The organism is Pseudomonas sp. Au-Pse12 (genome assembly GCF_021341665.1).
Taxonomy (GTDB): Bacteria; Pseudomonadota; Gammaproteobacteria; order Pseudomonadales; family Pseudomonadaceae; genus Aquipseudomonas.
This window is the reverse complement of record NZ_JAJTTH010000012.1, coordinates 172,107-220,205: the sequence shown is the minus strand read 5'-3', so window position 1 is coordinate 220,205 and position 48,099 is coordinate 172,107. Positions and strand designations below refer to the sequence as shown.

44 protein-coding genes are annotated in these 48,099 nt (G+C 61.8%); 20 read left to right on the top strand and 24 right to left on the bottom strand.

The genetic code is table 11. The annotated features are described in order from the left end of the window. Positions 1–229 precede the first annotated feature (229 nt). On the bottom strand, positions 230–1,429 hold the full coding sequence (gene tyrS / locus LXM55_RS28070) for a tyrosine--tRNA ligase (RefSeq protein ID WP_233323374.1): 1,200 nt from the start codon (positions 1,427–1,429) through the stop codon (positions 230–232). Positions 1,430–1,639: 210 nt separating this feature from the next. On the opposite strand from tyrS, the gene LXM55_RS28065 reads away from it, so the two are divergent. Both LXM55_RS28065 and LXM55_RS28060 read left to right on the top strand, forming a co-directional pair. Continuing rightward, complete coding sequence (locus tag LXM55_RS28065) at positions 1,640–3,061, top strand: peptidoglycan DD-metalloendopeptidase family protein (protein WP_233323377.1); 1,422 nt, start codon at positions 1,640–1,642, stop codon at positions 3,059–3,061. A gap of 3 nt (positions 3,062–3,064) precedes the next feature. Continuing rightward, positions 3,065–4,156 carry an anhydro-N-acetylmuramic acid kinase gene (locus LXM55_RS28060; RefSeq protein ID WP_233323373.1) on the top strand — a complete coding sequence of 364 codons (1,092 nt, stop codon included), beginning with the start codon at positions 3,065–3,067 and terminating at the stop codon, positions 4,154–4,156. Between the two features lie 70 nt (positions 4,157–4,226). On the opposite strand, the gene erpA is transcribed toward LXM55_RS28060, so the two are convergent. Next, the gene (gene erpA, locus LXM55_RS28055) at positions 4,227–4,577 is read right to left on the bottom strand and encodes an iron-sulfur cluster insertion protein ErpA (RefSeq protein WP_011063789.1); all 351 of its coding nucleotides are present in this window, start codon (positions 4,575–4,577) and stop codon (positions 4,227–4,229) included. A gap of 169 nt (positions 4,578–4,746) precedes the next feature. Then, entirely contained in the window at positions 4,747–5,781 is a 1,035-nt protein-coding gene (argC, locus tag LXM55_RS28050; protein ID WP_233323372.1) for an N-acetyl-gamma-glutamyl-phosphate reductase, read from the bottom strand. A 135-nt stretch (positions 5,782–5,916) separates the two neighbouring features. On the opposite strand from argC, the gene hemJ reads away from it, so the two are divergent. The 6 genes from hemJ to coq7 all read left to right on the top strand — a co-directional run bounded on the left by hemJ (position 5,917) and on the right by coq7 (position 10,399). Continuing rightward, positions 5,917–6,348 (top strand): protoporphyrinogen oxidase HemJ, encoded by a 432-nt coding sequence (hemJ, locus tag LXM55_RS28045; RefSeq protein WP_011063791.1) that lies wholly within the window; start codon positions 5,917–5,919, stop codon positions 6,346–6,348. 32 nt (positions 6,349–6,380) lie between these two features. Further along, positions 6,381–7,349 (top strand): NAD(P)H-dependent flavin oxidoreductase, encoded by a 969-nt coding sequence (locus LXM55_RS28040; protein WP_233323371.1) that lies wholly within the window; start codon positions 6,381–6,383, stop codon positions 7,347–7,349. Between the two features lie 95 nt (positions 7,350–7,444). Further along, positions 7,445–8,365, top strand: coding sequence for a DUF805 domain-containing protein (locus LXM55_RS28035; protein ID WP_233323370.1), 921 nt, complete (start codon positions 7,445–7,447; stop codon positions 8,363–8,365). A 61-nt stretch (positions 8,366–8,426) separates the two neighbouring features. Further along, complete coding sequence (locus LXM55_RS28030) at positions 8,427–9,215, top strand: SDR family NAD(P)-dependent oxidoreductase (RefSeq protein WP_233323369.1); 789 nt, start codon at positions 8,427–8,429, stop codon at positions 9,213–9,215. 70 nt (positions 9,216–9,285) lie between these two features. After that, the gene (locus tag LXM55_RS28025) at positions 9,286–9,624 is read left to right on the top strand and encodes a histidine triad nucleotide-binding protein (protein WP_016963742.1); all 339 of its coding nucleotides are present in this window, start codon (positions 9,286–9,288) and stop codon (positions 9,622–9,624) included. 127 nt (positions 9,625–9,751) lie between these two features. Next, positions 9,752–10,399: a 2-polyprenyl-3-methyl-6-methoxy-1,4-benzoquinone monooxygenase gene (gene coq7 / locus LXM55_RS28020; RefSeq protein ID WP_233323368.1), complete on the top strand. Its 648-nt coding sequence runs from the start codon at positions 9,752–9,754 to the stop codon at positions 10,397–10,399. Positions 10,400–10,473: 74 nt separating this feature from the next. Here the strand turns inward: coq7 and LXM55_RS28015 are convergent, their stop codons facing one another. Then, positions 10,474–10,896 (bottom strand): OsmC family protein, encoded by a 423-nt coding sequence (locus tag LXM55_RS28015; protein WP_009045862.1) that lies wholly within the window; start codon positions 10,894–10,896, stop codon positions 10,474–10,476. Between the two features lie 236 nt (positions 10,897–11,132). Here LXM55_RS28015 and crp point away from each other — a divergent pair, with 236 nt between their 5' ends. Beyond that, positions 11,133–11,777, top strand: a complete 645-nt coding sequence (crp, locus tag LXM55_RS28010; RefSeq protein WP_213665119.1) for a cAMP-activated global transcriptional regulator CRP — start codon at positions 11,133–11,135, stop codon at positions 11,775–11,777. On the opposite strand, the gene LXM55_RS28005 is transcribed toward crp, so the two are convergent. The 17 genes from LXM55_RS28005 to LXM55_RS27925 form a co-directional block, all read right to left on the bottom strand. After that, positions 11,774–12,475, bottom strand: a complete 702-nt coding sequence (locus tag LXM55_RS28005) for a lipoate--protein ligase family protein (protein WP_233323367.1) — start codon at positions 12,473–12,475, stop codon at positions 11,774–11,776. The two genes, crp and LXM55_RS28005, sit on opposite strands and share 4 nt — an antisense overlap. 66 nt (positions 12,476–12,541) lie before the next feature. Then, positions 12,542–13,378 carry an indole-3-glycerol phosphate synthase TrpC gene (trpC, locus tag LXM55_RS28000; protein WP_233323366.1) on the bottom strand — a complete coding sequence of 279 codons (837 nt, stop codon included), beginning with the start codon at positions 13,376–13,378 and terminating at the stop codon, positions 12,542–12,544. Then, complete coding sequence (gene trpD / locus LXM55_RS27995) at positions 13,375–14,424, bottom strand: anthranilate phosphoribosyltransferase (protein ID WP_233323365.1); 1,050 nt, start codon at positions 14,422–14,424, stop codon at positions 13,375–13,377. The genes trpC and trpD overlap by 4 nt, the downstream gene beginning before the upstream one ends. Positions 14,425–14,433: 9 nt before the next feature. Further along, a complete protein-coding gene (locus tag LXM55_RS27990; RefSeq protein WP_233323364.1) occupies positions 14,434–15,027 on the bottom strand; it encodes an aminodeoxychorismate/anthranilate synthase component II in 594 nt (197 codons plus the stop codon). Positions 15,028–15,040: 13 nt separating this feature from the next. Beyond that, positions 15,041–16,528: an anthranilate synthase component I gene (trpE, locus tag LXM55_RS27985; protein ID WP_233323363.1), complete on the bottom strand. Its 1,488-nt coding sequence runs from the start codon at positions 16,526–16,528 to the stop codon at positions 15,041–15,043. Positions 16,529–16,599: 71 nt separating this feature from the next. Continuing rightward, positions 16,600–17,418, bottom strand: a complete 819-nt coding sequence (locus LXM55_RS27980; RefSeq protein WP_233323362.1) for a phosphoglycolate phosphatase — start codon at positions 17,416–17,418, stop codon at positions 16,600–16,602. Beyond that, positions 17,415–18,089, bottom strand: coding sequence for a ribulose-phosphate 3-epimerase (gene rpe / locus LXM55_RS27975; RefSeq protein ID WP_233323361.1), 675 nt, complete (start codon positions 18,087–18,089; stop codon positions 17,415–17,417). The genes LXM55_RS27980 and rpe overlap by 4 nt, the downstream gene beginning before the upstream one ends. Before the next feature lie 80 nt (positions 18,090–18,169). Next, positions 18,170–19,318, bottom strand: a complete 1,149-nt coding sequence (locus LXM55_RS27970; RefSeq protein ID WP_233323360.1) for an iron-containing alcohol dehydrogenase — start codon at positions 19,316–19,318, stop codon at positions 18,170–18,172. A gap of 116 nt (positions 19,319–19,434) precedes the next feature. Further along, a complete protein-coding gene (locus LXM55_RS27965) occupies positions 19,435–20,886 on the bottom strand; it encodes a hypothetical protein (RefSeq protein ID WP_233323359.1) in 1,452 nt (483 codons plus the stop codon). 73 nt (positions 20,887–20,959) lie between these two features. Then, entirely contained in the window at positions 20,960–22,108 is a 1,149-nt protein-coding gene (locus LXM55_RS27960) for an iron-containing alcohol dehydrogenase (protein WP_233323358.1), read from the bottom strand. Positions 22,109–22,305: 197 nt separating this feature from the next. Continuing rightward, on the bottom strand, positions 22,306–23,679 hold the full coding sequence (locus LXM55_RS27955) for a sigma-54 interaction domain-containing protein (RefSeq protein ID WP_233323357.1): 1,374 nt from the start codon (positions 23,677–23,679) through the stop codon (positions 22,306–22,308). A 102-nt stretch (positions 23,680–23,781) separates the two neighbouring features. Continuing rightward, complete coding sequence (locus LXM55_RS27950) at positions 23,782–24,606, bottom strand: ABC transporter permease (protein ID WP_025132415.1); 825 nt, start codon at positions 24,604–24,606, stop codon at positions 23,782–23,784. 13 nt (positions 24,607–24,619) lie between these two features. Next, positions 24,620–25,867 (bottom strand): ABC transporter permease, encoded by a 1,248-nt coding sequence (locus LXM55_RS27945; RefSeq protein ID WP_047289573.1) that lies wholly within the window; start codon positions 25,865–25,867, stop codon positions 24,620–24,622. A 148-nt stretch (positions 25,868–26,015) separates the two neighbouring features. Continuing rightward, a complete protein-coding gene (locus LXM55_RS27940; protein ID WP_233323356.1) occupies positions 26,016–27,059 on the bottom strand; it encodes an ABC transporter substrate-binding protein in 1,044 nt (347 codons plus the stop codon). A 43-nt stretch (positions 27,060–27,102) separates the two neighbouring features. Further along, the gene (locus tag LXM55_RS27935) at positions 27,103–28,227 is read right to left on the bottom strand and encodes an ABC transporter ATP-binding protein (protein WP_233323355.1); all 1,125 of its coding nucleotides are present in this window, start codon (positions 28,225–28,227) and stop codon (positions 27,103–27,105) included. A gap of 261 nt (positions 28,228–28,488) precedes the next feature. Continuing rightward, positions 28,489–29,118, bottom strand: coding sequence for a response regulator (locus tag LXM55_RS27930; RefSeq protein WP_233323354.1), 630 nt, complete (start codon positions 29,116–29,118; stop codon positions 28,489–28,491). Positions 29,119–29,131: 13 nt separating this feature from the next. Beyond that, entirely contained in the window at positions 29,132–31,531 is a 2,400-nt protein-coding gene (locus tag LXM55_RS27925; protein WP_233323353.1) for a PAS domain-containing sensor histidine kinase, read from the bottom strand. Between the two features lie 74 nt (positions 31,532–31,605). Here LXM55_RS27925 and LXM55_RS27920 point away from each other — a divergent pair, with 74 nt between their 5' ends. Beyond that, positions 31,606–32,595, top strand: a complete 990-nt coding sequence (locus LXM55_RS27920; protein ID WP_233323352.1) for an alpha/beta hydrolase family protein — start codon at positions 31,606–31,608, stop codon at positions 32,593–32,595. A 51-nt stretch (positions 32,596–32,646) separates the two neighbouring features. On the opposite strand, the gene LXM55_RS27915 is transcribed toward LXM55_RS27920, so the two are convergent. From LXM55_RS27915 to LXM55_RS27905, 3 genes are read right to left on the bottom strand one after another with little or no spacing between them, the layout of a single operon-like run. Further along, complete coding sequence (locus LXM55_RS27915; RefSeq protein ID WP_233323351.1) at positions 32,647–33,414, bottom strand: TerB family tellurite resistance protein; 768 nt, start codon at positions 33,412–33,414, stop codon at positions 32,647–32,649. 1 nt (position 33,415) lies between these two features. Continuing rightward, positions 33,416–34,090, bottom strand: coding sequence for an N-acetylmuramate alpha-1-phosphate uridylyltransferase MurU (murU, locus tag LXM55_RS27910; protein WP_233323350.1), 675 nt, complete (start codon positions 34,088–34,090; stop codon positions 33,416–33,418). Further along, on the bottom strand, positions 34,087–35,112 hold the full coding sequence (locus LXM55_RS27905; RefSeq protein ID WP_233323349.1) for an aminoglycoside phosphotransferase family protein: 1,026 nt from the start codon (positions 35,110–35,112) through the stop codon (positions 34,087–34,089). Before LXM55_RS27905 ends, murU begins: the two co-directional genes overlap by 4 nt. 130 nt (positions 35,113–35,242) lie before the next feature. Here LXM55_RS27905 and LXM55_RS27900 point away from each other — a divergent pair, with 130 nt between their 5' ends. From LXM55_RS27900 to LXM55_RS27855, 10 genes are all read left to right on the top strand, one after another. Further along, entirely contained in the window at positions 35,243–38,089 is a 2,847-nt protein-coding gene (locus tag LXM55_RS27900; protein WP_233323348.1) for an LPS-assembly protein LptD, read from the top strand. Then, positions 38,070–39,386 carry a peptidylprolyl isomerase SurA gene (surA, locus tag LXM55_RS27895; protein WP_233323347.1) on the top strand — a complete coding sequence of 439 codons (1,317 nt, stop codon included), beginning with the start codon at positions 38,070–38,072 and terminating at the stop codon, positions 39,384–39,386. Before LXM55_RS27900 ends, surA begins: the two co-directional genes overlap by 20 nt. Further along, on the top strand, positions 39,383–40,372 hold the full coding sequence (gene pdxA, locus LXM55_RS27890; protein WP_233323346.1) for a 4-hydroxythreonine-4-phosphate dehydrogenase PdxA: 990 nt from the start codon (positions 39,383–39,385) through the stop codon (positions 40,370–40,372). The genes surA and pdxA overlap by 4 nt, the downstream gene beginning before the upstream one ends. Continuing rightward, positions 40,369–41,181 carry a 16S rRNA (adenine(1518)-N(6)/adenine(1519)-N(6))-dimethyltransferase RsmA gene (gene rsmA / locus LXM55_RS27885; protein WP_233323345.1) on the top strand — a complete coding sequence of 271 codons (813 nt, stop codon included), beginning with the start codon at positions 40,369–40,371 and terminating at the stop codon, positions 41,179–41,181. The genes pdxA and rsmA overlap by 4 nt, the downstream gene beginning before the upstream one ends. A 126-nt stretch (positions 41,182–41,307) precedes the next feature. Then, on the top strand, positions 41,308–41,688 hold the full coding sequence (gene apaG / locus LXM55_RS27880) for a Co2+/Mg2+ efflux protein ApaG (protein WP_233323344.1): 381 nt from the start codon (positions 41,308–41,310) through the stop codon (positions 41,686–41,688). Further along, a complete protein-coding gene (locus LXM55_RS27875; RefSeq protein ID WP_233323343.1) occupies positions 41,688–42,557 on the top strand; it encodes a symmetrical bis(5'-nucleosyl)-tetraphosphatase in 870 nt (289 codons plus the stop codon). The genes apaG and LXM55_RS27875 overlap by 1 nt, the downstream gene beginning before the upstream one ends. A 33-nt stretch (positions 42,558–42,590) precedes the next feature. Next, on the top strand, positions 42,591–42,920 hold the full coding sequence (gene glpE, locus LXM55_RS27870) for a thiosulfate sulfurtransferase GlpE (protein WP_233323342.1): 330 nt from the start codon (positions 42,591–42,593) through the stop codon (positions 42,918–42,920). A 299-nt stretch (positions 42,921–43,219) separates the two neighbouring features. Beyond that, a complete protein-coding gene (locus LXM55_RS27865; protein ID WP_233323341.1) occupies positions 43,220–45,142 on the top strand; it encodes a PrkA family serine protein kinase in 1,923 nt (640 codons plus the stop codon). A 121-nt stretch (positions 45,143–45,263) separates the two neighbouring features. Further along, entirely contained in the window at positions 45,264–46,538 is a 1,275-nt protein-coding gene (locus LXM55_RS27860) for a YeaH/YhbH family protein (protein WP_233323340.1), read from the top strand. Beyond that, positions 46,535–48,097, top strand: a complete 1,563-nt coding sequence (locus tag LXM55_RS27855) for a SpoVR family protein (protein WP_233323339.1) — start codon at positions 46,535–46,537, stop codon at positions 48,095–48,097. The genes LXM55_RS27860 and LXM55_RS27855 overlap by 4 nt, the downstream gene beginning before the upstream one ends. Positions 48,098–48,099: the final 2 nt, after the last annotated feature.

The following is a 48,099-nucleotide window of genomic DNA, read 5'->3' as shown; positions in this document are numbered from 1 at the left end:
ACTGCTGTCAACACCTCTTTTTAACCGCTTTCGACCGAGAGGATCGAATCGTTAATAAGGCGAATACTCACTGCCTTACCAACTGCTCCTGGCTTCGATGAACTGAAGCGTAACCGCCGTCGAAAATCGTGTAACTCATTGAATCTCAAGGAGTTTTCCGTTTCGACTGCGCCGGAAGTGGGGCGAATTATAGAGAGATATAATTCGCCGTCAACACCTACTTTAGGTTTTATTCGGATTTGAGCGTAATACGCGCAAAAGCCTTCTTGCCGGCCTGGCACACATAGGTCGCACCGACTGCACATATAAAGGAACGATCGACAACCTCACCATCCACGCGCACACCACCCGAACCCAGAAGATCTCGCGCGACAGCGGCATTCTTCACCAACCCTGCCTTATTAAGGACAGCAGCAATCGGCATATCTTCAGTTGCCGCCAGCTCCACCTCAGGCAGATCTTCCGGCAGCTCGCCATCCTTCATACGGTTGCCCGCAGCACGATGAGCACTTGCAGCAGCCTCTTCACCATGGAAGCGAGCAACAATCTCTTCAGCGAGCTTGATCTTGATGTCACGCGGATTGGCGCCAGCCTCTACATCAGCCTTGAATGCATTGATCTCATCCATCGAGCGGAAGCTTAGAAGCTCGAAGTAACGCCACATCAGCGCATCAGGAATGGAAACCAGCTTGCCGTACATCACCCCTGGAGCTTCCTGAATACCTACGTAGTTACCCAGAGACTTGGACATCTTCTTGACGCCATCCAACCCTTCGAGCAGCGGCATGGTCAGAATGCACTGAGCTTCCTGCCCATAACCACGCTGCAGTTCACGCCCCATCAACAGATTGAACTTCTGGTCAGTACCGCCCAGCTCGACATCTGCACGCAAAGCCACAGAATCGTAGCCTTGCACCAACGGATACAGGAACTCGTGAATGGCAATCGGTTGATTGGTCGAGTAGCGCTTGTCGAAGTCATCCCGCTCAAGCATCCGCGCGACGGTGTATTGAGAAGTCAGGCGAATAAAGTCCGCCGGCCCCATCTTGTCCATCCAGGTGGAGTTGAATGCCACTTCAGTCTTGGCCGGATCAAGGATCTTGAAGACCTGGCTTTTATAGGTCTCGGCATTCTCCAGAACCTGCTCGCGAGTCAGCGGCGGACGAGTAGCACTCTTGCCGCTCGGGTCACCGATCATCCCAGTGAAGTCACCAATCAGGAAGATCACCTGGTGGCCCAGATCCTGGAACTGGCGCAGCTTATTAATAAGCACGGTATGCCCAAGGTGCAGATCCGGCGCCGTCGGATCAAAGCCTGCTTTAATGCGCAGCGGTTCGCCGCGCTTGAGCTTCTCGATCAACTCGGACTCGACCAACAACTCTTCCGCACCACGTTTGATCAGCGCTAGCTGCTCTTCAACCGACTTCATAACAGACCCGCAAGGCTCAGATTCAAAAGGGAACCAACCATACAAGATCACGGACTAATTACAAGTTTTGCCCGGCGTACGGGGGCATTCATAAAGCAGAGTGTCCGCGCCCTTGCGTCACAGATGATTTGGTTATATTTTATACAGTTATTTCATCTTCATCATGTCATTCATCTTTTCCATTTCATCTTTTTCAAAGTCAAATTACCTATGACCACCGAACCGTCTAAAGCGCCACCGCTTTATCCGAAGAGCCACCTGCTCGCCGCAAGTGGCATCGCAGCCCTTCTAAGCCTGGCTCTACTGGTATTTCCATCCAGTGATGTAGAAGCAAAAAAAACGACATTGAGTCTTGATCTGGAAAGCCCGATCGAGCAACTGACACAAGATCAAGACGCCGCATCTGCCGAACAAGCCACAAGTGAGGCCGTTGCCTCGCCTTTCGCACAAATCGAAAACACCGCTGAAGACACCACGCAAACCGCAGAAACCGCACCTGCACCCGCCGCGGCAGAAGAGCCAAAAGCCCCCGGGCACAGGGAAGTCGTTGTCGCCAAAGGCGATACTCTTTCCACACTATTTGAAAAGGTTGGCCTACCTGCCACGTCTGTTCATGAAGTCCTCGCCAGCGACAAGCAGGCCAAGCAGTTCTCCCAGCTCAAACATGGCCAGAAGCTTGAGTTCGAGCTGACGCCGGATGGCCAACTGAACAACCTGCACAGCAAGGTCAGCGACCTGGAAACCATCACCCTGACCAAGGGCCCCAAAGGCTTTACGTTCAACCGCGTGATTACCAAGCCTGTGGTTCGGTCCGCCTATGTGCACGGCGTCATCAATAGCTCGCTTTCACAATCCGCTGCCCGCGCCGGCTTATCCCATAGCCTGACCATGGATATGGCCAGCGTTTTCGGCTACGACATCGACTTCGCCCAGGATATTCGCCAGGGTGACGAGTTCGACGTGATCTACGAGCAGAAAGTCGCCAACGGCAAGGTTGTAGGTACCGGCAATATCCTTTCCGCGCGCTTCACTAACCGCGGCAAGACCTATACCGCCGTGCGCTACACCAACAAACAAGGCTCCAGCAGCTACTACACGGCTGACGGCAACAGCATGCGCAAGGCTTTCATCCGCACGCCCGTGGATTTCGCCCGTATCAGCTCGCGCTTCTCCATGGGCCGCAAGCACCCGATCCTGAACAAGATCCGCGCCCACAAAGGCGTGGATTATGCCGCTCCACGCGGTACGCCAATCAAGGCTGCCGGTGACGGCAAAGTGCTGCTGGCTGGCCGCCGCGGCGGTTACGGCAATACCGTGATCATTCAACACGGCAACACCTACCGCACCCTGTACGGCCATATGCAAGGCTTCGCCAAGGGCGTGAAGACTGGCGGCTCGGTAAAACAAGGCCAGGTCATTGGCTATATCGGCACTACCGGCCTGTCCACCGGACCGCACCTGCACTACGAGTTCCAGGTCAATGGCGTCCACGTGGACCCGCTGGGCCAGAAACTGCCCATGGCCGATCCGATTGCCAAGGCTGAACGTGCACGCTTCCTCCAACAAAGCCAGCCGCTGATGGCCCGGATGGAGCAGGAAAAGGCCACCATGCTGGCCTCGAGCAAGCGCTAAGCCATGGCGCTTTATATCGGTGTGATGTCCGGTACCAGCCTTGATGGCCTGGACATCGCCCTGATCGAACAGAATCCGGCGATCAGATTGATCGCCACCCACTACATTCCAATGCCTGACACCCTACGCGCCGAACTCCTGAGCTTGTGCGCCAGCGGCCCCGATGAGATCGCCCGCTCCGCCATCGCCCAGCAGCACTGGGTGGGACTGGCCGCCCAGGGCATCAACCAGCTTCTGCAACAACAAAAACTGCGCCCACAAGACATCCGCGCCATCGGCAGCCATGGGCAAACCGTGCGCCATGAACCGCAGCGCGGGTTCACCGTGCAGATCGGCAACCCGGCACTGCTTACTGAGCTGACCGGCATCACTGTCGTCAGCGACTTCCGCAGTCGTGACGTTGCGGCAGGTGGGCAAGGCGCCCCACTGGTCCCGGCCTTTCACGAAGCGTTGTTCGACCAGCAAACAGGAAACCGCGCCGTGCTGAACGTCGGCGGCTTCAGCAACCTGAGCCTGATCGAAGCGAGCAAGCCGGTAACCGGTTTTGACTGCGGCCCGGGCAACGTCCTGCTCGATGCCTGGATCCAGGCTCAACGCTCCGAGAACTTCGACCATAATGGCCAATGGGCTGCCAGCGGCCAAGTTGACCAGCCACTCCTGAACACCCTGCTCAGCGACCCGTTCTTCGCCACCCAAGGCCCGAAGAGCACAGGCCGTGAAGTGTTCAATCTTCAATGGCTGCAACAACACCTGGCAGCACATGAGGCAATTGCTGCCGAAAACGTGCAGGCCACATTGCTGGAACTGACAGCACTGACCATTGTCGAGTCGCTACAGAGCGCTCAACGTGACACCCAGGAACTGCTGGTGTGCGGTGGCGGTGCGCATAACGCAACGCTCATGAGCCGCCTGGCAGCCCTCCTCCCGCAAACCCGAGTCAGCAGTACTGCGCAGTACGGCGTAGACCCCGACTGGGTCGAGGCCATGGCTTTCGCCTGGCTGGCCCACTGCTGCCTGGAAGGCATCGCCGCCAACCGCCCCAGTGTCACGGGCGCTCGCGGCCTACGCGTACTGGGTGCCATCTATCCGGCTTGAACAACAGACAGCAAAACGCCGCAGAATCATAAGACCCTGCGGCGTTCGGCGAATAGCGGTGACTGGCTGATCAGATCGAGAATGACGAACCGCAACCACAGGTGGTGGTGGCATTGGGGTTCTTGATCACGAACCGCGAACCTTCCAGACCTTCCTGGTAGTCCACTTCAGCACCAGCCAGATACTGGAAACTCATGGGATCGACCACCAGGCTTACACCCTCGCGCTCGACAATGGTGTCGTCCTCGGCCACTTCCTCATCGAAAGTGAAACCGTACTGGAAACCCGAACAACCGCCGCCCGTAACGAATACGCGCAGCTTCAAGCGATCATTCCCCTCTTCATCGACCAGGGTCTTCACCTTGTGCGCTGCACCTTGAGTGAATTGCAAAGCCGTGGGGGTGAAGGATTCAACGCTCATGCTGACTATCTCCCGGCGTTAAGCCGCCATACTGCGTAATGACGCGCATTATCCGCTTCTCCTAGAAAAGCGGTCAACTATTGTTACGGTATATCAATAGTCGTACAGCCACCCGCATAACGCAGAAAGGCCCGTCAGACGGGCCTTTCCATTCGCGCGGAAAATGCCCTTACGGCAGCATGCCCGCATGGGACAGGCCCAGACGCTCATCCAGGCCGAACAGGATATTGAGGTTCTGCACCGCCTGGCCCGAAGCGCCCTTGACCAGGTTGTCGATGACCGACAGTACCACCACCAGGTCACCGTCCTGCGGACGGTGTACGGCAATCCGGCACACGTTGGCGCCACGCACACTGCGCGTCTCGGGATGACTGCCCGCCGGCATCACATCGACAAACGGCTCATTGGCATAGCGCTTCTCGAACAACGCCTGCAAATCAACCGAACGGTCCACCACTGTCGAGTAGAGGGTGGAGTGAATGCCGCGAATCATCGGCGTCAAATGCGGAACGAAGGTCAGGCCCACGTCCTTGCCCGCTGCCCGGCGCAAGCCCTGGCGGATCTCCGGCAAATGACGGTGCCCCTTGACCGCATAGGCCTTCATGCTCTCGGAGGTTTCCGAGTACAGCGAACCCACACTGGCACCACGGCCAGCGCCGCTGACACCCGACTTGCAGTCGGCAATCAGACGAGACGTATCGGCAAGACCGGCCTCCAGCAGCGGCAGGAAGCCCAGCTGGGTCGCGGTTGGATAGCAGCCAGGAACGGCAATCAAGCGAGCCTTCTTGATCTGCTCGCGGTTGACTTCCGGCAGGCCGTAGACCGCCTCGTCCAGCAACTCGGGCGCACCGTGAGGCTGGCCATACCACTTGGCCCACTCTTCGGCATCCTGCAAGCGGAAGTCCGCCGACAGGTCGATGACCTTGGTCCCGGCCGCCAGCAGTTCACCGGCCAGCGCATGGGCCACACCATGGGGCGTGGCGAAGAACACCACATCACAGGCGCCCAGGGTCTTGATGTCCGGCACACTGAATGCCAGGCCGTCGTAATGGCCGCGCAGGTTCGGGTACATATCGGCTACGGCCAGGCCCGCCTCGGATCGCGAAGTGATGACTTCCACTCGCGCCTGCGGATGCTGTGCCAACAGACGCAGCAGTTCGACACCGGTGTAACCCGTGCCGCCGACGATACCGACCTTGACCATAAACCTGCCCTCAACGAACCCACTGGAAAGCTGCCGATAATAGGGGCGGCGCGCCCCTGCGACAACCGTCAAGGTGACGTGCGGACGCTCTACCCTCTACTATCTTCGCCACCGTGAACCTGGGAATAACCAAAAATGCTCTATCTATGGCTCAAAGCCTTTCATATCGTCAGCGTCGTCTGCTGGTTTGCCGGCCTGTTCTACCTGCCACGCCTGTTCGTCTATCACGCGCAAAGCGAAGACAGCATCAGCCGCGAACGCTTCTGCCTGATGGAGCGCAAGCTGTACCGCTTCATCATGGGCCCGGCGATGATCGCGGCGCTGATCTTCGGCATCTGGCTGATCAGCCTCAACCCCAGCGCCTACTTCGGCCAGGGGGGCTGGATGCACGCCAAACTGACCCTGGTGGTGATCCTGATCGGCTATCACCACATGTGCGGCGCGCAAGTGAAGCGCTTTGCCCGTGGCGAAAACACCCGTAGCCATGTCTTTTATCGCTGGTTCAATGAAGTACCGGTTCTGATATTGCTGGCTATTGTAATTCTGGTCGTTGTACGACCGTTCTAACTCTAACCAGTCGTTTCCCTGGGGGTACTCCAATGTCACTGCCCGCTTTGCTTGAACAACGTCTGCGCTTGCCCCTGTTGGCGGCGCCGATGTTCCTGATCTCCAACCCTGAGCTGGTCCTGGCCTGCTGTCGCAACGGCGTGGTTGGCAGCTTTCCCGCCCTCAACCAGCGGGAAAGCAGTGGCTTCAAGGCCTGGCTCGAAGAGATCGAAGCGGGGCTGGCCAAGCTGGAGAACCCTGCCCCTTACGCCGTGAACCTGATCGTGCACAACAGCAATCCACGGCTGCAGGCGGATTTGCAGATCTGCATCGAACACAAGGTACCGATCGTCATCACCAGCCTCGGGGCGGTCAAGGAGGTGGTGGACGCCGTGCACAGCTATGGCGGCCTGGTATTTCATGACGTCACCACCCGCCGGCACGCACAGAAAGCCGCCGAAGCCGGTGTCGACGGGCTGATCGCCGTCGCAGCGGGGGCCGGGGGCCATGCCGGCACCTGGAGCCCCTTCGCGCTTATTGCCGAGATCCGCCAATTCTTCGACAAGACCCTGCTTCTGGCCGGCTGCCTGAACCGCGGCCACGAAATTCTCGCCGCGCAGTTGCTGGGCGCCGACCTGGCCTATCTGGGAACACGCTTTATCGGCACCAGCGAAAGCCATGCACCGGATGCCTATAAAGAGATGCTGCTCAGTTCTGGCGCAGCGGACATCGTGCACACCGCCGCGGTTTCCGGAGTACCTGCCAGCTTCATGCGCCAAAGCCTGGAGAACGCCGGTTTCGACCTGGCCGCCCTGCAGGGCAAGGGGGAGATCAACTTCGGCTCCAAGCTCAAACCCATCAGCGATGAAGCAAAGGCCTGGAAAACCGTCTGGTCCGCGGGCCAGGGCGTCTGCGACATCGACGACCTGCCCAGCGTCGATCAACTGATCGCCCGACTGGACAGCGAATATCAGGCGGCCCAGCAGCGCTCAAGCCAATTGAGCAAACGCTGGCCACGCTAACCAGTTCTCATTAGTTTCTTGGCCAGCAGGGGGGCGCTGGCCTTAAACTGTCGGCCTTTATGTAAGCCTTCATTTCAAGTGACAGGGATGCCCCCATGAGCGAAACCCGCTACAAGATCGTTTTCGACGGCACTTTGCTGCCCGGCGTGGAAAAGTCCACCGCCCAACTCAACCTCGCCGAGCTGTTCAAAAGCGACATCGCCGCCGTTGAGCGCCTGTTCAGTGGCCAACAGGTGGAGCTCAAGCGCGACCTGACCCAGGCCGATGCCCAACGCTACCTGGAGGCGCTGAAGAACGCCGGGATCGATGCACGCATCGAGCCTGAGCACGCCCTGCAACTCAATCTCGACGCCGTAACCCCGACGCCCAAAGCCGCCACCATCAGCGCGTCGCCCTATGCGCCACCGCAAGCTGCGGTGGGTGATGCAATTCCCCAGTACGCCGTACTCAACGTCTTCAGCTTCGAAGGCCGCATCGGGCGCCTGCGCTACCTGGCCTGGACCCTGGTCCTGACAGTAGCCATGCTGGCCGTGGTCGGGGTGGGCGCCTTCTTCGGCATCATGTCCGCAGCGGTGTTCAATTCCACGCTGCTCACCGGCCTGGGAATCGTCGGCGGTATCGTGGTGTTCATCGGTTTCCTGGTTGTCAGCATTCAGATCAGCGTGCAGCGCCAGCACGATCTCGGCTGGTCGGGCTGGCTGTGGCTGCTGAACTTCGTCCCCATCGTCGGCAGTATCTTCCCGCTGGTGCTGATGGTCAGCCCGGGCACTAACGTGGCCAACCGCTACGGCGCCCCGCCGCCGCCCAACACCACCGCAGTCAAGGTGCTGTCCTGGATGTGGGTAGTCCTGATCGTCGTTCTGATCGTTGCCATGGTGGCCGGAGGCCTGAGCTCTCTGGAAGACCGCTACAGCGAAACCAGCTACAGCGAAAGCATCGACTCCAGCAGCGCCGATGAAGATGCCGAACCCGCCGATATCGCCGCCCCTGTAGAATCCGAGTCCGAGCAAGAATAAACGCGCCCGAGCCTGCGACCCTCCCTGTCGCAGGCCGCCGGCCGTTGCGATGGAGAAATGCATGACCCGTTACGCTCTGATCACCGGTGCTTCCAGCGGCATAGGCCTGGCCCTGGCCGAAGCGCTGGCCCGGCGCGGCCGCAACTTGATTCTCGTGGCCCGCCAGCGTGATCAGCTGGAAAGTATCGCCCTGGAGCTGACCCAGCGCTTCGGCGTCGAAGTGCTGTTCCGCGCCTGTGACCTGGGCGAACCGCTGCGCCTGTCCGGCTTCCTGCTGGAACTGGAGGAAGGCGACCGGCAGATCGACCTGCTGGTCAACTGCGCCGGCATCGGCACCAGCGGCCCCTTCCTGGCCCAGGACTGGATGACCGAGCAGGACCTGATCGAGGTCAACATCCTTGCCCTCACCCGCCTGTGCCACGCCCTGGGCAACAGCATGGCGTTGCTGGGCGGCGGGCAGATCCTCAATGTCGCCTCCGTGGCAGCCTTTTACCCCGGGCCGTGGATGAGCAGCTACTACGCCAGCAAGGCCTACGTCCTGCATTTCTCCGAAGGGCTGCGCGAAGAATTGAAGAAGTGTGCGGTCAAGGTCTCGGTGCTCTGCCCCGGGCCGACCCGCACCGCCTTTTTCCATACCGCACAGATGGACAGCGCAAAACTCAACGACAGCAAACTGCTCATGAGCCCCGAGGAGGTCGCGCTGTATGCGGTCCGTGCCCTGGAAAAGAATCGCGCCATCATCATCCCCGGCCGCCTGAACCGCTGGATGGCCTTCAGCCCCCGCCTGAGCTCGCGCTGGCTGACCCGCAAGATCGTCGGCTACGTCAATCGAGCCTATTGCCCACGTTAACGGTCGGGGCTGGGCGCACCCTGTGCACCTGAGTACACTCGCCCCGGACCAACCCAATGGAGAAACAGCTGTGGATACTCTGTTCACCAAGATCATCAACAGAGAAATACCCGCGAAGATCATCTACGAGGATGACCAGGTTCTGGCCTTCCACGATATTGCCCCGCAAGCGCCGGTGCATTTCCTGGTGATCCCGAAGAAACCCATCCGCACCCTCAACGACCTCACCGAGGACGACAAGGCCCTGGCCGGGCACATTCTGTTCACTGCCCAACGCCTGGCCAAGGAGCAGGGCTGTGAAGACGGCTTCCGCGTGGTGATGAACTGCAACGAACTGGGTGGACAAACCGTCTACCACATTCACATGCACGTACTGGGTCAGCGCCAGATGAACTGGCCGCCGGGCTGATTGCCCCGACGCCGCCCTTGCGCAGCGCCCTCTCGGACCGTCCTGGACGAGGGTGCGCTGATCCAGCGCAGTTTTCGCTCCATTGATTGGAGTAAACTGGCCGCCGAGATTCCTCCCGGAGATAAGCATGACTACCCAACGTCACTACTCGCCGATCGACCGCCTGCTGCTGCAAGCCGATATGGCCATGCGCACGCTACTGCCTTTCAGCGGCCAACCTTATCGCCCGTCGCCGGCCATCGTGCAGCCGGAAGCGCAGATGAGTGACGAGGACACCCGCCACGTGGCCGGCCTGATGCGCATCAACCACACCGGGGAAGTCTGTGCCCAGGCGCTGTACCAGGGCCAGGCCCTGACCGCCAAGCTGCCTCGGGTCCGCCAGGCCATGGAGCATGCCGCGGAAGAGGAAATCGACCACCTGGCCTGGTGCGAACAACGCATCCGTCAGTTGGGCAGCCACCCGAGCGTGCTCAACCCGCTGTTCTATGGTTTGTCCTTCGGTATCGGCGCCGCCGCCGGCCTGATCAGCGACAAGGTCAGCCTGGGGTTTGTGGCCGCCACCGAGGACCAGGTGTGCAAGCACCTGAACGAGCATCTGGAACAACTGCCGGCCGAGGACGAAAAATCCCGGGCGATTCTCGAACAGATGCGCATCGACGAAGAACACCACGCAGAAACCGCCCTCGAAGCCGGCGGCTTCCGCTTCCCGGCACCGGTGAAGTTCGGCATGAGCCTGTTGGCCAAGGTCATGACCAAAAGCACCTACCGGATCTGACCACAGAAACTCCGGGCACAAAAAAGGGCGCTATCGAAGCGCCCTTTTCTTTTGCCGCAAAAACCCGCGCGGGTTCAGCCCAGCTCGACGATTTCGTAATCGTGAGTGATGGCCACGCCAGCAGCGCCAAGCATGATCGACGCCGAGCAGTATTTCTCCGCAGACAGCTCGATGGCCCGCTTGACCTGCGCTTCTTTCAAGCCCCGGCCCTTGACCACGAAATGCATGTGGATCTTGGTGAAAACCTTGGGATCTTCGGTGGCGCGCTCGGCATCGAGGAACGCCTCGCAGCTTTCAACCGCCTGACGCGATTTCTTCAGAATGCTGACCACATCGAAGTTGCTGCAACCGCCCACACCGAGCAGGAGCATTTCCATCGGGCGAACACCCAGGTTGCGGCCACCGGCTTCCGGCGGACCATCCATCACCACCACATGGCCACTGCCCGACTCGCCGAGGAACATGGCTTCGCCAGCCCATTGGATGCGTGCCTTCATCGCCAAGACTCCACTGTTAAAAAAGGGTCGCCAGCTTAGCACAGGGGTTTCCACCCACAGCGCATTGACCGTTTGTCCCCCATTACCGGCCCTGAGTAAGAAAAATCTTAATTAGGCCAAGGATGTGTCTGTTAAGCTGACGCCAAATGACTGGCGCATCGCCAGCGTTCAATACCTTCGTTTCACGTCCCATAAAAAAAACACCTCATACCGTGCAGTCTTTTCGGGATACAACCATGGTTGCTATTGCCCCCACCCCCAGGATCAAAAATCTCGACAAGTTGCTCATGCACTGTCAACGCCGTCGGTATCAGGCCAAGAGCAACATCATCTGCGCCGGTGATGTATCCGACAGCCTGTACTTCATCATCAAGGGATCGGTGACCATCCTGATCGAAGACGATGACGGCCGGGAAATGATCATCGCCTACCTCAACGCCGGAGACTTCTTCGGCGAACTGGGGCTCTTCGAAGAAGCCGGGCACGAGCAACAGCGCAGCGCCTGGGTACGCGCCAAGGTGGAATGCGAAGTGGCGGAAATCAGCTACGCCAAGTTCCGCGAACTGTCGCAGAACGATCCGGACATTCTCTATGTGCTCAGCGGGCAGATCGCCCAGCGCCTGCGCAACACCACGCGCAAGGTCGGCGACCTGGCATTCTTCGACGTGACCGGGCGAGTGGCCCGCTGCCTGCTGGAGTTGTGCAAGCAACCGGACGCCATGACTCACCCGGATGGCATGCAGATCAAGATCACCCGCCAGGAAATCGGCCGGATCGTCGGTTGTTCACGGGAAATGGTCGGCCGCGTCCTCAAGGACCTGGAAGAACGCAACCTGGTTCACGTCAAGGGCAAGACCATGGTGGTGTTCGGCACCCGTTAACCCGGCAGGAAGCCCTTGAGCATCTGCCGGTACAGGCTGTCCAGCCGCGCCAGCGCATCAGGCGCTGCAAAGGCTTCATGCAGGGCAATATGGCTTTCGGCCCGGCAACGCTGCTCCAGGCCACAGGCCTGATTAAAGGCATTGACCGCGCCCACCATCGAATCGCGCTCGTTGTCCAACAGCAACGCGCCATGCACCAGGCCGACGGGCCGCTGCCCGCCCTTGCTCTGGCGCCAGCGCTGGGCGGTGCCGACCATCTTGCGCCCGTCCAGGTTGACATTGAACCGACCGTCGCAGAACGCGCCTTCCACTTCACCCAACGACGGATGCCCCCCCAGTTCGCTGAGCAAGTCAAAAATCGGCTGGCATAGACGCAGGTAGGCGGTTTCAATCCGCCCCTGATCCCCCTCGCTGCGCGGCGGAGCGTAGACCAGGGCAATGTTCACCGTGGCCGCCGACTGCGGCACCGGCTCGCCACCGGTTTCCCGCAGCAATACTGGCCAGCCATTGGCGGCCGACGCCTCGCAGGCACGTTCGAACCCCGGTAACCGGCTCAAGCGCCGGGGCATCACCAACGCCCGGTCACTGGGTTGCCAGAACAGCAGGCCGAACGCCTGCTCGCCAGCGCACACCTGGGCCAGCAGATCCTGTTCGGCCTGCAGGCCGGCTTCGACAGTCAGGGCAAGGGGTTGGGTCATGGCAGTCAAATCCTTTGTCTAAGGCATGAAAAAGCCGGCATCGCCGGCTTGTTCATCGTCACGGGTTCAGTCCAGGGTCGAGCCGCTGACCGGCACACCGCGTTCCGGGAAGAATAGGCGCTGCAATTCGCTGCCCGGGCTTTCGGCGCGCATGAACGCCTCGCCCACCAGGAACGAATAAACATCGCTGATTTCCATCAACTCGACATCAGCCCGGTTGAGAATGCCGCTCTCGGTGATCACCAGGCGGTCGCGGGGAATCCGCGGCAGCAGGTCGAGAGTGGTTTCCAGATCCACGTCAAAGGTGTGCAGGTTACGGTTGTTGACCCCGACCAGCGGTGTGTCGAGGGTCTTCAGCGCCCGCTCCAGCTCATCGCCATCGTGCACCTCCACCAGGACATCCAGGCCAACGCCCTTGGCCACGGCAGCCAGCTCCGCCATCCGCGCATCATCCAGCGCAGCGACAATCAGCAGCACGCAATCGGCGCCCAGGGCGCGCGCCTCGACGATCTGGTACGGATCGATCATGAAGTCCTTGCGGATCACCGGCAGCTTGCAGGCCGCACGGGCCTGCTGCAGGTAGGCATCGGCCCCCTGGAAAAAATCGACATCGGTCAATACCGACAGGCAGGTAGCGCCGCCTTTCTCATAGCTCTTGGCGATGTCGGCTGGAACGAAGTGCTCGCGGATCACGCCTTTGCTGGGCGAAGCCTTCTTGATCTCGGCGATCACCGCCGGCTGCTTGAGCTTGACCTGTTCCTGCAAGGCACGGGCGAAACCGCGTGGCGCATCGGCCGCACGCGCCAGGGTTTCCAGCTCGGCCAGACTGACGCGCGCGCTGCGCTCGGCAACTTCCTCAACCTTGCGGGCGAGGATCTTTTCCAGAACTGTCGGCACACTCATCCTTCATTCTCCTGCTTGAACACCGCGGTAAAGGCGCCCAGCTCTTCGAGCTTTTCCCGGGCCAGGCCGGTGTGCAAAGCATCGTGAGCCAGGGCCACGCCCTCTTTCAGGCTGCTGGCATGGTCCGCGGCATACAGCGCCGCACCGGCATTGAGCACAATCATTTCGGCGGCCTTCTGGCCATGCTCGGTCTTGCGGCGCCCCAAGGCATCGCGGATCAGCTCCAACGAGGCCGCCGGGCTTTCCACCACCAGGCCAAACAGGCTCTGGCTCTTCATGCCCAGGTCCTCGGGCTGTACCCAGTATTCGCTGATCTGGTCATTCTTCAGTTCGGCCACATAGGTCGGCGCAGCCAGGCTGAACTCGTCCAGGCCGTCCTGGGAATGCACCACCAAGACGTGCTTGCTGCCCAGGCGCTGCAAGACTTCGGCCAACGGCCGGCACAAGGCCTGGGTGAACACGCCAACCACCTGATGCTTCACACCGGCCGGATTCGTAAGCGGGCCGAGCATGTTGAACAGGGTACGCAGGCCAAGGTCGCGACGCGGGCCGGCGGCGTATTTCATCGCCCCGTGGTGGGACTGGGCAAACATGAAGCCGATACCGACGTTGTCGATGCAACGCGCCACCTGAACCGGGGTCAGGTTCAGGTAGATACCGGCGGCCTCCAGCAGGTCGGCGCTGCCGCTCTTGCCGGATACCGCACGATTGCCGTGCTTGGCCACGGTGCAACCGGCCGCGGCGACCACAAAGGAGGAAGCCGTGGAAACGTTGAAGATGTTCGCGCCGTCACCGCCGGTGCCGACGACATCCACCACGCCGTCGAGGGTTTTCAGCTCGACCTTGTCCGCCAGTTCGCGCATGACCGAGACCGCGCCGACGATTTCATCGATGCTTTCGCTTTTCATGCGCATGGCCATCATGAAGGCGCCAATCTGCGCATCGGTGCATTGGCCGGTCATGATCTCGCGCATCACCGAACGCATTTCATCGGTGCTCAGGTCCAGGTGGCCGACGATACGGCTCAGGGCAGTCTTGATATCCATGAAAAGTCCTTAGCGCGTGCCGCCGCTCTGTTTGAGGAAGTTGGCGAACAGCTCGTGGCCCTGCTCGGTGAGAATAGACTCGGGGTGAAATTGCACACCCTCGATATTCAGCGTCTTGTGGCGCAGCCCCATGATCTCGTCGACGGCGCCGTCTTCCAGTTGAGTCCAGGCCGTGACCTCCAGGCACTCGGGCAGACTTTCACGCTTGACCACCAGCGAGTGATAGCGGGTCACGGTCAGTGGCATGTTCAGGCCGGTGAATACGCCCTGGTCACGATGGAACACCGGGCTGGTCTTGCCATGCATCACTTGCCGAGCCCGTACCACCTGGCCGCCAAAGGCCTGGCCGATGGACTGGTGCCCCAGGCACACGCCCAGAATCGGCAGCTTGCCGGCGAAATGTTTGATCGCCTCGATGGAGATACCGGCTTCGGTCGGTGTGCAAGGGCCGGGCGAGACCACAATGCGCTCGGGCTTGAGCGCCTCGATCTGGGCCACGGTCAGTTCGTCATTGCGCACCACTTTCACCTCGGCTCCCAACTCGCCCAGGTACTGGACGACGTTGTAGGTGAAGGAGTCGTAGTTATCGATCATCAGCAACATTTATGGAAACTCCTCAAGCCTTGGATGCGGGGGTTTGTTCAGCCAGTGCCACGGCACGGAACATCGCGCGACGCTTGTTCAGCGTCTCTTCCCACTCCAGGGTCGGCACCGAGTCGGCAACAATCCCGCCGCCGGCCTGTACATGCAGCTCGCCGTTCTTGATCACCGCCGTGCGAATGGCAATCGCGGTGTCCATGTTGCCGTTCCAGGCGAAGTAGCCGACGGCGCCGCCGTAGACTCCACGCTTGACCGGTTCCAGCTCGTCGATGATTTCCATCGCGCGGATCTTCGGCGCCCCGGACAACGTCCCCGCTGGCAGGATCGCCCGCAGCGCATCCATCGCCGTCAGGCCGGACTTCAGTTGGCCGGTGACGTTGGAGACGATGTGCATCACGTTGGAATAGCGCTCGATGACCATCTTCTCGGTGAGCTTCACGCTGCCGATTTCGGATACGCGACCGGTGTCGTTGCGCCCCAGGTCGATCAGCATCAGGTGCTCGGCAATTTCCTTGTCGTCCGACAGCAGGTCCTGTTCCAGGGCCAGGTCGGCTTCCTCGGTAGCCCCCCGCGGGCGGGTACCGGCAATCGGCCGTACGGTAATCAGGTTGTCCTCGACCCGCACCAGCACTTCCGGCGAACTGCCCACTACGTGGAAGTCACCGAAGTTGAAGAAGTACATGTAAGGCGTCGGGTTGAAGCAGCGCAGCGCCCGGTACAGGTCGATGGGCGCGGCCGAAAAGTCGATGGACATGCGCTGCGACGGCACCACCTGCATGCAGTCACCGGCCAGGATGTATTCCTTGATGGTGTCCACGGCCCGCTCGTAATCCGCCTGAGTGAAACTGGAGCGGAAGACCGGATCGGCGGCCTGCTGTTGGCTGAAGTCCAGCCCCGGGCGCGGGGTGATTGGCTGGCGCAGCTGGGCCAGCAACTCCTGCAAGCGCGCCTGGCCGGCTTCGAAGGCGTTGTCCTGGCTCGGGTCGGCCAGCACGATGGCGTGCATCTTGCCCGCCAGGTTGTCGAACACCACCACCGCATCGGAGACCATCAGCAAGATATCCGGCACGCCGATCGGGTCCGGGTTCGGGCACTGGCCCAGGCGCGGCTCGACATAACGCACGCAGTCATAACCGAAATAGCCCACCAGGCCGCCGTTGAAACGCGGCAGGCCGGCGATGGTCGGCACGTTGTAGCGGGCTTTGAATTCCTCGACGAAGGTCAGCGGGTCGGCCACTTCATGGCGTTCGATCTCCACGCCATCGTGGGTCACGCTGACCTGGAAGCCGTGCACCCGCAGCACGGTACGGCACGGCAGGCCGATGATCGAATAACGCCCCCACTTCTCACCGCCCTGCACCGACTCCAGCAAGTAGGAGTTGGGCTGATCGGCCAGTTTCAGGTAGATCGACAGCGGGGTGTCGAAGTCGGCAAGGGTCTCGCAGGCCAGCGGGATACGGTTGTAACCGGCTGCAGCCAAACGCAGGAATTCTTCGCGAATCATGGGGTGCCTCGTGGCTTGAGGGTCTAACAGTCAGGTATGCAAACATGCCGGCAGGGCCGGCCAGACAAAAATCAGGCGCGCCAACGCCAACGGGCCAGGGCCTTGATGACTTTCATCCAGAGTTTGCGAGTGACCACCACGATGGAGTTTCCAGAAGGGGATGGAACAGCGTCGGGCAACGTTATCTCAGCGGCAGGTTCTAAGCAACCGGGGATCAGCGCCCGCAAGTCGTCGATCACCAGCGCCGGCAGCTCTTCGGCAATCGGCCGGCCATGGTTGTAGCCATAGCTCAGCGCTACGCACTTGACTCCCGCCGCCTTGGCCGCCAGCACGTCACTGCGCGAGTCGCCGACGAACAGTGATTGCGAAGCCGGCACGCTGGCCATCTTCATCACGAAGAACAGCGCCGCCGGGTCGGGTTTCTTTTGCGGCAGGGTGTCGCCACCGATGATCCAGCGGAAATACCGGCCGATCTTCATCTGATCCAGCAAGGGGGCCACGAAACGCTCGGGCTTGTTGGTGATCAGGGCCATTTCCACGCCCTGCTTGTGCAGCCACTTGAGGGTTTCGCGGGCACCGGGATAGACCACGGTCAGCTCATGGCTGTCCTCGTAGGCGCTGTTGAACAACTCAAGGGCGTGCTCGGCCTCGACATCGTCGACGCCCTGGGCATCCAGGCTGTTGGCCAGGGCCCGGCGCACCAACATCGGCGCACCGTTGCCGACCCACTCGCGCACCGCTTCGATTCCCGCAGGCTTGCGCCCCAGCTTGAGCAGCATTTGATCCACGGCGGCAGCGAGGTCCGGCACCGAATCGACCAAGGTGCCATCCAGGTCGAACATCACCAGCCGCGGCAGACGCCCCGGGAACAGCTGCTCGAACGCACTCATGGCCGGGCCAGCGCCAGTTCAGCGCGCATCTTCTCGATGACTTCCTGGTAGTTCGGTGCATTGAAGATCGCCGAGCCGGCCACAAAGGTATCGGCGCCCGCAGCGGCGATTTCGCGGATGTTGCTGACATTCACCCCACCGTCGATTTCCAGGCGGATATCCCGGCCGGATGCGTCGATCAGGGCCCGCGCCTCACGCAGCTTGTCGAGGGTGCCGGGAATGAATTTCTGCCCGCCAAAGCCCGGGTTGACGCTCATCAACAGCACCATGTCGACCTTGTCCATCACGTACTTGAGCACGTCCAGCGGGGTCGCCGGGTTGAACACCAGGCCAGCCTTGCAGCCACCTTCGCGGATCATCTGCAGGGAGCGATCCACGTGCAGCGTGGCTTCCGGGTGGAAAGTGATGTAGGTCGCGCCCGCGTCGATGAAGTCACCGATGATGCGGTCCACCGGGGTCACCATCAGGTGCGCATCGATCGGCGCGGTGATCCCGTATTTGCGCAGCGCGGAACAGACCATCGGGCCGATGGTCAGGTTCGGCACATAGTGGTTGTCCATGACATCGAAGTGCACGATGTCGGCGCCAGCGGCCAGGACATTGTCCACTTCCTCGCCCAGACGGGCGAAGTCGGCGGAGAGAATCGACGGAGCAATAGCGAAGGGCTGCATGACGCACCTTTTTTGAGCAGAATCACGATGGCGCGCATTGTATACCTCATGCTTTGGGGCGCACACCGTAACCGCGATGTTCAGTAGGCCGCACGATAGATCTTCTCGATATCGGCGGGGCTCAGCTTGCGGGGGTTGTTGCGCATCAGCCGCTCGATGCCCGCCGCCTCGACGGCCATGGCCGGGAGCGCGTCCTCGGGCACACCGAAACTGCGCAGGCCGCTGGGAATCTCTACCGCAGCGCAGAGCGCCGTCATCGCCTCCACCGCCCGATCAGCCGCCTCGCGGGCACTCAAGTGCGCGGTCCGCACCCCCATCGCTTCGGCGATATCCTGCATACGCTCGATGCAGGCCATCTTGTTCCAGGTCATGACATAGGGCAGCAGCAAGGCATTGCTGACCCCGTGGGACATATGGAAACGCCCCCCCAGGGGATAGGCCATCGCATGCACCGCCCCGACCCCGGCATTGCCGAACGCCATGCCGGCCATCAGGCTGGCGGTGGCCATGTCTTCCCGGGCCTGCAGGTGGGCAGGATTGGCAAAGGCCTTGGGCAGCGCCTGGGTGATCAGTTTGATGGCGCCGATGGCCAGGGAGTCGGTGATCGCGGAGGCATTGAGGGACAGGTAGGCCTCGATGGCATGCGCCAGGGCATCGACGCCACTGGCGGCGGTCACGCTGGGCGGGCAGGTCAGGGTCATCTGCGGGCTCACCAGGGCCACGTCCGGCAACAGATAGTCACTGATGATGCCTTTCTTCAGCTGCGCCACCCTGTCCGAGAGGATCGCCACATTGGTCACCTCGGAGCCGGTGCCGGCAGTGGTCGGGATGGCAATCAGCGGCGGCCCCTTGCGCGGCACCAGGTCGATGCCGAACAGGTCCTCCAGGGCACCGTGATAACCGGCGTAGGCCCCGACGCTCTTGGCAATGTCGATGGCGCTGCCGCCACCCAGGCCGATCAGGCCGTCATGCCCGCCTTCGCGATACACCTGCATGCAGTCTTCGACGATGGCGATTTCCGGGTCCGGCTGCACCCGATCGAAGATTTCGTAGCTGCGCTCCCCCAGATGGGCCAGCGCCAGCTCCACCGTGCCGGACTTGAGCAGGGCGGTATCGGTGACGATCAGCGGGTTATCCACATCCAGGCGAGTCAGTTCGGCAGCCAGTTGCTCGATGGCAGAGCGGCCGGTCAGCAATTTATGGGCGATCTTGAAAGAGGAAATACTCATGTGCGCAGCCTCTTATATAAAGGTGGGAGCCGGCACAAGCGTAGCTGGGGATTGAAAACCGGACTGCCGCGATGCCGGATCGGCATCACGACAGTGTTCGGTTTCAGCACAATGGCTCAGGCCACCTCGCTGTCCTTCGCCCGGGCAGGCTGGGCCTGAGGCCCTGACTGGGCACCCGGGACAGGAACAGGGGCAGCGTCCGCGCAGCCCAGGTCCTTGCTGAAGGTCCGGTCATTCTCGCCCTTGAAGAAGTTCTTGCCGTAGATCAGCAGGCACAGCACCACGCCGATGGCAAAGCCCCAACTGGCGCCCTTGATCGCCAATACCGCGCCGATCACCCCGGCGATACCCAGGTCGCGCTGGCTGCGAGCCTCAAGAATGCCCAGGCGCACACTGACGTACCCCTGGATCAGCAAGGTCAGCGCCAGCGCCACCCCGAGGATCGGCTGCACCAGGGTCACCACCGGCAACAGCAGCAGGCCGGTGTTGGTGCCCCAGCGGAACGAGCCCATGCCGCCGTAGATCGACTTCATGGCCTTGGGCCCGCCCTTGAAGCGCTCGATCACCACCACCAGCATGGCCGCCCACTTCGGCCCGCACATGGCGATGTCCGGGCCGAAGATGCTCATGAAGGCGTTGCGCCCGCCAAAGATCAGGTGCGAGCGATCCGGGTCGTAGTCGACCTTCTCGTCGGTGCGGATCTGCTCGGCCTCATCCAGCAGCACCTTGGCGCTGAGCACGTCGCCAAAGACGATGATGTACACCGCAAGCATGGTCGGCAGCGCGCTGATGAACATCGACAGCGGCGGCATGCCCAGGCCGAACACCGTGTAGTTGTTCCACAGGCCGATGAAGTCCGGCTTGCTCAGGCCCCACTGGATGGTCGGCCAGGGTGCCTCGCCGAACAGCGGTGCCAGCACCACCGCCAGCAGGATGATCGGCAGGATGCCCAGCTTGGCGAAGTTCCACCAGAAACGGTTGCGCAGCTTGAGCTGGGCAAAGTGCTGGGAAAAGATCAGGTAGAAGGCAATGCCGATGGCGATGGAAATGGTCCAGGGAAAGCTGTCGAACTTGCCGCCCACCTGGAACACCGCGGTCACCGCGCTGAGGCCGGCACCGACGATAATCCCCGCCTTGATCGCCGAGGGCACGAAACCCACCACCTTGCGCGCCATGCCAGTGGCGCCCAGGGCGATGGAGAACACCCCAAGCATCAGCTGGAAGGCAATCAAGGCGTGGACACGCTCCGGGCCCACCGGAAACTGCGCGCAATAGGCCATCAGCAGCGGCACCGCCGGGGTGATCCAGCCGGGCACCACCGGGTCGCCCAAGAGGTGGTGGGCCAGGTACAGCAGACCGTTGAGCATGACCACGGCCAGGGCCATTTCGAACGGCATGCCGAGAAACTCGGTCATCAGGGGAATGGCCGCCAGGTCGACGGCGCACATCAGCAGGCCTTGCAGGTAGTCCGGCAGCTCGAATTTGTAGTGGATGAAGGGCAAACGCACCTTGAACGGGCCAAGGGCAATGTACGGCGTTTCGTGCCGAGTATCGGAAGGCGTTGGCATCAACTGCACCTGTCTTATTGGTATTGGTGGCGGTGTAAAGCGGCCCGCGCCATCTGGCGCGGGCGGGGGTCGATCAATAGGCAGCCCGGTAGATCTGCTCGATATCACCAGCACTCAGCTGACGCGGGTTGTTGCGCATCAGGCGCTGGATACCTGCGGCTTCCACGGCCATGGCCGGGATCGCGTCTTCGGGCACACCGAAGCTGCGCATGCCGGTGGGAATGTCCACAGCGGCGCACAATGCGGCCATGGCCTGGACCGCCTGCTCCGCCGCCTGGTCATCACTGAGCCCGGCGATCGGCAGGCCCATGGCCTGGGCGATATCGCGAAAGCGCTCGACACAGGCCATCTTGTTCCAGGCCATGACATAGGGCAGCAGCAGCGCGTTGCTGACGCCGTGGGCGATGTTGAAACGCCCACCCAGGGGATAGGCCAGGGCATGCACCGCACCGACTCCAGCATTACCGAAAGCCATGCCGGCCATCAGGCTGGCGGTGGCCATGTCTTCCCGGGCCTGCAGGTTGGCCGGGTTGGCGTAGGCCTTGGGCAGCGCCCTGACGATCAGGCGGATCGCCCCCAGGGCCAGGGAGTCGGTGATCGGTGAACCATTGAGCGACAGATAGGACTCCACCGCATGCACCAGGGCATCGACGCCGCTGGCGGCAGTCACGCCACGGGGGCAGGTCAGCGTCATCACCGGGCTCACCAGCGCCACGTCCGGCAGCAGGTAATCGCTGACGATGCCTTTTTTCAGCTGGGCCACCTTGTCCGAGAGGATCGCCACATTGGTGACCTCCGAACCGGTGCCGGCGGTGGTGGGAATGGCAATCAGCGGCGGGCCCTTGCGCTGCACCTGGTCCACCCCGAACAGCTCTTCCAGCGCGCCTGCATGGCCGGCGAACGCCGCCACCGCCTTGGCGATATCGATGGCACTGCCGCCGCCCAGGCCGATCAGGCCATCGTGGCCGCCGTCGCGGTACGCCTGGCTGCAGGCCTGGACAATGGCGATCTCCGGTTCCGGCTGGACCTCGTCGAAGATCCGGTAGGCACGCCCGCCCAAGTGGGCCAGGGCCAGATCGACCGTGCCGGACTTGACCAGGATCGCATCGGTGACGATCAGCGGGTTGCTGACCTGCAGGCGCGCCAGCTCGGCGTCCAGCTGTTCGATGGCGCCCTGGCCGGTAATCAGTTTGTTGGCAATCTTGAACGCAGAAATACTCATCAGCTCGGCCTTGTTTAATTGTTGTGGCAAGAGCGCCGTCAGGCGGCCACTCTCGAAAGGGCTCGAACGCTGTAGAGCGAAAGCTGTGCCAAGATGCCCAAAGCCTTGATCTACAAGGCTCTGGCGGAAATTCCAGGGGCATGAGCGGGCCGCCGCGATTGAATTACTGATCGCCGCAGGCAGCCCTGATCAGAATCCTAATCAGAGTGTTCCCAGCGCTTCATCTTCTGCACCACCGTGGCCTGGCTCACCCCCAGCGCCTTGGCGGCCAGGCGGGTGGTCTTGTGCAGTTGCAGGGCCGCGCGAATCGCCTGGCGCTCGGCGTTCTCCAGCACCTTGCGCAGCGGCAGGCGGCTGTCGTCGGTGTTGCGCGCCTGCTGCTCGATCAGGTCTTCGGGCAGGTCCAGGGCCTCGATGACCGGCCCGGTGCAAGTCACCACCAGGCGCTCCACCACGTTGATCAGCTCGCGGATGTTCCCCGGCCAGGCGTACTCCCCCAGCAATTCCAGGGCTTCCAGGCTCCATTGCACCTGACGCTGATAGCGCTGGTTGAACTGTTCCAGGTAATACTCCAGCAAGGGGCCGATTTCCTCGCTGCGCTCGCGCAGGGCCGGGATCGCGATGGGCACCACATTCAGGCGGTAATACAGGTCGGCGCGGAACTTGCCCTCGGCCACCCGCTGCTTGAGGTCGTGATGGGTGGCGCTGATGATCCGCACATCCACTTCCTTGAGTTCCAGGCCACCCACCGGGATGAAGCGGTTCTCTTCGATGACCTTGAGCAGCTTGACCTGCACCGCCAACGGCAGGTCGCCGATCTCGTCGAGAAACAGCGTGCCGTTGTGGGCCAGCTCCAGCAGCCCGCGCTTGCCCTTGCTGCCAGCCCCGGTGAAGGCCCCCGGGGCATAGCCGAACAGTTCGGCCTCGATCAGGTTCTCCGGCAACGCCCCGCAGTTGAGGGCCAGGAACGGTTCACGGGCGCGAGCACTGGCGTTGTGGATAAATTGCGCCACCAGGGTCTTGCCGACCCCGGTCTCGCCCTGCAGCAACACCTTCACATCGCAGTCGGCCACTTGCCGGGCCTGGGCGAACACCCGCCCGGAGACTTCCTGGTCGGCCATCAAGGGGGATTGCAGCAGGTCGTTGCGCTGGCCGGCATGCAGCCGTGCGGTGCTGGTGCGCAGTTGCTTGAGCTGTTGCAGCTCGTCGCGCTCACGCTTGATGCGCAGCAACTCGGTCATGTCGCGCACGGTGCTGACCACATAGCGAATGCTCTGGTCGGCCGCGAGGATCGGCGTGGCGCTGACCAGCAGCTTCTTGCCGTGGCTGAGGCTCTGCATCACCGAGACCGGCCGGCCATCCTGCAAGACCCGCAGCGAAGCGGACTGGGAAATCACCCCGCTCTTCACCAGTTCCTGCATCGGCCGCCCCAGCAGCTCGGCGCCTTTCAGGCCGGTGAGGCGCTCATAGGCCTGGTTGACCTTGAGGGTCAGGCCCTGGCCATCGGTGATGTAGACGCCGTCATGCAGCGCATTGAGCAACTCTTCGAAACTGGCATCGTTGAGGTTCACCTGCGGCTCCGCAGTAAGCATGGGAAGCACGCAGTTTACGGGCGAACGGCAACCGAAGGGGATAGGGCGGCCCTGACCTTAGTACAAGGCCGCCCGAAGGGATCAGACCTGGGCGGTGCGCAATTTCTCGCTGCGCCCGCGCAGCCATTCCAGGGTCAGCAGCAGAACCACCGAGAAGGCGATCAGCAAGGTAGCTGCGGCAGCGATGGTCGGGCTGAGGTTCTCTCGGATGCCGCTGAACATCTGCCGAGGCAGGGTCGCTTGCTCAGGGCCGGCGAGGAACAGGGTCACCACCACTTCATCGAACGAGGTGGCAAAGGCAAACAGCGCGCCACTGATGACCCCCGGAGCGATCAGCGGCAAGGTCACCCGGCGGAACGTGGTCAGCGGTGAAGCGCCGAGGCTGGCCGCGGCCCGCACCAGGTTGTGGTTGAAGCCCTGCAGGGTCGCCGACACCGTGATGATGACGAAGGGCACCCCGAGCACCGCATGCACGATGATCAGCGAGAAGAAGCTGTTGCCCATGCCCAGCGGGGCGAAGAACAGGTAGCTGGCGACACCGATGATCACCACCGGCACCACCATCGGCGAAATCACCAGGGCCATCACCAGCGCCTTGCCGGGAAAATCGCCGCGGGTCAGGCCAATGGCGGCCAGCGTGCCGAAGACCATGGCCAGCAAGGTCGCGGCCGGCGCCACGATGATGCTGTTCTTCAGCGCGCGCATCCATTCGGCGGAGGCAAAGAAGTCCTGGTACCAGTGCAGCGAGAAACCCTGCAACGGGTACACCAGGAAGCTGCCCGAGTTGAACGACAGCGGGATGATCACCAGCACCGGCAACACCAGGAACAACAGGATCAGGCCGCAGAGAATCCGCAAGCTGTAGAACCAGACCCGTTCGACGGGCGACATGTAGGGGCTCAGCATTTCGATTCTCTCCTTAGCTCAGGCGCAGGCGGCTTGCGCCCACCAGCCAGCTGTAAATCAGATAGAGCACGATGGTCGCCAGCAACAGCAGGCCGCCCAGGGCCGTGGCCATGCCCCAGTTGATACTGGTGTTGGTGTAGAAGGCGACGAAGTAGCTGACCATCTGGTCGTTCGGGCTGCCCAGCAGGGCCGGGGTGATGTAGTAACCAATCGCCAGAATGAACACCAGCAGGCAACCGGCGCCGACCCCGGCATAGGTCTGCGGGAAGTACACGCGCCAGAAACTGGCGAACGGATGGCAACCCAGGGAAATCGCCGCACGCATGTAGGTGGGCGAGATGCCTTTCATCACGCTGTAGATCGGCAGGATCATGAACGGCAGCAGGATGTGCACCATGGAGATGTAGACCCCGGTGCGGTTGAACACCAGCTCCAGCGGCTTGTCGATCACCCCCATGGCCAGCAGCGCGCTGTTGATCAGGCCACCCGATTGCAGCAGTACGATCCACGCCGCCACCCGCACCAGGATCGAGGTCCAGAACGGCAGCAGCACCAGGATCATCAAGAGGTTGCTCTTGCGTGCCGGCAGGTTGGCCAACAGGTACGCCAGGGGATAGGCCAGCGCCAGGCAGATCGCGGTGATCACCAGGCCCATCCAGAAGGTCCGGGCGAAGATGTCCAGGTAGATGGCCTGGTCCGGGGTGGCCGGGGCCAGCTCGCCCAGGTCATCAATGCGATGGTCCACCGCCGCCAGCAGGTAGTACGGGGTCAGGCTGCTGGTGTTGCGGCGGATCGCCTGCCAGTAGGCCGGGTCGCCCCAGCGCTCATCCAGGCTTTCCATGGCTTCTTTGTAGGATTCGGGCTCGGCCTTGAACGGCAAGGCACGGGCAGTCTTGGTCAGCAGGCTACGGTAGCCGGCCAATTCCATGTTCAGGCGCTTGGACAAGTCGCCCAGGGTCTGATTCTTGCGGGCGTCCGCCAGGTCCTCGCTCAAGGCCTTGTAGGCCCCTTCGGCAGGCAGGCCACGACCGTCCCAGGCACTCACGGCCGCCACCGTGCGCGGCATGCCGCCGACCACTTCCGGGTTGCCGACGCTCTTGTACAGCAGCGCCACGATCGGTACCAGGAACACCAGCAGCAGAAACAGCACCAGGGGCGCTATCAGCGCCTGGGCCTTCCAGCGGTTGACCCGCTCGGCACGGGCCAGCCGCTGCTTCAGGGTTGGGCCGGTGACCGCGTTCAGGGGAACGGTGATGGTCATGACAAACTCCGCGAATCGATCTTTCGAATACAAACCACCAGGCGGCAGGAGCGGGCTTGGCCGCAAATCGAAGGGCGTGCATCAACATCAAGGTCGATGCTGATGACGCCTTCGCGAGCAAGCTCGCTCCTACAACGGCAAGGGGTGGTTACTTGGCCGCCCAGGCGTTGAAGCGCTGTTCCAGTTGCTCGCCGTTGTCAGCCCAGAAGCTGACGTCGATCTGTACCTGGTTGGCGATGTTTTCCGGAGTGGTCGGCATGTCCTTGAGGATGTCCTTGGCCAGCAGCGGTACGGTTTGAGTGTTGGCCGGGCCGTAGGCGATGTTTTCCGAATAGGTTTTCTGCTGCTGCGGTTGTACCGAGTAGGCGATGAATTTCTTCGCCGCTTCGGCGCGAGCCTTGTCCAGGCCTTTGGGAATGGCCCAGGCGTCGAAGTCGTAGATGCCGCCGTTCCACACCACTTTCAGGTTGCTTTCCTTCTGCACCGCGGCGATCCGACCGTTGTAGGCCGAACTCATGACCACGTCGCCGGAAGCCAGGTACTGCGGCGGCTGGGCGCCGGCTTCCCACCACTGAATGTTGGGCTTGAGCTCATCGAGTTTCTTGAAGGCACGATCCTGGCCGTCCTTGCCAGCCAGCACCTTGTACACGTCCTTGGGCGCGACGCCATCGGCCATCAGGGCGAATTCCAGGGTGTACTTGGCGCCCTTGCGCAGGCCGCGTTTGCCCGGGAATTTCTTGGTGTCCCAGAAATCGGCCCAGCTGGTGGGGGCTGCCTTCAGCTTGTCGGCGTTGTAGGCCAGCACCGTGGACCAGACGAAGAAGCCCACGCCGCACGGCTGGATAGCACCCTTGACGTAATCTTCGCTCTTGCCGAACAGCGCCGGGTCGAGTTGTTCGAACATGTCCTCGTCGCAACCACGGGACAGTTCAGGGGATTCCACTTCCACCAGGTCCCAGGACACGCTCTTGGTATCGACCATGGCCTTGATCTTGGCCATCTCGCCGTTGTATTCACCGGCGACGATCTTGCCGTTGCCCGCTGCTTCCCACGGTGCGTAGAAGGCTTTGACCTGGGCCGCCTTGTTCGCCCCGCCAAAGGACACCACGGTCAGGTCCGGGCCCGCCGCCATGGCGTGCGCCGCACCCATCATGCCCAATGCCAGGGCGGTGAATTTCAGGGATCTCAACATTTATTGTGTTCTCCACGTGCAGGTTGGTGTTGCAGGGGGGCGATCAATTCGCCTCTAGAAGCGGGTCAAGCGCGCGAACGTGCTCGACTTGCCAGCCAAGCGGCACCACGTCACCCACCGCCAGCGCTGGATCGAGCTCGGCAATCGGCTGTTTCACGAAGAAGTCGCTCTTGCCGCAGACTTCCAGGCGCACCCGGACGTGGTCGCCCAGATAGATGAATTCCGCCACCCGGCCGGAGAAGCGGTTGGCACAGCATTCGCTGGAACCATTGAGGCTCACCCGCTCCGGGCGGATGGACAGGGTCACCGGGCCGCCGACCTGGCCGACATTCACCGCCAGCGCCTCGACCTTCTCGCCACGCCCCAGCTCCACCACGCAACGCTCGCCGTTGTGGCTGTGGAGGCGACCGTTGAGGCGGTTGTTCTCGCCAATGAAGTTGGCGACGAACGTGTTCTTCGGCTCTTCGTAGAGGGTACGCGGTGGCGCGATCTGCTGGATCTCACCCTGGTGGAACACCGCCACCCGGTCGGACATGGTCAGGGCTTCGCCCTGATCGTGGGTCACGTAGACCACGGTCACGCCCAGGCGCTGGTGCAGGTGCTTGATCTCCATCTGCATGTGTTCGCGCAGTTGCTTGTCGAGGGCGCCGAGGGGCTCGTCCATCAGCACCAGCTGGGGCTCGAACACCAGGGCCCGGGCCAGCGCCACCCGCTGCTGCTGGCCGCCGGACAACTGCGCCGGGTAGCGCTGGGCGAACGCATCGAGCTGGACCATGCTCAGCACGCGCTTGACCCGCTCACTGATGTCGGTCTTGCTGAGGCCGCGCACCGACAGCGGAAAGCCGAGGTTCTCGGCCACAGTCATGTGCGGGAACAGCGCGTAGTTCTGGAACACCATGCCGATGTCGCGCTTGTGCGGCGGCACATTGTTGATGGCGCGCCCGGCCAGCTGGATCTCGCCGGCGGTCGGGGTCTCGAAACCGGCCAGCATCATCAGGCTGGTGGTCTTGCCAGAGCCGGATGGCCCCAGCAGGGTGAGGAACTCGCCTTTGCGAATTTCCAGGTTGAGGTCTTTGACGATCAGGTTCTCGCCGTCGTAGCTCTTCTGCACACCACGAAAACTGACCAGAACATCGTTGGCCCCAGCGCTTGAATCGACCTCGCTCATACCCACACCTTTTGTTTTAGACGGCTGTGGAGCAAGCCTAGTGGAGCTCGCACAGCGCGCAAATCGGGGGCCATGAGAGATTCGCCTCAGCCGCCTGGAAGGTTGCCTGTAGGGATTGCCCTACAACGATGGCGGGATTGGGTAAGGGCAGTGGCAAGCGGCAAGCTACAAGCGGCAAGAAACGGCAAAAGCCTGAGGGCGGGGATGTCGCAAATGGATAAGTGCCCTCCCCGGGAGGTGAAGAGAGCACTGGAGCAGGCGTCAGAGCAGCTTGTGCTCCATGGCGTACTTCACCAGCTCGGCCAGGGAGGTGATGTTGAGTTTCTGCATCAGCCGCGCCTTGTGGGTGCTGATGGTCTTGCTGCTCAGGGCCAGTTGCTGGGCAATGTCGTTGACGTTGGCGCCCTGGGCCAGGCGTTCGAACACCGAGAACTCACGTTCGGAAAGCAGCGAATGCAAGGGCCGGGCATCGGTCAGGCCGACTTCGAAGACCATGCGGTCCGCCAGGTCCGGGTCAATGTAGCGCCCGCCGGAGGCGACCTTGCGAATCGCCGTCAGCAGCAGCGACGGATCACTGTCCTTGGTGGCATACCCTGCGGCGCCGATCTTCAGGGCCCGGGCGGCCATCTGCGCTTCGTCGTGCATCGACAGCACCAGGATCGCAGGCGGATTGTGTAGCGCGCGAATCCGCGGAATGGCCTCCAGGCCGTTGACCCCGGGCATGGAGATATCCAGCAGCACCACCTCGCAAGGCACCTGGCGCAAGGTCTCCAGCAGTTGCTCGCCATTGCTCGCCTCGCCCACCACCGTCAGGTCCTTGGCCAGGCCGATCAGTTGCTTGATGCCTTCGCGAACGATGGTGTGGTCTTCGGCTACCAGTACACGGATCACGCGCTTCTCCTCGTTATTGTTCTCGGTCCAGGGGCACCCGGACGCTCAGGGTGGTGCCTTCGCCGCGCTCGCTGTGCAATGACAGGCTGCCGCCCATGATCAGCACCCGCTCGCGCATGCCCACCAGGCCAAAGGAGGTCGGGCGCGCCGAGGCGGTATCGAAGCCCAGGCCGTCATCGCTGATGCTCATGCACAGTTCGCTGCCTTCCAGGGTCAGGCTCAGTTCCACAGTATGCGCCTGAGCATGGCGCATGACATTGGTCAGGGCCTCCTGGAGGATGCGGAACAGGCCGATGGCCTTGGCGTCGCTCAAGCGCGGTAGGTTGTCCGGCACCTGGACCAGGCAGGGAATCTGCGTGCGCGCCTCGAAACGCCGGGCCTGCCATTCGATGGCCGAGGCGATGCCCGCATCGAGAATCGGCGGCCGCAGCGCGGTGGCCACGTCACGCACCAACTGGAACAACTGGGCGATCAGGCGCTTCATGCTGTTGAGGCGCTCGTGCAGGCCCGGGTCGAGCTGGGCATAAGCCAACTCGCACATGGAAGTTTCCAGCTTGAGCACGGTCAGCATCTGCCCCAGCTCGTCATGGACTTCCCGGGCGATACGGGCCTTCTCTTCCTCACGCACGCTTTCCAGGTGCGCCGACAGTTCCCGCAACTGTTCACGGGAGCTGGCCAGTTCCAGCTCGATGCGCTTGCTTTCGCTGATGTCCCAGACAATGCCGTCCCAGACGAAGGCGCCATCGTCCAGGCGCCGGGTAATGGCCTTGATCTCGGCCCAGCGCTGCTGGCCCTGGCGAGTCAGGATGCGGCCCTGCCAGGACCAGTCGCTGTCGGTGTCCAGGGCCTGGTCCTGGGTCTGGTGGTAGCTGGCCTTGTCATCCGGGTGCACCAGGCTGCGCAAGCCTTTGTCCCGGTGGGCCAGGACCGCTGGCGAGTAACCCACCAGGGTCTCGCTGCCTTCGCTGATGTAGGCAAAATCGATCTGCCCGGTGACCGGCGCCCGCTCCAGGCGGAACACCAGCCCCGGCACGTTGGCCGCGATCCCTTGCAGCCGCGCCTCGCTTTCGCGCAGGGCCGCCAGCGCGCGGCGGCGCTCGGTAACGTCGTTGAGATAGACCACCAGGTATTCGCTGTCGCGAAAGCGCAGGAAACTCAGGGAAACATCCGCCGGCAGGATGCTGCCATCAGCGCGCACGCACTGGGTCTCGAAGCTTTGCGCGCCCTCTTCGCTGGCCCGGGCCCGTTTCCACAGGTTGAGCCAGCGATCCATGTGCAGGTTGGGTTCGAAGTCGATCAACGGCCGGTCGATCACCCCGCCCGCCGCATAGCCGAGCATCTCTTCAGCCGCGCGGTTGGCGTAGCGCACGTGGCTGTCCCAGTTGACCCAGAGAATGCCCACGGTGCTCTGGTCGATGGAGAACTGGGTCAGGCGCAACGCCTCTTCGCTGGCAGCACGCAGGGCGATGTCCTCGCGCGCCGCCAGCAGGCGCTGTTCCAGACTGCGTTGCTGGCGGCGCTGCCAGAAGACGATCGCCAGGCTCGCCAGCAGCAGAATCAGCAACAGCAGGCTGAGGTTCTGCCAGACCCCGGGGGATTCGCCAAGGCGCGGGTACTTGGGCTGCAGCCAGCGGCCATGCAGTTGCTCCAGCTCCTTGGCCGGAATGGCGTGCAGGGCGACCTCGATGATGCTTGCCAGCTCCGGCCAATCACGCCGAGTCGCCACCCGAAGCAATTGCGGCAGGCCGATATCGCCCACCACGGCCAGGCCGGCGAACTCCGCCTCGCCCGACAGGCGACTGAGTTGAGCCTCATCCACTACCGCATAGCGGGCCTGCTGGCTGAGCAACAACTGCAAGGCCTGGCGTTCCAGGGGAACCCCCTGCAGGTTGAGATTGGGATAGGTCAGGCGCAGGTAGTCGGCCACGGTGCTGGGCATGCGCACGGCGACCCGGGCCTGGCTGTCGAGTTTTTCCAGCTCGACCGCCCCCGCGCTCTTGCGCTCCCCGACGACCAACTGCGGCACCCGCATGTAAGGGTCGCTGAACAGCCACAGGCGCAAGCCGGCCGGGGTCTGGCTCAAGCCCGGAGCCATGTCCACTTCGCCGTCGCGCAAGGCCCGCTCCAGTTGCGCCTGATCGGGAAAGTTGCGCCAGCTGAGCTCGATGTTCAGGGCCTTGGCCAGGGCCTGCATCAGCTCGACATTGGCCCCGGACAGGCGCTGCAGACGCCGGTCGTATTGGGCGAACGGCGCCTGCAAGACCAGCCCCACGCGCAATTCAGGGTGCTGTTCAAGCCACTGGCGCTGTTCCAGGCTCAAGGGTGCACTCGGCGCCTGGGGCACCGGGGCCGCCTGGCCTATCAAGGGAAGGCACAGACAGCCGATAAGCAAAAGGCAGCGAAAACGCGTCATCTGAAGTCTCACACCCTGACAAATACTGACCAACCCATTAGGCTGCCGGAATTACTTCTGGCCTGGAATATCCGATGCCCCTTGTCCACCGCTCGGCACTGCCCGCATTGTGCCTGTCGCTGATCCTGCCTTGGACCTTTTCTGCGCAAGCCGCCGACCCGGCTGCAGCAACCAAGCCCCCTGAGGAACAACCGGCGCAACGCCAGCCCTTGCCTGAGCGTAGCCAGGAAGACGCCGCCGCTCTGGAGCGCCAGTTGCCCGCCCTGGAACAACAGCAACTGCAAGCTGGCGGCGATACCTTCCTCGCCCTGTGGAAACCGGCCAACACCAGCGATCCCAAGGGCGTGGTGATTATCCTCCCGGGCGCGGGCGAAACCGCTGACTGGCCGCAAGCCGTTGCGCCTTTGCGCAACAAGTTGCCGGACACCGAGTGGGGCAGCCTGAGCCTGACCCTGCCCGACATGCTCAGCGATGCCGCGCAAGCACGGGTGGTCGAAGCTGCACCGGCCCCCACGGACAAGGCCAATACCGCCAAGGACGCCAGCACCGAGGCCAAGCCTATCGAACAGGTGGCCGGCGGCGAAGCCGACGTGGCTGACCGTGTGGTAGCAGAAAGCACGGAAGAACAGATCAAGGCAGACGCCGAACGCATCTTCACCCGGATCGATGCCGCGCTGGCCTTTGCCGAACAGCAGAATGCCCGCAGCATCGTGTTGCTGGGCCACGGCACTGGCGCTTACTGGGCGGCGCGCTACCTCAGCGAGAAACAACCGGCCCAGGTGCAGAAGCTGGTCATGGTGGCGGCCCAGTCACCGGCCAATGGCAAACCGCAGCTGGTGGAAATCACCCCGACCTTGAAACTGGCCACTGCGGACTTTTTCTACCTCGATAAACCCCTGGCGCAAAAGGCCGCCCTGGAGCGCCTGCAAGCGAGCAAGCGGCTGAAGCATTCGAACTTCAGCCAGATTCCCCTCAAGGCCCTGCCCGGCAACAATGCCGCCCAGCAAGAGCAACTGTTTCGCCGCGTGCGCGGCTGGCTGAACCCTCAGAACAGCGGCAGCTAAATGCCCGGCCGTGATTGCCACACCGGCAATCACGGCCCGGGGCCATCGTTCTCAGCGAAAATCCCGCCGCTGGCGGATCAGGGTATAGGCACTGTGCAGCTCACGGGTCTTTTCCGTGGCTTCACGAACCTGGGCCGCGCTGGCCCCGCTGCCGGCGATCTTGTCCGGGTGATGCCTGCTGAGCAAACGCCGATAGGCCCGCTTGATCTGCGCCGGCTCAGTGGTCGCCGCCACCCCGAGCAAACGCAGCGCCTCCTGATAGGTCAGGGTGCCTTCGACCAGCGGCTTTCTCGCCGGGCCATAGTCTTGCGCCAGCGCCTGCACCTGCTCGCTGGTCCAGCCCAGCCACTTGCCCCAGAGCTGGATCAAATCGCGCTCCGCCGGCCCGACCCGGCCATCGGCCCAGACCATGCGCCAGCAGGCGCGCAGCACGCCCTCGGCGGCATGGGGCTGAGCCGCCAGGCGACGCAGATAGCCCCGCAGGCGATCATGGCCCGACTTGCCGCGACTGAAAGCAGCAATGGCCCGGCGCTGCGCCGCATCGTTCATCTCCAGCGAACGCATTTCCTGACGCGCCTGCTGGATGTGCCCGTCCACCACCCGGCCATCACTTTTTGCCAGCCGCCCCAACAGCACGAACAGCAATTCATCGTTGCGCAACGCCGGGCGACCGCCCAGACGCTCACGTACCTGTGCCCAGCTGTGCAGTTGCAAGCGCCGGTCCAGCGCCTGCCCCAGCAAAGCACCAAGCATGGCCCCCGGAATGCTGGCGATTGCAAATCCAGCTCCGGCTCCAATCAGAGTCCCTGGCCACCACATATCAGCGACTCGCTTGCTGCAAGCGCTCAGCCTGCGCCAGGCGCTCGACCGTGCCGACATCGATCCACTGCCCCTGCATATGCTCGCCACTGACCTGGCCCCGAGCCATGGCTTCGCGCAGCAAAGGCGCCAGCTTGAATGGCCCGGCGGTGCAGCCCTTGAACAGGTCCGGGTGCAGCACCGAGATGCCGCTGAAGGTCAGGGCCGGGGCACCGGGCTGGCGGTCGTGCAGTAAGCCGTTTTCCAGGCAGAAATCGCCACCGCTGGGATGGTGCGGCGGGTTGTCCACCATCACCAGATGGGCCAGCCCGGCAAGAGGCCGACGCAAGGCGGCAAAGTCGCAGTCGGTCCAGATATCGCCATTGACCACCAGGAACGGCTCATCCCCCAACACAGGCAGGGCCTGGAAAATCCCGCCGCCGGTCTCCAGCGGCTGGCTTTCTGCCGAGTACCGAATGTTCAGGCCCCAGCGCTGGCCATCGCCGAGGGCCTCCTCGATCTGCTGGCCGAGCCAGGCATGATTGATGACGACATCGTGAAAACCTGCCGCCGCCAAGGCTCGCAGGTGGTACTCGATCAAGGGCATGCCCGCTACAGGCAGCAATGGCTTGGGAGTGGTCAGGGTCAACGGGCGCATGCGCTCGCCCTTGCCGGCAGCCAGGATCATTGCCTTCATGCAGGCTCCCCCACAGGCGGACGCAGGCTGAGCAGCAACTGCGACAGTTCCGCCAGTTCGGGACGGCGAGCCAGAACCGCTTCTATATAGGCAAAGAAACGTGGCACGTCGGCCAGATAGCGAGGTTTGCCATCGCGATGGCAGATCCGCGAGAAGATGCCGATCACCTTGAGGTGGCGCTGTACGCCCATCAGGTCGCTGGCCCGGAGAAACTCGTCGAAGTCGGCCTGCACAGGAATGCCCCGCGCCCGCGCCTGCTGCCAGTAGTGGTTCAGCCAACCTTGTACCCGAGACTCCGGCCAGCTGAGGAACGCATCCTTGAACAGGCAGGTGACGTCATAGGTCACGGGACCGTAGACCGCGTCCTGAAAGTCCAGCACACCCGGGTTCGGCTCGCTGAGCATCAGGTTGCGTGGCATATAGTCGCGGTGCACCAGCACCTTGGGTTGCGCCAGGGCGCTATCGATCAGCAGGTCGCTGACCCGCTGCCATTGCTCACGCTGCTGCGAACTCAGGGTGACGCCCAGCTCGCGCCCGATGTACCACTCTGGGAACAGCTCCAGCTCACGGCGCAGCAGAGCCACGTCATAACAGGGCAAAGGCGCTTCCATCGGTAACTGCTGGAGGGCCAGCAACGCCTGCAGCGCATCCTCGAAAAGCGCATCGGCATTGTGCTCGTCGATTACGTCGAGATAGGTCTGATTACCCAGGTCATTGAGCAACAAGAAGCCACGAGGCAAATCTTCTGCATAAATTTTCGGCACGTTGATGCCGCAAGTCGCCAGTAAACGAGCGATATCGACAAAGGGTTTGCAGTTTTCCTGGGGGGGCGGAGCATCCATCACCACGAAGCTGCGACCCGCGCCCTGCCAACGGAAATAACGGCGGAAACTCGCGTCGCTGCTGGCCGCGGTCAATGTTGCCGGGGGCACTTCACCCCAGCCCTGTGCTGCATAAACATTCGCCAACTGCTCATCGAGCCAAACTTTCAGGTGTTGCAAGCGTACATCTTGGTCAGGCATTACAAGGGTCTCCGACGGCGCTAGCCGTCAAGCGGGTCATGCTTTATTATCCAGCATCTTTTTCAGACCATCGAGAGGCGTGCGGCCCACACCGCGGGCAGATGGCACGCAGGAAGCCCGGACTAATAAGATGGCATTGAAATCCCCCGCGTTTCGTAAAAAATTCCCGTTGCTGGTTACCGGCGGTTTGCTGGCCCTGCAACCTCTAGCCACTTCCTTCGTGGTCGCCGCGGAACAGTATGACTGCTCAGTCTCTGCTTCGGGTGGCTGGGCCTGTGCGCCGAAAACCAGCGCAGCCCAACTGCCTCCACGCCCGGTCCACGACGCCAACTCGGTCAGCTCCAGCGTTGCTACAGCAGCTGACGCCGACGCTGCGGGCGAAACAGCCAGCGGCGACAAGTCGAAGCTGGTGACCGAGGCCAAGGGCCGTGGCCTGAAGTCCCGCAGCGCGGACTACAGCCACCTCGACTGGGTGCCGCGTGAGAAGCTCACCGCCGCTCAATTGGCCGAGACCGGTCCTTACTGCTCTGGTTCCTATATCGAACCGATTCGTCCTGGCATGAATGACAAGACGAATAAAAGTGATGCCCCGACCTTTATCGGTGCCAAGGCCTCGCGTTATCAGCAGGAAGAACAAGTGGCGACCCTGGCCGGTGACGTGGTCATGCGTCAAGGCAGCATGCAGGTCGAGGCCGACGAGGCCAGCCTGTACCAGGCCGAGAACCGCGGCGAGCTGAGTGGCAACGTGCGCGTACGCGACAATGGCGCGCTGTTGGTGGGCGACCATGCCGATATCCAGCTGGACACGGGTGAAGCCAAGGTCGACAACGCCGAGTACGTTCTGCACAAGTCCCGCATCCGCGGTAATGCGCTGTACGCCAAGCGTGCGGAAAACGCCATCATCCGCCTCAAGGATGGTACGTACACCACCTGCGAACCGAACAGCAACGCCTGGCAGCTCAAGGGCAACAACATCACCCTGAACCCGGCCACCGGCTTCGGTACCGCGACCAACGTGACTCTGCGGGTCAAAGATATTCCGGTGCTCTACACCCCGTATATCTACTTCCCGATCGACGATCGCCGCCAATCCGGCTTCCTGCCACCGAGTTTCAGCACCGGCAGCGACACCGGCTTCATGCTGGTCACACCGTACTACTTCAACCTGGCGCCGAATTACGACGCCACGTTGTATCCACGCTACATGGCCAAGCGCGGCCTGTTGATGGAAGGCGAGTTCCGCTACCTGACCAAGAGCAGCGAAGGTCAGTTCGGCGCCGCGTACCTCAACGACGACGACACCGACCGCAGCAAGCAGACCGACTACGAAAAAACCCGCTACATGCTCAACTGGCAGCACAAGGGCGGGCTGGATTCTCGTCTGTCGACCGAAGTCGACTACACCAAGATCAGCGACCCGTACTACTTCCAGGACCTGCAGACCGATCAGATTGGCGTGAAGTCCACCGACTACGTCAACCAGCAAGGCGCCGTGACCTATCGTGGCGACTACTATACCGCACGCCTCAATATGCAGGCGTATGAGCTGGCCACCGTATCCAACATCACGCCGTACAACAAACTGCCGCAGATCACCTTCAACGGCTCGCTGCCGTACCACCCGCAAGGCCTGGATTTCACCTATGAAACCGAACTGGTGCGCTTTGATCGGGATCTGCTGACCGGCAACTACACGGACAAGGACGGCGGGCCGATCGATCCAGTTACCGGCTTAGCTGGCACTCCACGCCTGGATACCAACGTCGCAGGGCTAGCCCGTGCGAATGGCGACCGCTTGAACCTCAAGCCGGGTGTCAGCCTGCCGCTGAACTGGAGCTATGGCTACCTGACGCCATCCCTGAAGTACATGTACACCCAATACGACCTTGATCTGGATGGGAAAGGCAAAGAAGGCATCGTCAATGCGCGTAACGCTGCTGCCCTCAATGGCACCCGGTATATTGGCGGCGACTACAGCCGAAACCAAAACCGCGGCGTGCCGATCGCCAGCGTCGACGGCGGCCTGTACTTCGACCGCAACACCCAATGGTTTGGCAAGAACTACCGCCAGACCCTGGAGCCGCGGGCGTTCTACCTCTATGTCCCCGAGACAGATCAGGAAGACATCCCGGTATTCGATACCGGCGAGCCAACCTTCAACTATGCCTCGCTGTTCCGTGACAACCGCTTCTCCGGCTCCGATCGCATCGGCGACGAGAACAAGCTGTCCCTGGGTGTCACCAGCCGCTGGATTGAAGACAACGGCTTCCAGCGCCAGCGCATCAGTGTCGGCCAGGCCCTCTACTTCAGGGATCGTACCGTGCAGTTGCCGGGCATCGACTACCGCACCCGTGACGACGCCAAGTCCAACGTCTCGCCTTACGCACTGGAATACGAATATCGCTTCAACCGCGACTGGCGCACCACCGCCGACTACAACTGGGACCCGGACAGCCGCAGCCCTCGTTCCGGCAGTGCGATGTTCCACTACCAGCCCGAAGATAACCCGAACAAGGTGGTCAACGCCGGTTATCGTTATCGCAACGACCAGATCCGTTACGACCAAAACAGCGGTACCTGGAAAGTAGGCAACTCTAGCTATGGCACTGCGGGCCAGCCTGGCTACGTGAAGGACTACTACAAGATCCAGCAGCATGACTTCTCGGTGATCTGGCCGATCGTGCCGCAATGGAACGCCATCAGCCGCTGGCAGTACGACTACAACCGTAACCGCACGCTCGAGGCCTTCGGTGGCTTCGAATACGACAACTGCTGCTGGAAACTGCGCCTGATCAGCCGTTACTGGGTCAAGTATGACGAGTTCAGTCAGAACGCTCCGGAGAACGAGAAAGGCGACCGCGGCATCTTCCTCCAAATTGTTCTGAAGGGTCTCGGTGGCGTCATGGGCACCAAAGTAGAGAGCTTCCTCGACAAAGGCATCCAAGGTTATCGTGAACGTGAAGACCAAGCTTTCTGATTGTCTGCGCCCGCTGATGCTGGGCGCGCTGTTCCTGAGTACCGCGGCCGGCGCCGCGGTGCAGTCCATCGACAAGGTCGTGGCCATCGTCGATAACGACGTGGTCATGCAGAGCCAGTTGGACCAGCGGGTTCACGAAGTCCAGCAAACCATCGCCAAGCGTGGCGGTGGCGTGCCGCCTACCAGCGTCCTGGAACAGCAGGTTCTGGAGCGCCTGATCGTTGAAAACCTGCAACTGCAGATTGGCGAACGTTCCGGCATCCGCATCACCGATGAAGAGCTGAACCAGGCCATCGGCACCATTGCCCAGCGCAACAGCATGAGCATCGAGCAGTTCCGTGCCGCCCTGGCCCACGATGGCCTGTCTTATGAAGACGCTCGTGACCAGGTACGCCGCGAGATGATCATCAGCCGCGTGCGCCAGCGCCGTGTGGCCGAACGCATCCAGGTCTCGGAACAGGAAGTGAAGAACTTTCTGGCCTCGGACTTGGGCAAGATGCAGCTCTCCGAAGAACTGCACCTGGCCAATATCCTGATCCCGACCCCGGAAAGCGCCAACTCCGAAGCGATTCAGAGTGCTGCCCGCCAAGCCATGGCGGTGTATCAGCAGCTCAAGCAAGGTGCCGACTTCGCCCAGCTGGCGATTGCCCGTTCCGGTAGCGACAACGCCCTGGAAGGCGGCGACATGGGCTGGCGTAAAGCCGCTCAGCTGCCTCCACCTTTCGATCGTGAACTGAGTGCAATGGCCGTAGGTGACATCACCCAACCGGCTCGTACCCCTGGCGGCTTCATCATCCTCAAGCTGCTGGACAAGCGCGGCGGCGGCAATCAGGTGCGTGACGAAGTGCATGTACGTCACATCCTGATCAAGCCAAGCGAGATTCGCAGCGAAGAAGAAACCAAGCGCCTGGCGCAGAAGCTCTACGATCGCATCGAAGCCGGCGAAGACTTCGCCGACCTGGCAAAAAGCTACTCGGAAGACCCTGGCTCGGCGCTCAATGGCGGCGACCTCAACTGGATCGACCCGAACGCCCTGGTGCCGGAGTTCCGCGAAGTGATGGCCAAGACCCCACAAGGTCAGCTGTCCAAGCCATTCAAGAGCCCTTATGGCTGGCACGTACTGGAAGTCCTTGGCCGTCGCGCCACCGACAGCACCAGTCAGGCCCGTGAGCAACAAGCCATGACCGTCCTGCGCAACCGCAAGTACGACGAAGAGCTGCAGACCTGGTTGCGGCAGATCCGTGACGAGGCCTACGTCGAGATCAAACTGCCTGGCGCTGAACAGGCGGCACAGTGAAACCCAGACGTTTCGCTCTGACACCCGGCGAACCGGCGGGTATAGGTCCTGACCTGTGCCTGCTGCTCGCCTCGCAACCCCAGCCCTATCCCCTGATTGCCATCACCAGCCGCGACCTGCTCCTTGAGCGGGCCGCGCAACTGGGCGTGGCAGTCAATCTGCTGCCGGTGCCCCTGGAGCACCTGCCGACTGAACCGGCACCAGCGGGCAGCCTCTATGTCTGGGACACGCCCCTGGGCAAACCGGTGGTCAGCGGCCAACTGGACCAGGCCAACGCCGCCTTCGTCCTGGAAACCCTGACTCGCGCCGGCCAAGGCTGCCTGGATGGGCACTTCGCCGGCATGATCACCGCCCCCGTGCACAAGGGCGTGATCAACGATTCCGGGATCGCCTTTTCCGGGCATACCGAGTTTCTTGCGGACCTGACCCACACCGAGCAGGTGGTCATGATGCTGGCCACCCACGGCCTGCGCGTGGCGCTGGTGACCACCCACCTGCCCTTGCGGGAGATTGCCGACGCCATCACCGTCGAGCGCCTGGAGCGGGTCACACGGATTCTGCATGCCGACCTGCAGCACAAGTTCGGCATCACCCAGCCGCGTATCCTGGTGTGCGGGCTCAACCCCCATGCCGGTGAAGGTGGACACCTGGGCCGCGAAGAAATCGACATCATCGAACCCACCCTAGAGCGCCTGCGCAATGAAGGCATGGACCTGCGCGGTCCATTGCCAGCCGACACTCTGTTTACCCCCAAATATCTGGAGCACTGCGACGCAGTGCTGGCGATGTACCACGACCAAGGCTTGCCCGTGCTGAAATACAAAGGCTTCGGCGCGGCCGTCAATGTGACGCTCGGCCTGCCGATCATCCGCACCTCCGTCGACCATGGCACCGCCCTGGATCTGGCCGGCAGCGGCAAGATCGACACCGGCAGCCTGCAGGTCGCCCTGGAAACCGCCTACCAGATGGCCGAGAACCGTTTATGACCGAGCAATACCAACACCGGGCGCGCAAGCGCTTCGGCCAGAACTTCCTGCATGACGCCGGCGTCATCGACCGCATCCTGCGGGCCATCCACGCCAAACCCGAGGACCGCATGCTGGAAATCGGCCCGGGCCAGGGTGCCCTGACCGAAGGCCTGCTGGACAGCGGCGCGCAGCTGGACGTGGTGGAGCTGGACAAGGACCTGATCCCGATCCTCAATCAGCAGTTTGCCGGCAAGAGCAACTTCAACCTGCACCAGGGCGACGCCCTGAAGTTCGACTTCAACACCCTGGGGGCGGCGCCAAGCAGCCTGCGGGTGGTCGGCAACCTGCCCTACAACATCTCGACCCCGCTGATCTTCCACCTGCTGCAGAACGCCGGCCTGATCCGCGACATGCACTTCATGCTGCAAAAGGAAGTGGTCGAACGCCTCGCGGCCGGCCCGGGCGGCGGCGATTGGGGCCGCCTGTCGATCATGGTCCAGTATCACTGCCGCGTGGAACACCTGTTCAACGTTGGTCCCGGCGCCTTCAACCCGCCACCGAAAGTCGACTCGGCCATCGTGCGCCTGGTGCCTCACGCGGTACTGCCACACCCGGCCAAGGATCACCGGTTGCTGGAACGCATCGTGCGCGAAGCCTTCAACCAGCGCCGCAAGACCCTGCGCAACACCCTCAAGGCCCTCCTCAGCAGCGCCGAGATCGAGGCCGCCGGTGTCGATGGCAGCCTGCGTCCCGAGCAATTGGACCTGGCCGCATTCGTGCGCCTGGCTGACCAGTTGGCCGACCAGCCCAAGCCTGTCGCCGACTGAGCGTTACCCCTGCCCGAGATCGGGTAGGACGCCAGACAGGATGTCTGGTTTACTACCCGGTACTTGACCTAGACTGACCTCCATCAGCTTTGTCCCGCGCCCCGCTTTGCTTTAAAGGCCTCTTGCATGTCCGATCCTCGTTATCAGGTCGATGTCAGCGTCGTCACCCGCTTTCTGGCCGACCAATCGCAACCCGAGCACAATCGCTTCGCTTTCGCCTATACCATCACCGTGCAGAACAATGGATCGCTTCCAGCCAAGCTGCTGTCACGGCACTGGGTGATCACCGACGGTGACGGGCATGTCGAGGAGGTCCGCGGCGCCGGTGTCGTTGGCCAGCAACCGCTGATCGCCGCGGGCAAAAGCCACACCTACAGCAGCGGCACAGTAATGACCACCCGAGTCGGCAACATGCAAGGCAGCTACCAGATGCTGGCGGAGGACGGCAAACAGTTCGACGCCATCATTGCGCCTTTCCGCCTGGCGGTCCCCGGAGCCCTGCACTGATGGCGACCTACGCCGTCGGCGACCTGCAAGGCTGCCTGGAACCCCTGCAATGCCTGCTCGAACAAGTCGCCTTCGACCCTGCACGGGATCGCCTGTGGCTGGTGGGCGACCTGGTCAACCGAGGCCCACAGTCGCTGGAAACCCTGCGCTACCTGTATTCGATCCGCGACTCGCTGACCTGCGTGCTGGGCAATCATGACCTGCACCTGCTGGCGGCCTGGCGCAATATCGAGCGCCTGAAGAAGTCCGACACCTTGCGCGAGATCCTCGAGGCCCCGGACTGCGAGGAGCTGTTGCAGTGGCTGCGCCAGCAGAAACTGATGCACTACGACGAAACCCGCAACATCGCCATGGTCCATGCTGGCATTGCCCCACAGTGGTCGCTGAAAAAAGCCCTGAAGTGCGCTGCCGAGGTCGAAGAGGCATTGCGCGACGACAACCTCCTGGAGCCCTTCCTCGACGGTATGTACGGTAACGACCCGGCGAAATGGGACAGCGACCTCAAAGGCGTGACCCGCCTGCGGGTCATCACCAACTACTTCACTCGCATGCGCTTCTGCACCAGCGAAGGCAAGCTGGACCTCAAGAGCAAGGAAGGCCTGGATACCGCGCCACCGGGCTACGCCCCCTGGTTCAGTCACAAGGAACGCAAGACTCGGGACCTGAAGATCATCTTCGGCCACTGGGCAGCCCTGGAAGGCCATTGCAACGAACCCGGCATCTTCGCCCTGGACAGCGGCTGCGTCTGGGGCGGGAGCATGACCCTGCTGAATGTCGACAGCGGCGCACGCCTGACCTGCAACTGCGATGCCCACGGCCATGCCACGCCCCTTTCCCCCGAACCCTTGCCGACACTGGCAAAGCGCTAGTCGGCGCTGACGATAAAGCTCCAGGAGCCCGCCATGAGCGAATTCAAACGCATCCCTCCAGAACAGGCCCAGGCCCTGCGCGAACAAGGTGCCGTGGTCGTGGATATCCGCGACCCGCAAACCTACGCCCTGAACCACATCAGCGGCTCGCAGCACCTGGACAACCACTCCATTTCAGACTTCATCCGCGGCGCCGACCTGGACGCTCCGCTGGTGGTGGTCTGCTATCACGGCAACTCGAGCCAGAGCGCGGCAGCCTACCTGGTCAGTCAGGGCTTTTCGGACGTCTATAGCCTGGACGGCGGCTTCGAACTGTGGCGCAACACTTACCCGGCGGAAACCGCCCAGGGCAAGCCTGAATAATTTTTTTCTGAAGCCCTAGCCCGCGTACTACGTGGGCTGACGCTGCACCAGACGAACGGTAGTGGGCAACTAATTCCCCATCTCGCCTTGACCTCCCCGATTCCGAACTATCCTTAGCCTCAGGCCATCCAAATCAGGGGAGAGCCGGTACACCGGCGAGCGGGTCATCGGTACTAGCTTTCAAGGTCGATAGCTTTGGAAGTGTTCTGGGGGGTAAACAGCAGCTGGAAACTCAGTTGCATGCCAGCACTTGACTGACTGATCCGACGCCGGCTCCACGTATCGAGCGAGGTGACGTCATGAGTATTTTTAGCCACTTCCAACAACGCTTCGAATCCACACGCCAGGAAGAGTTTTCACTGCAGGAATACCTGGAGCTGTGCAAAAAGGATCGCAGCGCCTATGCCTCGGCTGCCGAGCGCCTGCTCCTGGCCATCGGCGAACCCGAGTTGCTGGACACCTCGACCAACTCGAGGCTGTCGCGGATCTTCTCCAACAAGGTGATCCGCCGCTATCCGGCCTTTGAAGACTTCCATGGCATGGAAGAGTGCATCGATCAGATCGTCTCCTATTTCCGTCATGCCGCTCAGGGCCTGGAAGAGAAGAAACAGATCCTCTATCTGCTGGGGCCGGTGGGCGGTGGTAAATCCTCCCTTGCCGAAAAGCTCAAGCAGCTGATCGAAAAAGTGCCCTTCTATGCCATCAAGGGCTCGCCCGTGTTCGAGTCGCCACTGGGCCTGTTCAACGCCACGGAAGATGGCGCGATTCTCGAAGAGGACTTCGGCATTCCGCGGCGCTACCTGAACACCATCATGTCGCCGTGGGCCACCAAGCGCCTGTCGGAGTTCGGTGGTGATATCAGCCAGTTCCGCGTGGTCAAGCTCTACCCATCGGTACTCAATCAGATCGCCGTGGCCAAGACCGAGCCTGGCGACGAGAACAACCAGGATATTTCGGCCCTGGTGGGCAAGGTGGATATCCGCAAGCTGGAGGAGTTCCCGCAGAACGACGCCGACGCCTACAGCTACTCCGGGGCGCTGTGCCGGGCCAACCAGGGCCTGATGGAATTCGTCGAGATGTTCAAGGCACCGATCAAGGTGCTGCACCCACTGCTGACCGCCACCCAGGAAGGCAACTACAACAGCACCGAGGGCCTGGGCGCGATTCCGTTCACCGGCATCCTGCTGGCCCACTCCAACGAATCGGAGTGGCACACCTTCCGCAACAACAAGAACAACGAGGCCTTCATCGACCGGATCTATATCGTCAAGGTGCCGTACTGCCTGCGGGTCACCGATGAGGTGAAGATCTACGACAAGCTGCTGTTCAACAGCTCCCTGGCCAAGGCCCACTGCGCGCCCGACACCCTGAAGATGCTGGCCCAATTCACCGTGCTTTCGCGCCTCAAGGAGCCGGAAAACTCCAACATCTACTCGAAGATGCGGGTCTATGACGGTGAAAACCTCAAGGACACCGACCCCAAGGCCAAGTCGATCCAGGAATACCGCGACAGTGCCGGCGTCGATGAGGGGATGAATGGCCTGTCGACCCGCTTTGCCTTCAAGATCCTCTCGAAAGTCTTCAACTTCGACCCTCATGAAGTCGCGGCCAACCCGGTGCACCTGCTGTATGTGCTGGAACAGCAGATCGAGCAGGAACAGTTCCAGGCGGAAACCCGCGAGCGTTACCTGCGCTTCCTCAAGGAATACCTGGCACCGCGCTACATCGAGTTCATCGGCAAGGAGATCCAGACCGCGTACCTGGAGTCCTACAGCGAGTACGGCCAGAACATCTTCGACCGCTACGTGCTCTATGCAGACTTCTGGATCCAGGATCAGGAATACCGCGATCCGGAGACCGGAGAAATTCTCAACCGCGTGGCCCTCAACGAGGAGCTGGAGAAGATCGAAAAACCGGCCGGCATCAGCAACCCGAAAGATTTCCGCAACGAGATCGTCAACTTCGTCCTGCGCGCCCGGGCCAACAACAACGGCAAGAACCCCACCTGGCTCAGCTACGAGAAACTGCGGGTGGTCATCGAGAAGAAAATGTTCTCCAACACCGAGGACCTGCTGCCAGTCATCAGCTTCAACGCCAAGGCGAGCAAGGAGGATCAACAGAAGCACAACGACTTCGTTACACGAATGGTCGAGCGCGGTTACACCGACAAACAGGTACGGCTGCTATCCGAATGGTATCTGCGGGTCAGAAAGTCGCAGTGAAGCAGTTGCAAGCTTCTAGCTAAAAGCTGCAAGAGAACAGTGGCGGACCCCGGTTGAGGGACCTGACGGCACGTTCACTTGCAGCTTGAAGCTTACGACTTGAAGCTCCCCGGAGGGGCCTATGAGCTATGTGATCGACCGACGTCTCAATGGCAAGAACAAGAGCACGGTGAACCGCCAGCGGTTTCTGCGGCGTTACCGTGACCATATTAAAAAGGCCGTCGAAGAGGCCGTCAGCCGCCGCTCCATCACCGACATGGAGCATGGCGAACAAATCAGCATTCCCGGGCGGGATATCGACGAGCCGGTGCTGCACCACGGCCGTGGCGGCAAGCAGACCGTGGTTCACCCTGGCAACAAGGAGTTCACTGCCGGCGAGCATATCGCCAGGCCGCAAGGCGGCGGTGGGGGCGGCGGCGGGCGCGGCAAGGCTGGCAATTCCGGCGAGGGCATGGACGAGTTCGTCTTCCAGATCACCCAGGAAGAATTCCTCGAATTCATGTTCGAAGACCTGGAGCTGCCCAACCTGGTGAAACGCAACCTGACCGGCACCGACACCTTCAAGACCGTGCGCGCCGGGATCAGCAACGAAGGCAATCCGGCGCGGATCAACATCATCCGAACCCTGCGGTCGGCCCACGCCCGGCGCATTGCTCTGTCCGGCAGCAGCCGCGCCAAACTGCGGGAAGCGAAGGAAGAACTGGCGCGCCTGAAACGGGAGGAACCGGACAATTTCGGCGATATCCAGGAAATCGAGGCGGAAATCGAGCGCCTCAGCGCACGGATTCACCGCGTGCCCTTCCTCGACACCTTCGATCTCAAGTACAACCTGCTGGTGAAGCAACCCAACCCCAGCTCCAAGGCGGTGATGTTCTGCCTGATGGACGTTTCCGGCTCCATGACCCAGGCCACCAAGGACATCGCCAAGCGCTTTTTCATCCTTCTGTACCTGTTCCTCAAGCGCAACTACGACAAGATCGACGTGGTGTTCATCCGCCACCACACCAGTGCCCGGGAAGTGGACGAGGAAGAGTTCTTCTATTCCAGAGAAACCGGCGGCACCATCGTCTCCAGCGCATTGAAATTGATGCAGGAGATCATGGCCGAGCGCTATCCGAGCAACGAGTGGAACATCTACGCCGCCCAGGCTTCCGACGGTGACAACTGGAACGATGACTCGCCGATCTGCCGCGATATCCTGATCAACCAGATCATGCCCTTCGTGCAGTACTACACCTACGTGGAAATCACCCCACGGGAGCATCAGGCACTGTGGTTCGAATACGAACGCATCGCCGAGGCCTTTTCCGACACATTCGCCCAGCAGCAACTGGTTTCGGCCGGAGATATCTATCCGGTCTTCCGTGAACTCTTCCAGCGCAGGTTAGTGACATGACCGCCAGAGAGCAGAAGCGCCAACCCATCTCAACCGGCTCGGAATGGACCTTCGAGCTGATCCAGGCCTATGACCGCGAAATAAGTCGCATCGCGGCCCGCTACGCCCTGGACACCTATCCCAACCAGATCGAAGTCATCACTGCCGAGCAGATGATGGACGCCTATGCCTCGGTAGGCATGCCCCTGGGCTATCACCATTGGTCCTACGGCAAACATTTCCTCAGCACCGAAAAGTCCTACAGCCGGGGCCAGATGGGGCTGGCCTACGAAATCGTCATCAACTCCGACCCTTGCATCGCCTATCTGATGGAAGAAAACACCATCTGCATGCAAGCCCTGGTGGTGGCCCATGCCTGCTACGGGCACAACAGCTTCTTCAAGGGCAACTACCTGTTCCGCACCTGGACCGACGCCAGTTCGATCATCGATTACCTGGTGTTCGCCAAGCAGTACATCACGCAATGCGAGGAACGCCACGGCATCGACGCCGTAGAGGACCTGCTCGACTCCTGTCATGCGTTGATGAACTACGGCGTCGATCGCTACAAACGGCCCTACCCGATTTCCGCCGAGGAAGAACGGCGTCGGCAGAAAGACCGGGAAGAGCACCTGCAGAAACAGATCAACGACCTGTGGCGCACCATTCCCAAGGGCGCGGACAAGTACAGCGACAAGGACAATGCGCGCTTCCCCGCCGAGCCTCAGGAAAACATCCTCTATTTCATCGAAAAGCACGCACCTCTGCTGGAGCCTTGGCAGCGGGAGATCGTGCGCATCGTGCGCAAGATCGCCCAGTACTTCTACCCGCAACGCCAGACCCAGGTGATGAACGAGGGCTGGGCAACCTTCTGGCACTACACCCTGATAAACGACCTGTATGACGAAGGCCTGGTCACCGATGGCTTCATGATGGAGTTCCTCACCTCCCATACCAGCGTGGTGTATCAGCCGGGCTTCGACAGCCCGTATTACAGTGGGATCAACCCCTATGCCCTGGGCTTTGCGATGTATCGCGACATCCGGCGTATTTGCGAGGAACCCACCGAAGAAGACCGGCGCTGGTTCCCGGAACTGGCCGGCACCGACTGGCTGTCGAGCATCAAGTTCGCCATGAGCAGCTTCAAGGACGAGAGTTTCATCCTGCAGTACCTGTCACCCAAGGTCATTCGCGACCTCAAGCTGTTCAGCATCATGGACGACGACCAGAAGGACGATCTGCTGGTGCCGGCAATTCATGACGAAAGCGGCTATCGGATCATCCGAGAAACCCTGGCCGCGCAATACAACCTGGGCAACCGTGAACCCAACGTGCAGATCTGGAGCATCGACCGTCGGGGCGACCGCTCGCTGACCCTGCGTCACCAGCAACACGATCGCAAACCCCTGGGGGACTCCACCGACGAGGTGCTCAAGCACCTGCACCGTCTCTGGGGGTTCGACATCCACCTGGAAACCCTGCAGGGCGATCAGGTGATGAAAACCCATCACGTCCCGCCAAGGAGCGACCACGGCGAAAACGACTACGGCCGCCTGGACCTGGCGGTAATCCACCTCTAAGG

Bases quoted from the DNA above. Each gene is read 5' to 3' on its own strand.
- LXM55_RS27960 (WP_233323358.1), bottom strand. From the start codon at position 22,108: ATGAGTATTTCTGCGTTCAAGATTGCCAACAAACTGATTACCGGCCAG.
- LXM55_RS27990 (WP_233323364.1), bottom strand. From the start codon at position 15,027: ATGTTGCTGATGATCGATAACTACGACTCCTTCACCTACAACGTCGTC.
- apaG (WP_233323344.1), top strand. From the start codon at position 41,308: ATGTCCGATCCTCGTTATCAGGTCGATGTCAGCGTCGTCACCCGCTTT.
- erpA (WP_011063789.1), bottom strand. From the start codon at position 4,577: ATGAGCGTTGAATCCTTCACCCCCACGGCTTTGCAATTCACTCAAGGT.
- LXM55_RS27855 (WP_233323339.1), top strand. From the start codon at position 46,535: ATGACCGCCAGAGAGCAGAAGCGCCAACCCATCTCAACCGGCTCGGAA.
- LXM55_RS27860 (WP_233323340.1), top strand. From the start codon at position 45,264: ATGAGCTATGTGATCGACCGACGTCTCAATGGCAAGAACAAGAGCACG.
- LXM55_RS27900 (WP_233323348.1), top strand. From the start codon at position 35,243: ATGGCATTGAAATCCCCCGCGTTTCGTAAAAAATTCCCGTTGCTGGTT.
- tyrS (WP_233323374.1), bottom strand. From the start codon at position 1,429: ATGAAGTCGGTTGAAGAGCAGCTAGCGCTGATCAAACGTGGTGCGGAA.
- coq7 (WP_233323368.1), top strand. From the start codon at position 9,752: ATGACTACCCAACGTCACTACTCGCCGATCGACCGCCTGCTGCTGCAA.
- rpe (WP_233323361.1), bottom strand. From the start codon at position 18,089: ATGCAGCCCTTCGCTATTGCTCCGTCGATTCTCTCCGCCGACTTCGCC.
- LXM55_RS27920 (WP_233323352.1), top strand. From the start codon at position 31,606: ATGCCCCTTGTCCACCGCTCGGCACTGCCCGCATTGTGCCTGTCGCTG.
- rsmA (WP_233323345.1), top strand. From the start codon at position 40,369: ATGACCGAGCAATACCAACACCGGGCGCGCAAGCGCTTCGGCCAGAAC.
- LXM55_RS28015 (WP_009045862.1), bottom strand. From the start codon at position 10,896: ATGAAGGCACGCATCCAATGGGCTGGCGAAGCCATGTTCCTCGGCGAG.
- LXM55_RS28040 (WP_233323371.1), top strand. From the start codon at position 6,381: ATGTCACTGCCCGCTTTGCTTGAACAACGTCTGCGCTTGCCCCTGTTG.
- LXM55_RS27950 (WP_025132415.1), bottom strand. From the start codon at position 24,606: ATGCTGAGCCCCTACATGTCGCCCGTCGAACGGGTCTGGTTCTACAGC.
- LXM55_RS27875 (WP_233323343.1), top strand. From the start codon at position 41,688: ATGGCGACCTACGCCGTCGGCGACCTGCAAGGCTGCCTGGAACCCCTG.
- LXM55_RS28060 (WP_233323373.1), top strand. From the start codon at position 3,065: ATGGCGCTTTATATCGGTGTGATGTCCGGTACCAGCCTTGATGGCCTG.
- hemJ (WP_011063791.1), top strand. From the start codon at position 5,917: ATGCTCTATCTATGGCTCAAAGCCTTTCATATCGTCAGCGTCGTCTGC.
- LXM55_RS27925 (WP_233323353.1), bottom strand. From the start codon at position 31,531: ATGACGCGTTTTCGCTGCCTTTTGCTTATCGGCTGTCTGTGCCTTCCC.
- argC (WP_233323372.1), bottom strand. From the start codon at position 5,781: ATGGTCAAGGTCGGTATCGTCGGCGGCACGGGTTACACCGGTGTCGAA.
- trpD (WP_233323365.1), bottom strand. From the start codon at position 14,424: ATGGATATCAAGACTGCCCTGAGCCGTATCGTCGGCCACCTGGACCTG.
- LXM55_RS27965 (WP_233323359.1), bottom strand. From the start codon at position 20,886: ATGCCAACGCCTTCCGATACTCGGCACGAAACGCCGTACATTGCCCTT.
- LXM55_RS28035 (WP_233323370.1), top strand. From the start codon at position 7,445: ATGAGCGAAACCCGCTACAAGATCGTTTTCGACGGCACTTTGCTGCCC.
- crp (WP_213665119.1), top strand. From the start codon at position 11,133: ATGGTTGCTATTGCCCCCACCCCCAGGATCAAAAATCTCGACAAGTTG.
- LXM55_RS27945 (WP_047289573.1), bottom strand. From the start codon at position 25,867: ATGACCATCACCGTTCCCCTGAACGCGGTCACCGGCCCAACCCTGAAG.
- trpE (WP_233323363.1), bottom strand. From the start codon at position 16,528: ATGATTCGCGAAGAATTCCTGCGTTTGGCTGCAGCCGGTTACAACCGT.
- LXM55_RS28065 (WP_233323377.1), top strand. From the start codon at position 1,640: ATGACCACCGAACCGTCTAAAGCGCCACCGCTTTATCCGAAGAGCCAC.
- LXM55_RS27970 (WP_233323360.1), bottom strand. From the start codon at position 19,318: ATGAGTATTTCCTCTTTCAAGATCGCCCATAAATTGCTGACCGGCCGC.
- LXM55_RS27980 (WP_233323362.1), bottom strand. From the start codon at position 17,418: ATGAGTGCGTTCGAGCAGCTGTTCCCGGGGCGTCTGCCGCGGCTGGTG.
- LXM55_RS27865 (WP_233323341.1), top strand. From the start codon at position 43,220: ATGAGTATTTTTAGCCACTTCCAACAACGCTTCGAATCCACACGCCAG.
- glpE (WP_233323342.1), top strand. From the start codon at position 42,591: ATGAGCGAATTCAAACGCATCCCTCCAGAACAGGCCCAGGCCCTGCGC.
- LXM55_RS27905 (WP_233323349.1), bottom strand. From the start codon at position 35,112: ATGCCTGACCAAGATGTACGCTTGCAACACCTGAAAGTTTGGCTCGAT.
- LXM55_RS27940 (WP_233323356.1), bottom strand. From the start codon at position 27,059: ATGTTGAGATCCCTGAAATTCACCGCCCTGGCATTGGGCATGATGGGT.
- LXM55_RS28005 (WP_233323367.1), bottom strand. From the start codon at position 12,475: ATGACCCAACCCCTTGCCCTGACTGTCGAAGCCGGCCTGCAGGCCGAA.
- LXM55_RS27935 (WP_233323355.1), bottom strand. From the start codon at position 28,227: ATGAGCGAGGTCGATTCAAGCGCTGGGGCCAACGATGTTCTGGTCAGT.
- murU (WP_233323350.1), bottom strand. From the start codon at position 34,090: ATGAAGGCAATGATCCTGGCTGCCGGCAAGGGCGAGCGCATGCGCCCG.
- LXM55_RS27915 (WP_233323351.1), bottom strand. From the start codon at position 33,414: ATGTGGTGGCCAGGGACTCTGATTGGAGCCGGAGCTGGATTTGCAATC.
- LXM55_RS28030 (WP_233323369.1), top strand. From the start codon at position 8,427: ATGACCCGTTACGCTCTGATCACCGGTGCTTCCAGCGGCATAGGCCTG.
- trpC (WP_233323366.1), bottom strand. From the start codon at position 13,378: ATGAGTGTGCCGACAGTTCTGGAAAAGATCCTCGCCCGCAAGGTTGAG.